Origin of the sequence: Pseudomonas sp. NFACC14, from assembly GCF_900106885.1 — a bacterium.
Classification (GTDB): Bacteria; Pseudomonadota; Gammaproteobacteria; order Pseudomonadales; family Pseudomonadaceae; genus Aquipseudomonas; species Aquipseudomonas fluorescens_AA.
Genome location: NZ_FNOA01000028.1, coordinates 1 through 56394, shown reverse-complemented (window position 1 = coordinate 56394; position 56394 = coordinate 1). Strand labels below are relative to the sequence as shown.

The following is a 56394-nucleotide window of genomic DNA, read 5'->3' as shown; positions in this document are numbered from 1 at the left end:
CATAAAAAAACCCCGGGGCATACCGGGGTTCTTTTCAAGTTTGTTTCAGCCTTTGTAGGCGGCAACCGACTTGGTGATCGCTTCGCGGGCGGCGTCTGCGCCGGCCCAGCCTTCGATCTTGACCCACTTGCCTTTTTCGAGGTCTTTGTAGTTCTCGAAGAAGTGTTCGATCTGCTGGATCAGCAGTGGTGGCAGGTCGGTGTATTCCTTCACGTCGACGTACAGTTGCGACAGTTTGTCGTGTGGCACTGCGATGACTTTGGCATCGCCGCCGCCGTCGTCGGTCATGTTCAGGATGCCGACTGGACGGGCGCGGATGACCGAGCCTGGGGCCACTGGGTATGGGGTCACGACTAGCACGTCGAGGGGGTCGCCGTCGTCGGCCAGGGTGTTGGGGATGTAACCGTAGTTGGCCGGGTAGAACATGGGGGTGGCCATGAAACGGTCAACGAACAGGCAGTCGCTGTCTTTGTCGATTTCGTATTTGATCGGGGCGTGGTTGGCCGGGATTTCGATCGCGACGTAGATGTCGTTCGGCAGGTCTTTGCCAGCCGGAATCTTGCTGTAGCTCATTGGGCGGTGCCCCCGTTAGTTGACCAAATGACTTGGTCGGATTGACCAAAAAGTGGCGGCGATTATAGGCATATTCGGCCGCTGTTGCCACGTTACCAGGGTCTTAGAGACCTTAGTATGACGCCTGATAGACCGGATCTTCGGCTTGAAGTTGCCGCAGCCGGGCCAAAGGATCCTGGCGGTAGAACGCCTTGAGCTGTTCATAGACCCGTGGATAGGCCTGGTGCAGCAGGTCCGGGGCGCTGAAGAAGTATTCGCTGGTGACGGCGAAGAACTCCGCCGGGTTTTCCGCGGCGTAGGGGTCGATGAGGGTTTCTGCGTCGGGGTTCTGGTCCAGTTGGCGGTCGAGGTCGTCGAAGGCCTGTTGCATGGCTTCGGCCCAGTCGCTGACGCGCATGTCGGCGTGCAGTGGTGGCAGGCCGTTGGCGTCGCCGTTGAGCATGTCGAGTTTGTGCGCCAGTTCGTGGATCACCAGGTTGTAGCCGTCCCAGCCGCCGCTGGCCATCACGCCGTCCCAGGCCAGGATGATCGGGCCCTGGGGCCAGGCTTCGCCGCTGTGTTCGCCGTCCCATTCGTGCTCGATGCCGCTGGCGTCGCGGTAACGCTGGGGGCTGAGGAAGTCGTCGGGGTAGAGGACGATTTCGTGGAAGCCCTGGTACCAGTTCAGCTCGCCGAGGTGCATCAACGGCAGTTGGGCCTGGGCGGCGAGGAGCAGGCGTTGTTCCTGGTGCAGTTCGACGCCGGGCAGGGCGGTGAGGTGTTTGTCATGCAGGAACAGCACGCTGGCTTCTCGCAGCCATTGGTCCTCGGCGGCGCTGATGCCGTCGAGGAAGCTCAATTGTTGGCGCACCCGCTGCCAGGTTTCGTCGGGGACGGGGTGTTTGGCGAGGGTGCGTCGGCGGCGCCAGTTGCTCAGGGACCACATGGCGATCAGCGTGGTTGGGTTTTCGAAGCGCGCTGGTTCATTTTGCTGCGCACCAGGCTGATGATCATCGGCAGCAGCGACACCAGGATGATGCCCACCACCAGCAGCGACAGGTTTTGCTTGATGAAGGGCACGTTGCCGAAGAAGTAACCGAGGGTCACCAGGCCGCCGACCCAGAGGACGGTGCCGAGGACGCTGAAGCCGAAGAAGCGCAGGTAATTCATTTTGCCGACGCCGGCGACGAAGGGGGCGAAGGTGCGGATGATCGGCAGGAAGCGCGCCAAGGTCACGGTTTTGCCGCCGTGTTTGTCGTAGAAGTCGTGGGTTTGCTGCAGGTAGTCGCGGCGGAAGATTTTCGAGTTGGGGTTGCTGAACAGTTTTTCGCCAGCGGTGCGGCCGATGAGGTAGTTGGTGCTGTCGCCGAGGATGGCCGCGAGCATTAGCAGGCCGGCCAGCAGCACGGGGTCCATGGCGCCACCGGCCGCTACGGCGCCGGCGATGAACAGCAGGGAATCACCCGGCAGGAACGGCATGACCACCAGGCCGGTTTCACAGAAGATCACCAGGAACAGGATGGCGTAGACCCAGGTGCCGTAGTTGGTCACCAGCAGGTCGAGGTACACATCGAGGTGCAGGATGAGGTCGAGGGGATTGAAGTCCATGCATGACACCTGTGGTGGTGGCCTGGCTCGGCAGGCTTTGGGTCGGGCTTGGAGTATGGCTACAGAGTGTGTAGCTTTTTCTTACAAGCCGGGAAGAGCGGCATTATACGGGCTGGAGGGCGGGGAGCGGGGTGAGTTTGTAGCCAGGGATTTCGGTGGTGTTGTGGTTGGGGGCAGGCTGGGTGAAGGCTCTTGTGGTGAGGGGATTTATCCCCGTTGGGGCGCGGAGCGGCCCTAAGTCAGCCGACTCGGTCAATCTGATGCACCGCGCGCTCAGGTTTTGGGGCTGCTGCGCAGCCCAGCGGGGATAAATCCCCTCGCCACAGAGGGTTTGGTGTTGTGGCAGGGGGAGCACTCAGCCACAGGGGTCAGAGCCCTTCACTGATCGGCAACACGTAGTTTTTGAACTCGGTGTCTTCCTTGAAGCCGATCGATTCGTAGGTTTTCTGCGCCACTTCGTTGTTGCTGCTGGTGGAGACGCGCATGCGCACGGCGTTGGTTTCCTTGGCCATTTTTTTCGCGGTGCGGATCAGGTTGTCGGCCACCAGTTGGCGGCGGGCGTCTTCGGCGACGTAGATGTCGTTGAGGATCCACACACGCTTGAGGGACAGCGACGAGAAGCTCGGGTAGAGCTGGCAGAAGCCCAGCAGCTTGTGGTCGTCGTCATCGGGCAAGGCCAGGTAGATCACCGATTCCTTGCGGCGCAGGCGCTTTTCGAGGAAGGCTCGGGACGAATCCGGGTAGGGCAGTGAGCCGTAGAATTCCCGGTACTTGACGAACAATGGGGTCAGCAGGTCCAGGTGTTCCAGCGTCGCTTGGATAATCCGCATGGTAGGTCTCGTCTGCAAAGGTCGACAGATACTCTGACAACAACGTCGCGCTGCCGTGTTTTTGATGCTGCCTGAAAGCGGATCAAAAACGCAATCGGATAAACGGATCAGTTTCGGGGCGGCGCCAGTAGGAAATTACCTTTCATATCGGCTCCGTTTTCCGCTTCTAGAGTGTTCACCTGGGCTTCGTCCTTCAGATTGACGCCCGAAAGCTGACGGCGGCAGGCCTCGCGCATCAGGTAGATCAAGCGATGGGCCGCCATGCCGTAGCTCAGGCCTTCGAGGCGGACATTGGAGATGCAGTTGCGATAGGCGTCGGTCAGGCCGACCTTGGGCGCGTAGGTGAAATACAGCCCCAGGCTGTCGGGGGAGCTGAGGCCGGGGCGTTCGCCGATGAGGATCACCGACATTTTCGCACCAAGCCGCTGCGCCACTTCATCGGCCACGGCGACGCGGCCCTGTTCCACCAGGATCACCGGCGACGTCGACCAGCCTTCAGCGGCGATCTGTTCTTCCAGCCGCGCCAGGAACGGCAAGGTATGGCGATGCACCGCCAGGGCCGACAGGCCGTCAGCCACGACGATGGCCAGGTCCACGCCGCCGGGATGGGCCGCTGCGTAGTCCTGCAGGATGTGCGCGGAGGCGTCGTCGAGCCGGCGGCCCAGGTCCGGGCGCTGTAGATAACTGTGTCGGTCGGCCGCGGCGCTGTGGAGCAACAGGCTTTCACGGCCGCGCTCGGTCAGCTGTGCGCGAATGCCCTGGTGATCGAAGGCCAGGTGCACGGCATCGCGGGCCTGGGCGTGGGCGTATTGGAAATCCAGTTGCGCCTGGGTCGGCAGGCTGGTGCCGGTGCGGCCCAGGGCGATGCGTGCCGGGGTGAGGTTGCGCAGATTCAGCCAAGGGTTTTGCGGGTCGACAGGTTTTTTATCCATGGGCAGTTCTCTCATCCCAAATGCGCGAGGGCGTGACGGAACGCCGGTGGCAGGTTGTCGCCGAACCGCACCCGGCCATCGGCCTGGGTGAAGATGCCCATGTTCGCCAGCCAGGTTTCGAATTCCGGCGCCGGCTTCAGGCCCAGGGTCTGGCGGGCGTAGAGGGCGTCGTGGAACGAGGTGGTCTGGTAGTTGAGCATGATGTCGTCGGAGCCGGGGATGCCCATGATGAAGTTGATCCCGGCCACGCCCAGCAGGGTCAGCAGGGTGTCCATGTCGTCCTGGTCGGCTTCGGCGTGGTTGGTGTAGCAGATGTCGCAACCCATCGGCACGCCCAGCAGCTTGCCGCAGAAGTGGTCTTCGAGGCCGGCGCGGATGATCTGTTTGCCGTTGTACAGGTATTCCGGGCCGATGAAGCCTACAACCGTGTTCACCAGGAACGGGTTGAAATGCCGTGCGACGGCGTAGGCCCGGGTCTCGCAGGTCTGTTGATCGACGCCGTGGTGGGCGTTGGCCGACAGCGCGCTGCCCTGGCCGGTTTCGAAATACATCAGGTTGTTGCCCAGGGTGCCGCGATTCAAGCTGAGCCCGGCGTCGTAGCCTTCCTTCAAGATGCTCAGGCTGATGCCGAAACTGGCGTTGGCCGCTTCGGTGCCGGCGATGGACTGGAACACCAGGTCCAGGGGCACGCCACGGTTCGCCGCTTCGATGGAGGTGGTGACGTGGGTCAGCACGCAGCCCTGGGTGGGGATGTCGTAGCGCTGGATGATGGCGTCGAGCATTTCCAGCATGGCGCAGATCGAGGCCGTGCTGTCGGTCGCCGGGTTGATGCCGATCATGGCGTCGCCGTTGCCGAAGAGCAGGCCGTCGAGGATGCTCGCGGCGATCCCGGCGGGTTCGTCGGTGGGGTGGTTGGGTTGCAGGCGGGTGGACAAGCGCCCGCGCAGGCCGAGGGTGCCGCGGAATTTGGTGACTACGCGGATTTTCTGCGCCACCAGCACCAAATCCTGCACGCGCATGATTTTCGACACGGCCGCGACCATTTCCGGGGTCAGGCCGGGGGCCAGTGCCCGTAGGCTCTGTTCATCGGCGGCGTCGCTGAGCAGCCAGTCGCGAAAACCGCCGACCGTGAGGTGGCTGACGGTGGCGAAGGCTTGTTTGTCGTGGGTGTCGACGATCAACCGGGTGACTTCGTCGGCCTCGTAAGGAATCAGCATTTCCTGCAGGAAATGGCTGAGGGGCAGGTCGGCCAGCGCCATTTGCGCAGCCACTCGCTCGCCATCGTTGAGCGCCGCGATCTCGGCCAGGAAATCCCCCGAGCGTGCCGGGCTGGCCTTGGCCATTAGCTCTTTGAGGCTGTCGAAACGATAGGTCTGGGCGCCGACGGAATGGGCGAATGCGGCCATGGGCGGTGTCCTCCTGATTCTCTAGAAAACTTTAATACACCCCATAACCCTGTGGGAGCGAGCTTGCTCGCGATAGCGGTGTGTCATTCAACACATGTGCCGGATGTAAGACCGCTATCGCGAGCAAGCTCGCTCCCACAGGGGGACGGCATGCACTTTTAAATGGCAGGCGCCAGGCCCTCGGCCCGGCGCCGGTGCAACGTTCAGATACCTGTGAGCATAGCGTCCGCCGGCGCATCGGAGCGTTGCTTGGCGGTTAGTTGGAAATACAGGTAGCCGACAATCATGAAACCGAGGAACACCAGGCCAATCACCATGTTGAACCACGCCATCGCCACCAGGCACACCACCGCCAGGAACAGCGCAATGCCCGGCACGATTGGGTAGCCCGGGGCGCGGAAGGTGCGTTCCAGGTTCGGTTCGGTCTTACGCAATCTGAACAGGCTGAGCATGCTGATGATGTACATCACGATGGCGCCAAACACCGACATGGTGATCATCGCCGCCGTCAAGGTCATGCCTTGCAGGTTCACCAGGCCATCGCTGTAGATCGCCGCGATGCCGATCACGCCGCCGGCCAGGATCGCCCGGTGCGGGGTCTGGAAGCGCGACAGTTTCGCCAGGCCACGGGGCAGATAACCGGCCCGGGCCAGGGCGAAGAACTGCCGGGAGTAGCCGAGGATGATCCCGTGGAAACTCGCCACCAGGCCGAACAGGCCGATCCACACCAGCATGTGCATCCAGGTTGAATTGTTGCCGACCACCGCCTTCATGGCCTGGGGCAGCGGGTCGTTGATGTTCGACAGGGTGCGCCAGTCGCCCACGCCGCCGGCCATGATCATCACGCCGATGGCGAGGAACACCAGGGTCAGGATGCCGCTGACATAGGCGCGGGGAATCGTGCGCTTCGGGTCCTTGGCTTCTTCGGCGGCCATGGCCGCGCCTTCGATGGCGAGGAAGAACCAGATGGCGAAGGGGATCGCCGCGAAAATGCCCGGGATCGAAGCGAGGGTGAACTCGTTGGAGCCGGCCCAGCCATTGAGCACGAAGTTACTGAAGCTGAAGCCCGGCGCGACCACGCCCATGAACACCAGCAATTCGGCGACCGCCAGCACGGTGACCACCAGCTCGAACGCGGCGGCGATGCTGACGCCGAGGATGTTCAGGGTCATGAACACGATGTACGCGCCAACCGCCGCGAGCTTGGGGTCCAGTTCGGGAAATTGCACGTTGAGGTAGGCGCCAATCGCCATGGCGATGGCCGGGGGCGCAAAGACGAATTCGATCAGGGTGGCGATCCCGGCGATCAACCCGCCTTTCTCGCCAAAGGCCCGTCGGCTATAGGCAAACGGCCCGCCGGCGTGAGGAATCGCGGTGGTCAGTTCGGTGAAACTGAAGATGAAGCAGGTGTACATCAGCGCCACCATAAGGGCGGTGACGAGAAAGCCCAGGGTCCCGGCGGTGCCCCAGCCGTAGCTCCAGCCGAAGTACTCGCCGGAAATCACCAGGCCGACGGCGATGCCCCATAAATGCAGGGTGCCGAGTGTGGGTTTGAGTTGGGTGGTAGAAGTCATAAGTCCTCTCTGTCTTTTTTATTGTTTGATCTGTTGGACTTTCGGGATTGCTGTGGAGCGGGCACGCAAGGCTCGTGCCAGAGCGGTGGGGCGGTAGTTTGATGTTGTCATTGAGGGCGCCATCGCGAGCAAGCTCGCTCCCACATGGGATCTATGCCAACCCACAGAAAGAGGGTCACCCACAGTCCCTGTGGGAGCGAGCTTGCTCGCGATAGCTGTCCAAGGGGCAAAGCAGGAGAACCTGCCTTGCCCCAAGGGCTTAGAAGAACCCCAACGGATTGATGTCGTAGCTCACCAGCAGGTTCTTGGTCTGCTGATAGTGGTCGAGCATCATCTTGTGGGTTTCACGCCCCACGCCGGACTTCTTGTAGCCACCGAACGCGGCGTGGGCCGGGTACAGGTGGTAGCAGTTGGTCCACACGCGACCGGCCTTGATCGCCCGGCCCATGCGGTAGGCGCGGTTGATGTCGCGGGTCCACAGGCCGGCGCCGAGGCCGAACTCGGTGTCGTTGGCGATCGCCAGGGCTTCGGCTTCGTCCTTGAAGGTGGTGATGCTCACCACTGGGCCGAAGATTTCTTCCTGGAACACGCGCATCTTGTTGGTGCCCTTGAGCAGGGTCGGCTGGATGTAATACCCGGTCGCCAGGTTGCCCTCGAGTTTTTCAACTTTGCCGCCGGTCAGCAGCTCGGCGCCTTCGCCCTTGGCGATTTCCAGGTACGAAAGAATCTTGTCGAATTGCTGCTCGGACGCCTGGGCGCCGACCATGGTGTCGGTGTCCAGCGGGTCGCCGCGTTTGATCTGCAGGACTTTTTTCATCACCACTTGCATGAATTCGTCGTAGATCGATTCCTGCACCAGGGCGCGGGATGGGCAGGTGCAGACTTCGCCCTGGTTGAAGAACGCCAGCACCAGGCCTTCAGCGGCTTTCTCGATGAAGCTCGGCTCGGCTTGCATGATGTCTTCGAAGAAGATGTTCGGCGACTTGCCGCCCAGTTCCACGGTGGACGGGATGATGTTTTCGGCCGCGCATTTCATGATGTGCGAGCCCACCGGCGTGGAACCGGTGAAGGCGATCTTGGCGATGCGCTTGCTGGTGGCGAGGGCTTCACCGGCTTCCTTGCCGAAGCCTTGCACCACGTTCAGCACGCCGGGCGGCAGCAGGTCGCCGATCAGCTCCATGAGCACGCAGATACCCAGCGGGGTTTGCTCGGCCGGCTTGAGCACCACGCAGTTACCGGCGGCCAGGGCCGGGGCGAGTTTCCAGGCGGCCATCAGCAGCGGGAAGTTCCACGGGATGATCTGCCCGACCACGCCCAGGGGTTCATGGATGTGATAGGCCACGGTGTTGCCGTCGATCTCGGCGGCCGCGCCTTCCTGGGCCCGCAGGCAACCGGCGAAGTAGCGGAAGTGGTCGGCGGCCAGGGGGATGTCGGCGTTGAGGGTTTCGCGCACGGCCTTGCCGTTGTCCCAGGATTCGGTGATCGCCAGGGTTTCGAGGTTGGCCTCGATGCGGTCGGCGATTTTCAGCAGGATCAGCGAACGGGCCTGGGCCGAAGTGGCGCCCCAGGCATCGGCGGCGGCGTGGGCGGCGTCCAGGGCTTTTTCGATGTCTTCGGCCGTGGAGCGCGGGAATTCGGCAATGGGCTGGCCATTGACCGGGGACGTATTGGTGAAGTACTGACCTTTGACCGGCGCGACGAACTCGCCGCCGATGTAGTTACCGTATTTGCTCTTGAACGAAACGATAGCGCCTTCAGTACCGGGGTGAGCGTAACGCATGATGAGTTCTCCTTGGCTTTTGTGCTTATACGGGAGGCCGCGCAAAATCGAGCGCTGGTAATAAAGCCTAGAGCAAAGGTTGGGCCATTGCCTTGCAGGGCCCGGAAATCAAGACTTTAGGAGGAGTTGCTCGGACAAACGGAGGGGGTGTGTGACGCTTGCGATACAGCGGGTGTGACAGTTTGTGCCAGATGCGAGACAGTCTGTGACTGGCAGGTCGCGCCAGCATTGCAAAGGCGGTTGGGCTGGAGGATGCTGAGCCTTGATGGGAGGCAGGCCAGGTAGGAGCTGTCGAGTGAAACGAGGCTGCGATTTTTCCCCTGCCCATTGAATCTCAAGTGAAAGATCAAAAGATCGCAGCCTTCGGCAGCTCCTACAGTAAGGCCGCAACCTTCGGGGAGAATAATAAGAAATGCACAGCAACCATTTGAGTCGCCATGCCCAGCAAGTCTTGACGGTCACCCAGGGCAAGGCCCATTTGCAGGGCCCTGGCAGCGATCCGTCGATTGCCCGTTCCTGGCTGCGCTGCCTCGAGGACTATCACCTCGACCCGGCCCAGAACCTGGCGCCGACGGTGCTCGAGCATGGCCGGGTGCTGGAAAGCCGCGAGCGCTTGCAACAGGTGCTGCACATCGCCGGCAATGAAATGACCAGCCTGCACCAGCAACTCTCCGGCGCCGGCCACGCGGTGTTGCTGACCGACGCCCGGGGCGTGATCCTCAACTGCGTCACCGCCCCCAGCGAACGGAAGATTTTCGAACGGGCCGGTCTCTGGCTCGGTGCCGACTGGAGCGAAGCCTGCGAAGGCACCAACGGCATCGGCACCTGCCTGGTGGAACGCCAGGCCCTGACCATCCACCAGGAAGAACACTTTCGCGGCCGCCACACCGGCCTGACCTGTTCGGCCAGCCCGGTGTTCGACCCCCAGGGCGAGTTGCTGGCGGTGCTCGACGTCTCCTCGGCCCGGCCGGATGTGTCGCGCCAGAGCCAGTTCCACACCATGGCCCTGGTCAATCTCTCGGCGAAGATGATCGAGAGCTGCTATTTCCTCCGTTGCTTCGACAATCAATGGCTGCTGCGCTTTCATTTGCAGGCCGAATCCGTGGGGCTGTTCAGCGAGGGCTTGCTGGCGTTCGACGGCGAAGGGCGGATCTGCGCGGTCAACCAGAGCGCGCTCAACCTGTTGGGGCATATTCGCGGCAGCTTGCTGGGCCAGCGGGTGGAAGACTTTTTCGACTGTTCACTGGACGAGCTGCTCGGCCGCGCCAGCCCCCAGGCCAGCGCCAGTTGGCCGTTGCGCACCCGTGATGGCCGGCATTTGTTCGCCGTGTTGCGTGGGCAGCCGCGCAGTGTGCCGGTGCCGGTCGCGCCGGCGCTGCTCAAGGCCGTCGAACCCGCACGGCTGCCGGGTATTTGCCTGGGGGATGCGGCGTTGCAGGAGCATTTTCGCAAGGCACTGCGGGTGTTCGAACGCGATGTGCCGTTGCTGATCCATGGCGAAACCGGCTCCGGCAAGGAGGCGTTCGCCAAGGCCGTGCACCACGCCAGCCAGCGCGCCGGCAAGCACTTCGTCGCCCTCAACTGCGCGGCCATCCCCGAAAGCCTGATCGAGAGCGAGCTGTTCGGTTATCGCGGTGGCAGCTTCACCGGCGCGCGCAAGGAAGGCATGCGCGGCAAGCTGCAACAGGCCGACGGCGGCACGCTGTTCCTCGATGAAATCGGCGACATGCCCCTGGCCTTGCAGACTCGTTTGCTGCGGGTGCTGGAAGATCGGCAGGTGGTGCCCATCGGCGGCGAGCCCGAGGCGGTGAACGTGCGCATCATCAGCGCCACCCACCGGCAGTTGCTCGACCGGGTGCGGGATGGCAGCTTCCGCGAGGATTTGTATTACCGCCTCAATGGCCTGGAAATCCCCCTCCCGCCTTTGCGCGAGCGCAGTGACAAGTCGCAGTTGCTGGACTTCCTGTTGGCTGAGGAGAGCGGGACCGAGACGGTGCTCATCGAAGAGCCGGCGCGCCGGGCGTTGCTGGGGTTCGACTGGCCGGGCAACGTGCGGCAACTGCGCAATGTGCTGCGCACCCTGGCCGCGCTGTGTGACGGTGGGCGGATTGGGCTGGAGGACTTGCCCGCGATGATCCGCCAGCGCCCGGTTGCCGTGGTTGAAACGGTGGCAGAACGGCCACTGGAAGATGCCGAGCGCCTGGCGTTGCTCGATGCACTGGAGCGCCAGCGCTGGCACATGACCCACACGGCGGAACAACTGGGGATCAGCCGCAATACCCTTTACCGAAAGTTGCGTAAACACGCTATCGCCCGCTGAGCCGCAGCACATCCACCCTGAAGGAATGCGGTCAACTGTGGGAGCGAGCTTGCTCGCGATGGCGGTGTGTCATTCACACATGTGTTGGCTGTAGGACCGCTATCGCGAGCAAGCTCGCTCCCACAGGTCATTTGCGGTGTCCTGATGACTGCCGTTCGAAACACAAGGTGCGATTTCCCCCTCCCTACGCTAACCTGCGGCCATGTTTTACGAGGTCGACTATGCACATCCATATTCTCGGTATTTGCGGCACTTTCATGGGTTCGATGGCGGTCCTGGCCAAGGAGCTGGGCCATCACGTGACCGGTTCCGACGCCAACGTCTATCCGCCGATGAGCACCCAGCTGGAAGCCCAGGGCATCGAACTGACCCAAGGCTACGACCCGGCGCAACTGGACCCGGCGCCGGACCTGGTGGTCATCGGCAACGCCATGTCCCGGGGCAACCCGGCGGTGGAGTACGTGCTCAACAAAGGCCTGCCCTACGTGTCCGGGCCGCAGTGGCTGGCCGATCACGTGTTGCAGGGCCGTTGGGTCCTGGCCGTGGCCGGCACCCACGGCAAGACCACCACCAGCAGCATGCTCGCCTGGGTCCTGGAGCACGCGGGCATGAGCCCGGGTTTCCTGATCGGTGGCGTGCCGCAGAATTTCTCGGTGTCGGCGCGCCTGGGGGGCACGCCGTTCTTCGTGATCGAGGCGGACGAATACGACAGCGCGTTTTTCGATAAACGCTCGAAATTCGTCCACTACCGTCCACGCACGGCAATCCTCAACAACCTTGAGTTCGATCACGCCGACATCTTCCCCGACCTGGCGGCCATCGAGCGGCAATTCCACCATTTGGTGCGCATCATTCCGAGCGAAGGCCTGGTGATCCATCCGACCACCGAACCGGCCTTGCAGCGCGTCATTGAAATGGGCTGCTGGACCCCGGTGCAAACCACCGGTGCGGGCGGCCAATGGCAGGTGAAGTTGCTCAAGGATGACGGTTCGCAATTTGAAGTCATGTTCGAAGGCCAGTCCCAAGGCGTGGTCGAGTGGGACATGACCGGCCAGCACAACGTCGCCAACGCCCTGGCGACGTTGGCGGCGGCCCGGCATGTCGGCGTGGTGCCGTCCATGGGCATCGCCGCGTTGAGCGCGTTCAAGAGCGTGAAGCGGCGCATGGAGAAAGTCGCCGAGGTCAACGGCATCACCATTTACGACGACTTCGCCCACCACCCGACCGCCATCGCCACCACCCTCGACGGTTTGCGCAAGCGCATCGGCGAGGCGCCGCTGATCGCGATCATCGAGCCGCGCTCCAACTCCATGAAGCTCGGCGCCCACCGCGATGGCCTGCCGGAAAGCGTGGTCGATGCCGACCAGGTGATCTGGTACGCACCGGCCAACCTGGGCTGGGACCTCGGCGCCACCGCCGCGCTGTGCACGGTGCCGTCGATTGTCAGCGATTCCCTGGAAGGCATCATCGAACGCGTGAAGAGCCAGGCCCAGCCCGGTACCCACGTGGTGATCATGAGCAACGGCGGCTTCGGCGGCCTGCACGGCAAACTGGCCGAGGCGCTGCGATGAACAACAGTCCGGAACGCATCACCCTGGCGATGACCGGCGCTTCCGGCGCCCAGTACGGCTTGCGCCTGCTCGATTGCCTGGTGCGCGAAGACCGCGAGGTGCACTTCCTGATCTCCAAGGCCGCGCAACTGGTGATGGCCACCGAGACCGACGTGACCCTGCCGGCCAAGACCCAGATGATGCAGGCCTTCCTCACCGAATACACCGGTGCGGCGGCGGGGCAGATTCGCGTGTATGGCAAGGAAGACTGGATGTCGCCGGTGGCCTCGGGCTCCGGCGCGCCGGCGGCCATGGTGGTGGTGCCATGCTCCACCGGGACGCTGTCGGCGATTGCCACCGGGGCCTGCAACAACCTGATCGAACGGGCGGCTGACGTCACGCTCAAGGAGCGCCGCTCGTTGATCCTGGTGCCGCGGGAAGCGCCGTATTCGAGCATTCACCTGGAGCACATGCTCAAGCTGTCGAACATGGGCGTGACCATCCTGCCGGCCTCGCCGGGTTTCTATCACCAGCCACAGACCATCGACGACCTGATCGATTTCGTCGTCGCGCGGATTCTCAACCTGTTGAACATCCCCCAGGACATGTTGCCGCGCTGGGGCGAGCATCATTTGAGCAGCGATGAATAAGCTGCTGATCGTGCTGCTGGCGCTGCAACTGACCGGCTGCGCCACCGCCCGCACCCTCGACGCGGCCAAGCCCGGTGCGCCGGTGGTGTACGCGGGCACGCGCCTGGATCTTTACGCGCTCAACGGCGGCTGCTGCGCCAAGGACCGCTTCGGGGCCGAGGCGCCGAGCTATCCTGGCGTCGATCTGCCGGGCAGTGCGCTGCTGGATACCTTGCTGTTGCCGTTGTCGTTGTTCACCGCAATCGGCGTGGGGTTCCGGGCGACTGGGGGGATGTAGCAAACACCAGGATGGGGGGCTTGGCTTTGTGGCGGTGGTGCGCCCATCGCGAGCAAGCTCGCTCCCACATTCGACCTCATTCTTCCTGACGAAACTCGGTCAACTGTGGGAGCGAGCTTGCTCGCGATGAGGCCCGGTCAGGCGCTGCAGAATCATTTGCCCAGCTTACGCAACTCATCCGACTCCACCACCCGCACCCCATCCTGCTCTTCCAGCGCCAGGCGCCACATGGCCCGGGCCAGTTGGCAGGCTTCGATGCCGTGGTACTTGCCTGGGATCAGCTTCGACAACGGCCCGGCCAGTTGCTCGGCCAGGCGCGGTTCGACGCGGTCGCCCAGCAGCAGGGAAGGGCGGCAGATGGTCAATTGCGGCCAGTCCTGGGCCTTGAGGGCCGCCTCCATCTCACCCTTGACCCGGTTGTAGAAGATCGATGACTTGGCGTCGGCCCCCAGGGCACTGATGACCACCAGGTGCCGCGCGCCCAGTTCCCGGGCGCGCTTGGCGAACGCCACCACCAGGTCCAGGTCCACCGCGCGAAAGGCTGCTTCGGAACCGGCTTTCTTGATGGTGGTGCCGAGGCAGCAAAAGGCGATGTCGACCTGGCCGCTGAGCTGAGGCAGCACCTGGGCCGGCTCCCCCACCGGGTTTTCCAGGCGCGTGTGTTCGGCCAGTGGCCGGCGGGTGGGGGCCAGGACCCGGGTGATGGTCGGCTCGTTGAGCAACCGGTCCAGTAGATGTTCCCCGGTCAGCCCCGTGGCTCCGGCGAGCAAAACATGCTGAGGCGTCAAGTACATAGTGTTTCCCCCTTGATACGGTTCAGCTTAGTTGCTCTTTGTGGCGCCGTCGTTCAATGCAGTACTTTGCAATGCTTTGCGGGCCTGCTGTTTGCGCAGCAGTTGCCAGTGGGAAAGGACCGTCCTGGGCGCCCACATCTGCGGTTCGGAGGCTTCGAAATTGTCCGCCTGTTCCCGCTCGGCCACGGTGGCCTTGGCCCGCTTGAAAGCCTGTTCCAGGTCGTCGGTCTGGTTCAAGGCCTGGGCGAACAGCGCGTCGCCGAAGTAGGTGAAGTTGGCTTCCTCGGAGCAGCCGAAGGACACCCTGTCGGCCCGGGAAGCGGTCATGATCAAGGTGCGTTCATCCTTGAGCGCCGGGATGAAGCCGCCGGAGTAGCAGGCCGAGATCACCACGATCTTGTCGCGGTTCTTCAGCGGCGCCAGGACCACGGCCAGTTCATCGGCGGGCAGGTCGGCCAGTTCCATGCGCGGCTGGTCGAGTACCAGTTCATGCTCGCTGGTGCCGTGACTGGTCAGGTAGATGAAAATCAGGTCTTCCGGGCCACTGCGCTCGGCCAGGGTCGCGGCGGCGCGGCGCAGGCTTTCGCGGCTGGCCATGGGCCGGTCGCCGAGGTGATCGCGGTGGTTCACCAGGCGGATCTGCCCGAACGCGCCGAAACGGCTGGCGAGCATGTTGGCGACATAGTCGGATTCGCGCAGGAACACGCTTTGCTTGCCGTCGCCGCCCAGGGTCAGGCTGTACAGCTCCACTGCCGGGGTCGAGGCCGGGATGTTGGCCAGGGCCTCCTCCAGCAGGCGGCCCTGGGCCAGCACGCCAAGTTCGAGCACATCCGGCAACAGCCTGCCGTCCGCGTCGCGCACTCGTTGGCCGTTGGCCCAGGTGCCGCTTTGCACGGTGCCATCGGTCAGCACCAGGGTGCCGCGTCCGTGGTAGCTGTCGTTTTCGAACTGGCCGATGTAGAAACTGCCGTCGGGCAGGTTCAGGCGGCCCTGGCCGGTAAAGCGCCAATCATTGAATTGACCGAGGTAATGGCTGCCGTCGGCGCCGATCAGTTCGCCCTTGCCGGTCAGCGCGCCATCCTTGAACCGGCCGATCCAGACATCGCCGTCGGCATTTTCGTAGCGACCGCGACCGTTGAGCTGGTTGTTCCTGAAACCGCCGATGTAGACATCGCCATCGGCGCTGTTGAAGGTGCCCTTGCCCTGCAGTTGCCCGTCGACAAAGTGCCCGGTGAACTGGTTGCCGCTGGCGTCGAAGCGCTGGCCTTCACCGTTGGGCTTGCCGTTGACGAAGGGGCCCTGGTACTGGCTGCCGTCGTCGAGTTCCAGGCGCCCGAGACCGGAATAGCGGTCGGCCTTGAACTCGCCGCGGTAGGTCATGCCGTTTTCCTTGAGCGTCCCTTCACCGTCCCGTCGGCCCAGCTTGAAGCCGCCGGTGTAGCTGCTGGTGGGGGTGGTCAGGCTGCCCTGGCCGTGGAACAGGCCCTGATAGAACTGGCCGCGATAGACCTCGCCATTGCTGCCATGCCATTCCCCGGTGCCGTGCCACTGGCCCTTGTCGAACTGCCCGGCATACCAGCTGCCGTTGGGGTAGTCGATGCGCCCCTGGCCTTGCAGCAGCCCGTCCACCAGGTCGCCGCGATAGCGGCCGCCATCGGGCAGGCGCGCGTCGGGAGGCAGCGGCGATTCGCCGCCGCCACAGGCGGTGAGCAACAGGGTCAAGGTCAGTGGGACGAATAAGCGCATAACGGGATCCAGGTCATCAGGCCACGAGTATGCCGCAGCTATGCGCATTGAATATAGGGAAGCGATGCGAAACTGCACGAGCGGTTTCGCGACCGCGCGGGTTTACACGAAGCAGAGCGACAGCGGCTCGGCGATGTAGGCCGGTTTTTCCGATCCTTCGATTTCCAGCGTGGCGGTGGCCTTGAGCAGCCATTGGCCGGGTTTTTTCTCGGTGGCGTCCACCAGGTCGACCTTGAGCCGGACCTTGGAATCGACCTTCACCGGTTGGATGAAACGCACGCTGTCCAGGCCGTAGTTGACGACCATCTTCACGCCTTCGGGCAGGATCAGGATGTCTTCCATCAGCTTGGGCATCAGTGACAACGACAGGAAACCGTGGGCGATGGTGCTGCCAAACGGAGTCTGCGCGGCCTTGACCGGATCGACGTGGATGAACTGAAAGTCGCCAGTGGCTTCGGCGAACAGGTTGATGCGGTCCTGATCGATCGTGAGCCATTCGGAACGTCCAAGTTCCTTGCCGACATAATCTTTGAGCGCTGCAACGGGGACGTAGGGCATTGAGACTCTCCTTGGGTTCATCGGTTTTACTTTTTCTGAAGCGGGGATTGGCGTCCCCGAAAAACCACTGTAGATCAACATGGCGTGCAAGTAAGGTCACTGAACATGCTTTTTACGAATGCCGACCCATAGCGCGGGCATGTTTAAATGTGTCATCAGGTGACTCCCCGTAGGAGCTGCCGAAGGCTGCGATCTTTTGATCTTTCGCTCCGGATTCAATTGGAAGGGGAAAGATCGCAGCCTCGTTGCACTCGGCAGCTCCTACGGGGAGCTCCTACAGGAACAGGTTCATGGTGTTTGTGAGGGGAGAGAGCGGATGTTGCTACGGGGCCTGACCTGGCTGGTGTTTTTTCAATTGCTGGGCACTGCGATCAATCATTTGTTCTTGCCGGTGCTGCCTGGGCCGATCATTGGCCTGCTGTTGCTGCTGGGCTATCTGGTGATGCGCGGTGAAGTCAGCGAACCGTTGAACCTGGCCGCCAGTAGCCTGCTGCGTTACCTGCCCTTGCTGCTGGTGCCGCCGGCGGTGGGGGTGATGGTCTATGCCGGGGCGATTGCCGCCGATTTCTGGGCCATCGTTGGCGCGTTGACCTTGTCCCTGGTGCTGTCCGTGGCGCTGACGGGCGTGCTGATGCAGCGCCTGGCCCGCCGTCACGTCGCCGCCCCGGAGGACAGCCAATGATGCTCGACTGGCAGGGCGCCTGGACCTCGGTGATCCATCATCCGCTGTTCGGCATCGGCATTACCCTGGGGGCCTATCAGTTGGTGTTGGCGGCGTTCGAAAAGACCCGCTGGGTGTTCCTGCAACCGGTGTTGATGTCGATGGTGCTGTTGATCGGCGTGTTGGTCGGCTGCGGCATCGGCTATGCCGAGTACCGCAAGAGCACCGAGATCCTCAGCATTCTGCTGGGCCCGGCCACGGTCGCCCTGGCGGTGCCGCTGTATTTGAACCTGCGACGGATCCGGCAGTTGTTCTGGCCGATTTTTACTACGCTGGTGATAGCCGGGGTGTTTGCCACGGGCTCTGCGGTGGTGTTGGGCTGGGCCTTTGGCGCCGAGCACATGATCCTGATGACCATGGCGCCCAAGTCCGTGACTTCGCCGATCGCCATGCTGGTGGCCGAGCAGATCGGCGGCGTGGCGGCCATGGCGGCGGTGTTCGTGTTGATCACCGGTGTACTCGGGGCGATCCTCGGTCCGAGTATTCTGACCCGGCTGGGGGTCCATAGCCCCGAGGCCCGGGGCATGGCCCTGGGGCTGGCGGCCCATGCGGTGGGCACGTCGGTGGCGTTGCAGGAAAGCGAGGAGTCGGGTGCCTTCGCGGCGCTGGCGATGAGTCTGATGGGCGTGGCCACGGCGGTGCTATTGCCGTTGGTGGTGTCGATGACCGTTTAAGGATCTGGTTATGAGCTTGCCGCTTTTCCCGTTGAACACTGTGCTGTTCCCCGGTTGCATCCTCGACTTGCAGATTTTCGAGGCGCGTTACCTCGACATGATTGGGCGCTGCATGAAAAAGGGCGAAGGCTTCGGCGTGGTGTGCATTCTCGATGGCGAGGAGGTCGGGCACGCGCCTGAAGGCTTCGCGCGGGTCGGTTGTGAAGCGCGCATCACCGATTTTTCCCAGCAGGACAATGGTCTGCTGGGCATTCGCGTGGAGGGTGGGCGGCGCTTTATCGTCCATGGCACCAGCGTCCAGGCGGATCAACTGATGGTCGCTGAAGTCGAGTGGCTGGAGGAGGAGCCGGAGCAACCGCTGCAAGAGGAAGACGCCGACCTGGTGGCGCTGCTCAGGGCCCTGGCCGAGCACCCGATGGTCGAGGCCCTGAACATGGGCACCGAAGCGACCGGCCAGCAATCGCTGGCCAATCAACTGGCCTACCTGCTGCCGTTCAATGAGCTGGACAAGATCGACCTGCTGCAACTCGACGATCCGCAACAGCGCCTGGATGCGATCCAGGCGTTGCTCGATGAGCTGCAGGGCGAACTCTTCGCCTGACACCACCAAACACCCTGTGGGAGCGAGCTCGCTCGCGATAGCGGTGGGTCAGCTTGCATCAAGGGTGAATGTGCAGCCGTCATCGCGAGCAAGCTCGCTCCCACAGTGGTTCCGGGCTACGCCATGAATCTCCCGTGGAAGCGAGCTTGCTTGCGATTGCCTAATAGGCATACCGCAACATCGCATGGGGCAAATGCCGCAGTGCGAAGAAGCTGAACACCGCCGCCAGCGCCGGCAGAATCAACCACCAGATTTTCGGCGGCATGGCCGGCAGCGGTGTCTGGCGCTGGCTCGACCACAGGACGGCGGCGCAGACGCAGGCGGCCAGCATGGCGCCGGCGACGATGTCGCTCGGCCAATGGGCGCCCAGGTAGACCCGCGACAGGGCGATGGCCAGTGCTGGCAAGCAGCCCAGCAGCAACCAGGTCAGGCGCAGGCGGGGCGGTTGGCCTCGGCCGGCGAGGATGGCGAGGCTGAGGAACAGCGCGAATGCCCCGGAGGCGTGGCCGCTGGGCATGCTGTAGCTGGTCAGCGGGTCGGTGAGGATTTCCGGGCGCACCCGGGCAAAGAAGTGTTTGCTGCCGGTGTTGGCCAAGGAGGTGAGCAGCATCGTGCCACCGGCGAAGATTGCCTGGCGCCATTGGCGCGTCAGCAACAGCAACCCGGTCACCAGGGCGCTGAAAATCAGCATGTTGCGGAATTCGCCGATCAGCGTGAAGGTCACGGCGATTTCGTCCAGCGTCGGGCTGCGATGCTCCTGGACCAGGGCCATCAAGCCTTGGTCGAACGCCGTCAGGTAACGAAAGCCGATAAACAGGCCGATCAGGATCACCAGGCCGATGCCGGCGATCAGCGCCGAGGCATGGCGATGGCGACGCAGGCTGCTGTTGACGCTCAGCCCGATCATCACCGCGATGCTGCCGATGACCACGCCGGCCTGCGGCCAGAACCCTTCGGGCAGCGGCAGGCGAAACGCCGCCCCGGTGGCCCAGCCCGGCAACAGGTACGCCACGGTCCAGCCCGCCGCGGCCAACACGCTGACCGCGGCGAAGCGCGGGAACGGCATGTCGCACATCCCGGCCACCATCGGCAACATGGGCCGTAGCGGGCCGATAAAACGACCCACCAGCAGGCTGGCGATGCCGTAGCGCTGGAAATAGTTTTCCGCGGCGCTCATCCACTCGGGGTGATGGCGCAGCCCGGGCAGGCGCCGGATGTTCTGGTGGAAATGCCGGCCGAGGAAATACGACATCAGGTCCCCCAGCAAGCCGCCGAGCAGGCCCAGCAGCAAGGTCTCGCCCAGGGACAACGCGCCGCTGCCGGCCAGCACGGCGATGGCGAACAACAGCACTGTACCCGGCACGATCAGGCCGGCAATGGCCAGGCATTCCACGCAGGCGACGATGAACACCGCCACCGCCAGCCATTGCGGGTTGACGGTCAGCCAGCCGGTGATGCTATCGAGCCATGGGCCCATGAGGACAACTCCATTGAATAGTGATTTGGCATGCACCGGATTCTGTTGTAAGCAAAAAACCTGTGGCCACTGAAGATCAACTGTGGGAGCGAGCTTGCTCGCGATTGCGGTGTTTCAGTCAACCTTCATTCTGCTGACCCGACGCCATCGCGAGCAAGCTCGCTCCCACAGGGGTGTGCGGTGTGTTCATGAAAGCAAAAAATAATCACGCCCTTCGACCTGCCCCCGTCGCAACGGGTTGCGGGTGCACCACGGGGCATAGGCGGCATCGACAAAGCGGTAGGGCAGGTGCTCGTCCCGTCCCAGGGGAATGCCCAGGCGGGTGGTCTGGATCACATTGACCGTCGGCACGCCCACGTCTTCCACCAGCAAGCGCTCGGGGTCGAAGCGTTTGGCGTCCCAGTCCGGCACTTTCAGCCCCAGCGCTTTGCACAGCAGGGTCTGGCCGGCACAGAGTTTCTGCGGTGTGCGCGGCCGGCCTTGGGCGTCGGGGTTGTTCAATAGCATCTGCGCCAGGCTCGTCGGTCCGGAAAGGGTATCGACCCACGGGTAGGCCGATTTGATCAGCACCGCGTTGCCGGGACCCTGGGCGCTGAAGTTCAGCGAATCGCCGCCCCGGGCGTAGTACATATAGATGTGTCCGCCATCCAGAAACAAAGCCTTACGTTTTTCCGTGTAGCCCAGCGAGGCGTGGCTGCCTTTTTCGGCAAAGTAATACGCCTCGGTCTCGATGATCCGCGCGCTGAGCCACAGGTCGCCGACCTTGTGGCGAATGACTTTGCCCAGCAGGTCTTTGGCAAGGACCTGGGCGTCGCGGTCGAAAAAGGCGTGGGGCAGGGCGTTGGGCGATGGCAAATCGGTCATGGTGATAGACGAAGTGAGGCCAAAGGAAGCGCGATGATAGCAATGGAAAGCTTAATCACCGCTGAACACTCGCTTCAACCGGCTGTTTACGCCTGTTTTACTTCTCCGCCGGTCACCACTGCGAGTCCATGCTGTTAGTCGAGGGTTACGACAGCTATAATCTGCCGCTTTCCCCATCGCCAAGACCACACAGACCATGACTGAGTCCGTTCTTGACTACATGACCCGCCTGGGTCGCGCCGCTCGCGAAGCGTCGCGCATCATCGGCCGGGCCAGCACCGCGCAGAAAAACCGCGCCTTGCAGGCCGCCGCCAATGCGCTGGACGCTGCGCGCGCCGAGCTGTCCGCCGCCAACGAGCAGGACCTGGCCGCCGGCCGGGCCAATGGTCTCGAACCGGCCATGCTCGAGCGCCTGGCGCTGACCCCGGCCCGCATCGACGGCATGATCGTCGGTCTGCGCCAAGTCGCGGCCCTGCCGGACCCGGTCGGGGCGATCCGCGACATGAGCTACCGCCCGTCGGGCATCCAGGTCGGCAAGATGCGCGTGCCCTTGGGCGTGGTCGGGATCATCTACGAGTCGCGGCCGAACGTGACCATCGACGCCGCGAGCCTGTGCCTGAAGTCGGGTAACGCGACCATCCTGCGGGGCGGGTCCGAGGCCATCCATTCCAACCGTGCCATTGCCGCCTGCATCCAGCGCGGCCTGGCCGAGGCCGATCTGCCGGCGGCCGTGGTGCAAGTGGTGGAGACCACCGACCGCGCCGCGGTCGGCGCCCTGATCACCATGCCCGAGTTCGTCGATGTCATCGTGCCACGTGGCGGCAAGGGCCTGATCGAGCGGGTCAGCCGTGACGCCCGCGTGCCAGTGATCAAGCACCTGGACGGCATCTGCCACGTCTATGTCAGTGCCCACGCCGAATTGCCCAAGGCCCAACGCATCGCCTTCAACGCCAAGACCTACCGCTACGGTATCTGCGGGGCGATGGAAACCCTGCTGGTGGACCAGGCCGTTGCCCGGGACTTCCTGCCATCGATGGCCGCCCAGTTCCGCGAAAAAGGCGTCGAACTGCGCGGTTGTGAGCGTACCCGGGCGATCATCGAGGCCGTCGCGGCCACGCAAGAAGATTGGGACACCGAGTACCTGGCGCCGATCTTGTCGATCCGCGTGGTCGACGGGCTGGACCAGGCCATCGAACACATCAACCGCCACGGCTCGCACCACACCGATTCCATCGTCAGTGAGCACCAGGGCGAAACCCGGCGTTTCGTGGCCGAAGTGGATTCGGCATCGGTGATGATCAACACCCCGACCTGCTTCGCCGACGGCTTTGAATACGGATTGGGTGCCGAGATCGGCATTTCTACTGATAAGCTGCACGCCCGCGGCCCGGTGGGCCTCGAAGGCCTGACCTGCGAGAAGTACATTGTGGTCGGTGACGGCCAGTTGCGCGGACAGGAGCCGGTCTGACTTGGGCGACCTCGACCCGCCGACCGCTGTGACGACGACCACTGCGCCCCGGCGCATCGGTATCCTGGGCGGCACGTTCGACCCGGTGCACATCGGCCATTTGCGCGGTGCGCTGGAAGTCGCCGACGCCCTGGCCCTCGATGAGCTACGCCTGACGCCCAGCGCCAGGCCGCCTCACCGGGACACGCCGCAGGTGTCGGCGCAGGACCGTCTGGCGATGGTCGAGTGCGCGGTGGCCGGTGTGGCACCGCTGGTGGTGGACGCCCGCGAATTGCAGCGGGACAAACCGTCCTACACCATTGATACCCTGGAGCTGATACGCGCCGAACTGGCCGTTGATGCCCAGGTTTTTCTGCTTCTGGGCTGGGACGCTTTTTGCGGCCTGCCCACTTGGCATCGCTGGGAAGAGTTGCTCCAGCATTGCCACATCCTGGTGTTGCAGCGCCCGGATGCCGACAGCGAGCCGCCGGATGCCTTGCGCAACCTGCTGGCGGCCCGCTCGGTGAGCGACCCGCTGGCCCTGAAAGGGCCGAGCGGACAGATTGCATTCGTCTGGCAGACGCCGCTCGCGGTATCCGCCACCCAGATCCGTCAACTGCTGGCCAGCGGTAAGTCGGTACGTTTCCTGGTGCCCGACGCGGTCCTGGCCTACATCGATGCGCACGGGCTTTACCGTGCGTCGAACTGAAAAAGGCGCGCTTCAAGGCACGTGAATGCGTGTAGCGAAGCGCCCGAACATACGAGCAAAACGAGTTTTATATGACTGACAAAGACGTAAACAAAGTAAAGCGCAAGGGCACGTTCAAGAGCGCCCCGCTGCCTGTAGAGGCACATACCGGCGTGGCGCTGGTCGGCGAAGAGCTGGTCAAGGTGGCCGTGGCGGCCCTGGAAGACGTCAAGGCCCAGGACATCCAGGTGATCGACGTTCGTGAAAAGCAAAGCATCACGGACTACATGATCATCGCCACCGGTACCTCCAACCGCCAGATTGGCGCGATGCTGGACAAGGTCCGCGAAGCGGTCAAGGCCCAGGGCGTCAAGCCGCTGGGTGAAGAGGGCAAGGGCGACAGCGACTGGGTGCTGTTGGACATGGACGATGTCATCGTGCACATGATGACCGCCTCGGCGCGTCAGTTCTATGACCTGGAGCGCCTGTGGGCCGGTGCCGAGCAGAGTCGTTCGGCCAGCGCCGCGCACCACAGCCCGGAAAACCCCCATGAGCACTTCACCAAGCTCAACAAAGACCAGCAATAAGGGACCGCTGTGCGACTGCGCCTGATCGCTGTCGGTTCTCGCATGCCCAAGTGGGTGGAAGAAGGCTGGCATGAATATGCCAAGCGTCTTCCCTCCGAGCTGGCCCTGGAACTGGTGGAAATTCCGCTCAACACCCGTGGCAAGAACGCTGACGTGGCGCGTTTCATCCGCCAGGAAGGCGAAGCCATGCTGGCCAAGGTCGGGCCGAACGAGCGCATCGTCACCCTCGAAGTCCATGGCAAGCCCTGGAGCACCGAGCAGTTGGCGGTGGAGCTCGATCGCTGGCGGCTGGACGCGCGCACGGTCAACTTCATGGTCGGTGGTCCGGAAGGGCTGGCGCCGGAAGTCTGTGCCCGGGCCGATCAGCGCTGGTCGTTATCGCCGTTGACGTTGCCGCACCCGCTGGTGCGGATCCTGATCGGCGAACAGTTGTATCGTGCCTGGACAGTCCTGTCCGGGCACCCTTACCACAAGTAATCCTGCCCCATGCCCCAGCCGATCCGCATCAAGGACCACGAAAAAGACGCCCGTCTGGTACGGGGCCGCGTCGTGTTCGGTGCTATCACGGTGGTGACGCTGATCGGCGTGCTGATTGCGCGCCTGTATTTCCTCCAGGTGATCCAGTACGAGTACCACTCCACCCTGTCGGAAAACAACCGGGTGCACGTGCAACCGATTCCGCCGACCCGGGGGCTGATCTTCGACCGCAACGGCGTGGTGGTGGCGGATAACCGGCCCAGCTTCAGCCTGAGCATGACCCGCGAACGCTCTGGCGATTGGCAGCATGTGCTCGACGTGATCGTCGAAGTGCTGCAGCTGACGCCCGAGGACCGGGCGATTTTCGAGAAGCGCATGCGCCAGGGCCGGCGGCCGTTCGAGCCGGTGCCGATCCTGTTCGAGCTGACCGAAGAGCAGATCGCCCTGATCGCCGTGAACCAGTTCCGCCTGCCCGGCGTCGAGGTGGTGGCGCAGTTGGTGCGCCATTATCCCCAGGGGGCGCACTTTGCCCACTCGGTCGGCTACATGGGGCGGATCAACGAGAAAGAGCTCAAGAGCCTCGATCCGGTCAATTACAGCGGCACCCACCACATCGGCAAGACCGGCATCGAGCGCTTCTACGAGCCCGAGCTGCATGGCCAGGTGGGTTACGAAGAGGTCGAGACCAACGCTCGCGGCCGCGTCTTGCGGGTGCTCAAGCGCACCGACCCGATCCCCGGCAAGGACATCGTCCTGAGCCTGGACATCAAGTTGCAGGAAGCCGCCGAAGCGGCGCTGGGCGGACGGCGTGGCGCCGTGGTGGCGCTGGACCCGAACACCGGCGAGGTCCTGGCGATGGTCAGCCAGCCGAGTTTCGACCCGAACCTGTTCGTCACCGGGATCAGTTTCAAGGCCTATTCCGAACTGCGCGATTCCATCGACCGGCCATTGTTCAACCGCGTGCTGCGCGGCCTGTATCCGCCGGGCTCGACCATCAAGCCCGCCGTGGCGATTGCCGGGCTGGACTCTGGCGTGGTGAACGCCTCGAGCCGGGTCTACGACCCCGGTTACTACATGCTGCCCAACTATGACCACAAGTACCGTAACTGGAACCGCACCGGTGACGGCTATGTGGACCTGGAAACGGCGATCATGCGCTCCAACGACACCTACTTCTATGACCTGGCCCATAAACTGGGGATCGATCGACTGTCGTCCTACCTGGGCAAGTTCGGCATCGGTCAGAAAGTCTCCCTGGACATGTTCGAAGAATCCCCGGGCCTGATGCCGTCCCGGGAGTGGAAGCGCGCGACCCGGCGCCAGGCCTGGTTCCCTGGCGAAACCCTGATCCTGGGGATCGGCCAGGGCTACATGCAGGCCACGCCCCTGCAATTGGCCCAGGCCACGGCCCTGGTGGCGAGCAAGGGCAAGTGGTATCGCCCGCACCTGGCCAAGACCATCGAAGGCCAGAAGCCGGTGGACCCGAACCCGATGCCGGACATCATCCTGCACAATCCGTCGGACTGGCAAAAGGTCAACAACGGTATGCAGCAGGTGATGCACGGTGCCCGCGGCACCGCCCGCAAAGCGGCCATCGGCGCGCAGTACCGCATTGCCGGCAAGAGCGGCACGGCCCAGGTCGTCGCCATCAAGCAGGGCGAGAAGTACGACCGCTCCAAGGTCCAGGAACGCCACCGCGACCACGCCTTGTTCGTCGGTTTCGCGCCGGCCGACAACCCGAAAATCGTTGTGTCGGTGATGGTCGAAAACGGCGAGTCCGGTTCCGGCGTCGCCGCGCCGGTGGTGCGCCAGATCATGGACGCCTGGCTGCTGGATGAGCACGGCCAGCTCAAACCGGAATACGCGAGCCCCATCACTGCGGAGGCTACGGCCCGTGAAGAATAATTTCGACCGGATCCTCTCCAGCGAAGACGTGATGCGCCGTCGCGCCACGTTGTTGCAGCGCATGCACATCGATGGCCCGTTGCTGATCCTGCTGCTGACCCTGGCCGCCGGCAGCCTGTTCGTGCTGTATTCGGCCAGCGGCAAGAGCTGGGATTTGCTGGCCAAGCAAGCCACTTCGTTCGGCATCGGCCTGGTGTCGATGGTCGTCATTGCCCAGCTCGAGCCGCGATTCATGGCGCGCTGGGTGCCGCTGGCCTATGTGGTGGGCGTGAGCCTGCTAGTGGTGGTGGACGTGATGGGGCACAACGCCATGGGCGCCACCCGTTGGATCAACATCCCCGGGGTGATCCGCTTCCAGCCTTCGGAATTCCTCAAGATCATCATGCCGGCGACCATTGCCTGGTACCTGTCCAAGCGCACCTTGCCGCCGCAACTCAAGCACGTCTGCATCAGCCTGTTGCTGATCGGTGTTCCATTCATTCTGATCGTACGCCAGCCAGATCTCGGCACCTCGCTGCTGATCCTGGCCGGCGGTGCCTTCGTGCTGTTCATGGGCGGGTTGCGCTGGCGCTGGATTCTCAGCGTGATCGCCACTGCCGTGCCGGTGTCGGTGGCGATGTGGTACTTCGTGATGCACGACTACCAGAAGCAGCGAATCCTGACGTTCCTCGATCCGGAGAGCGATCCGCTGGGCACTGGCTGGAACATCATCCAGTCCAAGGCCGCCATCGGCTCCGGCGGGGTGTTCGGCAAGGGCTGGCTGATGGGCACCCAGTCGCACCTGGACTTTTTGCCGGAAAGCCACACCGACTTCATCATCGCCGTCATGGGCGAGGAGTTCGGCCTGGTGGGCATCTGCGTGTTGCTGCTGATCTACCTGCTGCTGATCGGGCGGGGGCTGGTGATCACCGCCCAGGCCCAGACGCTGTTTGGAAAATTGCTCGCGGGCAGCCTGACCATGACGTTTTTTGTTTATGTTTTCGTCAACATCGGTATGGTCAGTGGCCTGTTGCCGGTCGTGGGGGTGCCGTTGCCTTTCATTAGCTACGGAGGAACTTCGCTGGTGACCCTACTGTCAGCGTTTGGGGTTTTGATGTCGATTCATACGCATCGCAAGTGGATCGCGCAGGTTTGAATAAGGTGAAGAGTTCAATGCAAGCAATGCGTGGCTGGTCGACGCGATATGCGCCGTGGATCGGCCTGGTCGGCTTCCTGGGCAGTGCGTCGCAGGCCTTGGCCGGTGACTACGAAGGTTCGCCACAGGTGGCCGAATTCGTCGGTGAGATGACCCGCGACTACGGTTTTGCCGGTGAGCAGCTGATGGGAGTGTTTCGCGAGGCCGAACGCAAGCAGTCGATCCTCGATGCGATCTCCCGGCCCGCCGAGCGGGTCAAGCAGTGGAGCGAGTACCGGCCGATGTTCATCACCGAGGCGCGTATCGCCCGGGGCGTGGACTTCTGGCGCCAGCACGAGGCGGCCCTGGCCCGTGCCGAGCAGGAGTACGGCGTGCCGGCCCAGTTCATTGTGTCGATCATTGGCGTCGAGACCTTCTTTGGCCGCAACACCGGGAATTTCCGGGTGATCGACGCGTTGTCGACCCTGGGCTTCGATTACCCGCCGCGTGCCGAGTTCTTCCGCAAGGAGCTGCGCGAGTTCCTGCTGCTGGCCCGTGAAGAGCAGGTCGATCCGTTGACCCTCAAGGGCTCCTACGCCGGGGCCATGGGCCTGCCGCAATTCATGCCCAGCAGTTTCCGCGCCTACGCGGTGGACTTCGACGGCGACGGCCACATCAATATCTGGACCAACCCGACCGATGCCATCGGCAGTGTCGCCAGCTATTTCAAGCGCCACGGCTGGGAAGCCGGCCAACCGGTGGTCAGCCGTGCCGACGTGCGCGGCGAGCACGTGGACGAGGGCCTGACCGAGGGTATCGAGCCGACGAAAACCGTCGGGGAGTTGCGGGCGTTGGGCTGGTCGAGTCATGATGCGCTGCGTGACGACATGCCGGTCACCGCGATGCGGCTGGAAGGCGAACAAGGCCCCGAATATTGGATGGGCCTGAAGAATTTCTACGCGATTACGCGTTATAACCGCAGCGTGATGTACGCCATGGCCGTATATCAACTGTCTGAAGAGCTGGTCAAAGCACGGGGCGTCAAATAATGCGGGCATTGCCTACCTATCAACCCCTGAAGCTCGTGGCGTTGGCCGCGCTGTCGCTGTTGGTCGTCAGTTGTTCGACCAGCCGCGCGCCGGCCCAGAAAAACACCACCGCCGTACGCGCGATGCCGGGCCTGGACATCAACCGGGCCCACAAGGACGGCGCGCCGTGGTGGGACGTGGATGTCTCGCGCATCCCCGACGCCACGCCGACCCTGCACACCGGTCCCTACAAGGCCAACCCCTACACGGTGCTGGGCAAGACCTATTTCCCGCTGTCCGACTCCAAGCGCTACGTGGCCTCGGGCACGGCGTCCTGGTACGGCACCAAGTTCCATGGCCAGAACACCGCCAATGGCGAGGTCTATGACCTGTATGGCATGAGCGCGGCCCACAAGACCCTGCCGCTGCCCAGCTATGTGCGGGTGACCAACCTGGACAACAACAAGAGCGTGATCCTGCGGGTCAATGACCGTGGGCCGTTCTATTCCGACCGCATCATCGACCTGTCGTATGCGGCGGCGAAAAAACTCGGTTACGCTGAAATCGGCACCGCCCGGGTCAAGGTCGAAGGCATCGACCCGCAGGAATGGTGGGCCCAACGTGGCCGTCCGGCGCCTTTGATGCTCAACGAGCCAAAAGTGGCGCAAAATGCCGCGCCGACCGTGACGGCGTCCACCGGCACGGTCGAGCAGTGGACACCGCCGCCGCAGCAACACGCCGCGGCCGTGCTGCCCGTGCAGATCGATGCAAAAAAAAACGCTTCTGCAACAGCGTCTGGCCAGTTTCTGCAAGTGGGCGCGTTCGCCAACCCGGACGCTGCCGAGCTGCTGAGGTCGAAGCTCAGCTCGATGGTGAGCGCCCCGGTGTTCATCAGCTCGATCGTGCGCAACCAGCAGACACTGCATCGGGTGCGCCTGGGGCCGATCGGTTCTCCGGGTGAAGTCCAGCAGGTGCAGAACAGCGTGCGCCTGGCCAATCTCGGTTCGCCGAGCCTGGTCACCGCTGAGTGATTGAATGAGGCCCGCTGGCGGTTGGAGCGGGTCAGGTTGTTGGCTCCATGAATAATAAAAGCCCGGCAAGGGCAGTGAGTGAGCAACTTAAATACGCGGCGGCTCGTTAGAAAGCCGCCTGTTTCAGTTTTGCCTTCGGGCAGTCCCATTAGCGATTTCGAGAGACGGATGAACATCACCACCTTTGCCAAACGCCTTTGCCTGCTAGTCCCGCTGCTTCTCTCACCGGCCGCGTTCGCGGTCGAGATGATGCCGGCTCCTCCTCAATTGGCCGCCAAATCCTTTGTGCTCATGGATGCCAGCAGCGGCGAGGTGCTGGTAGAGAACAACGGTGACCAGCGCCTGCCACCGGCCAGCCTGACCAAGCTGATGACCGCCTACATCGCCACGCTGGAAATCCGTCGCGGCCAGATCGGTGAGAACGATCCGGTGACCGTCAGCGAAAACGCCTGGCGCACCGGCGGTTCGCGGATGTTCATCAAGGTCGGTTCGCAAGTGACCGTCAGCGACCTGCTGCACGGCATCATCATCCAGTCCGGCAATGACGCCAGCGTCGCCCTGGCCGAGCACATCGCCGGCAGCGAAGATGCGTTCGCCGACATGATGAACAAAACCGTGGCCGACCTGGGCATGACCAACAGCCACTTCATGAACCCCACCGGCTTGCCGAACCCTGAGCACTATTCGTCGGCTCACGACATGGCGCTGCTGGCCCGGGCAATCATCCATGAAGACCCGGCCCACTACGCCATCTACTCCCAGAAGGAATTCTTCTGGAACGGCATCAAGCAGCCTAACCGCAACCTGCTGCTGTGGCGCGACAAGACCGTCGATGGCCTGAAGACCGGTCACACCGACGAAGCCGGCTACTGCATGGTGTCTTCGGCTGTGCGTGACGGCATGCGCCTGATCGCCGTCGTCTTCGGCACCAGCAGCGAAGTGGCCCGTGCCGCCGAGACCCAGAAACTGCTGACCTACGGCTTCCGCTTCTTCGAAACCCAGACCTTCTACCAGAAGGGCACCGAACTGGCCCAGGCCCAGGTCTGGAAAGGTTCGAGCAGCCAGGTCAAGGCCGGCCTGGCCCAGGACCTGACCATGACCTTGCCCAAAGGCCAGCTCAAGAAGCTCGCCGCCAGCATGACCATGAACCCGCAACTGACCGCTCCCATCGCCAAGGGCGACGTGATCGGTAAAGTCGAAGTCAAACTGGACGACAAAGTGGTGCACAGCGCTGACCTGATCGCTCTGGACGCGGTCGAGGAAGGTGGTATCTTCCGCCGCATCTGGGATAGCATCCGTCTATTCTTCTACGGCTTGTTCAACTGATCGAAGTGTTGACCTGCATGGCCTCGTTCCCATTCGGAGCGGGGCCATGTGCGTTACCACGGCTTACGAGGCCGTTACGCCATGACAGACTCTGAAGTAAAGGCGCCAAAAATCGAATTTCCCTGCGCGGATTATCCCATCAAGGTAATCGGCGACACCGGCGTGGGGTTCAAGGACAAGATCATCGCGATCCTTGAAAAACATGCCACCGTCGACCACAAGACCCTGGCCGAGCGCCAGAGTACCAACGGCAAGTACACGACGATCCAGTTGCACATCATTGCCACCGGTCAGGAACAGCTCTACGACATCAACAGCGAGCTGCGAGCGACCGGTTTCGTGCACATGGTGTTGTGATGCCGGGCACGCTGGGCTTTCGCGAGCTGGGCACGATGGCCTACGAGCCGGTCTGGCATGCCATGCAACGCTTCACGAACGAACGCGGCACCACCGCCGACGATGAAGTCTGGCTGGTGGAACACCCACCGGTGTTCACCCAGGGCCAGGCCGGCAAGGCCGAGCACCTGTTGCTGCCGGGGGATATCCCGGTGGTGAAGGTCGACCGGGGCGGGCAGGTGACCTACCATGGCCCTGGCCAACTGGTCGCCTACCTGTTGCTGGATGTGCGCAAGCTGGGGTTTGGCGTGCGCGAGCTGGTCACCCGCATGGAAACGTGCCTGATCGAGCTACTGGCCAGCTACGGTGTGACGGCGGCGGCCAAGCCGGATGCGCCGGGCGTCTACGTCGATGGGGCGAAAATCGCCTCCCTCGGCTTGCGGATCCGCCATGGCTGTTCGTTTCATGGCCTGGCGCTGAACGTGGACATGGACCTGGGGCCATTCCGACGGATTAATCCCTGTGGCTACGCGGGACTGGCGATGACCCAGTTGAGCGAGCACGCAGGATCGATTGAATTTGCCGAGGTAAGTGCCCGGCTGCGCGCGCAGCTCGTCAAACACCTCGACTATGCTGAGCAGACGACCCTCACGGGCGGAATCGACTGATATGACTACTGATGCAGTGCAAACCATGATCCCGACGCTGGACGTCACCGAGCGTCCGGCCCCGCGTGCCAAGGTAGAGGCCGGCGTCAAGCTGCGCGGCGCCGAGAAGGTTGCACGCATCCCGGTCAAGATCATCCCCACCACCGAACTGCCGAAGAAACCCGACTGGATCCGCGTGCGCATCCCGGTTTCCCCGGAAGTCGACCGCATCAAGGCCTTGCTGCGCAAGCACAAGCTGCACAGCGTTTGCGAGGAAGCGTCCTGCCCGAACCTGGGCGAGTGCTTCTCCGGCGGCACCGCCACGTTCATGATCATGGGCGACATCTGCACCCGTCGTTGTCCGTTCTGCGACGTCGGCCACGGCCGTCCGAAGCCCTTGGACACCAACGAGCCGGAAAGCCTGGCCATCGCCATTGCCGACCTGAAGCTCAAGTACGTGGTCATCACCTCGGTGGACCGTGACGACCTGCGTGACGGCGGTGCCCAGCACTTTGCCGACTGCATCCGCGAGATCCGCAAGCTGTCGCCGAACGTACAGTTGGAAACCCTGGTGCCGGATTACCGTGGCCGCATGGACATCGCCCTGGAAATCACCGCCGCCGAGCCGCCGGATGTGTTCAACCACAACCTGGAAACCGTGCCGCGCCTGTACAAGGCCGCGCGTCCGGGGTCGGATTACCAGTGGTCGCTGACCTTGCTGCAGCGCTTCAAGCAGATGATGCCGCACATTCCGACCAAGTCCGGCTTGATGCTGGGCCTGGGTGAGACGGATGAGGAAGTTATCGAGGTCATGAAGCGCATGCGTGAGCATGACATCGATATGCTGACCTTGGGGCAGTACTTGCAGCCATCCCGTAGTCACTTGCCGGTGCAGCGTTTTGTGCACCCCGATACCTTTGCCTGGTTTGCCGAGGAAGGGTACAAGATGGGGTTCAAGAACGTGGCTTCGGGGCCGTTGGTGCGGTCTTCGTATCATGCGGATGAGCAGGCTAAGTTGGTCAAGGCTGAGCTTTTGGGGGCCTGATTTAGCGGTTTTTTGGTGGTGGGTCGGTGTGAATATCCGTTGCTGCGGTAACGGCCACTGGCGGTTCCGCTCTTACAGCGGGTCACTTTTGGAAAAGCGCCAAAAGTAACCAAAAACGCTTTGCCCCACCACTCGGCACCTCGCTTAGGCTCGGTGTGCCCTCACTCCGGCATTGCTCCGTGGGCCCGCCGCGAAGGGCCATCCATGGCCCAGCGCGGCTACCTCGGCATCCATGCCGAGGTGCCCACTGCGCAATACCTGCGTTCGGCCATCGTGGTTAACGGGGCGCCCCAGATCAAAAGCCAAAGCGAGGCGGCCTTATAGCCGGCCTGGTTCGGGATGAGCGCGTTCCTCCTGTGGGAGCGAGCCTGCTCGCGATAGAGGAGGATCAGTTTGCGGTGATGTTGGCTGTGCTGACGTCATCGCGAGCAAGCTCGCTCCCACAGTTTTTTGTGCCGTGTGCAGATGCTGTGATCACCCGCTCCCACAGGTTTTTGCACCTGCCCCGATATTGTGAACACCGCCAGGCCCTGTGGGAGCGAGCTTGCTCGCGATAGCGGTGCTTCAGTTACACAGATGCTGGATGTGTCGCGCTTTGCTTTGGATCTTGATCTTGATCTAGGCGCCCCGTTAAACCACGCTGGCCGAACGCAGGCATTGCGTAGTGGGCATCCCGAGCCTAGGCGAGGCACCGAGTGGTGGGGCAAGAGCGTTTTTGGTTACTTTTGGCGCTTTTCCAAAAGTGACCCGCTGTAAGAGCGGAACCATAAGTAGCCGTTACACAAGAAACGGATATACACACATAACAAGCCGAAAAAGCGGGAAACGCATGGACCTAACCCCACATCACCCCGTCCCAGCTCTCCCATCCGAAGGCCTGATCGCCGTGATCGCCCCCGCCGGTCCCGCCCCCCTGGACACGGAAAAAGCCATCCAATGGATGCGCGCCCGAGGTCATGAACTGCGAATCCTCCCAGGCGTCTACGAAAAAAACGGCTACCTCGCCGGCAGCGACGAAATACGCCTCGACGACCTGCACGCCGCCTTCACCGACCCAGAAGTCAAAGCCATCATCTGCCTGCGGGGCGGCTACGGCACACCACGCCTGCTGGACCGCATCGACTTTGAACTCCTAAGACGCAACCCCAAGCCATTCGTAGGCTATAGCGACATCACCGCCCTGCACCTGGCCATCAGCCGTTACGCAGGCTTCGTGACCTTCCACGGCCCGCTGCTCAACGCCGATCTGCTGGGCGACAAGGAACCCCCAACCGTCACCTCGTTTTTCAGCCTGCTGCGTGGACAGTTGAAGGCCGGCAGCGAGCTGAACCACCCCGCAGCCTACCCGTTGACCACCGTCGAGCCAGGCATCGCCCACGGACGTCTGTTGGGCGGCAACCTGTCGATGATCGCCGCGACCATGGGCACGCCTTATCAGATCGACGCCGAAGGGGCGATCCTGTTCATCGAAGACGTCAACGAGCCGCTGTATCGCATCGACCGACTGCTGACCCAGCTGCGCCTGGCCGGCACGTTGGCGCAGCTGCGCGGTGTCTTGATGGGGGACGTGGCCGGGGTCGACGTCGAGGCGTTGAATCGATTGCTCAAGCAGACCTTCGCACCGTTGCGAATCCCGGTGCTGTCCGGCTGGCGCAGCGGGCATTGCGATCCGAACCTGACCTTGCCCATGGGGGCGTTGGTGACGCTGGATGCGGGGGAGAAGAGGTTGGTATTGGAGCAGGATGTGGTGGTCAGTCGCTAGTCATGTAGCGCCTGCGAATCAGCCATCGCGAGCAAGCTCGCTCCCACAGGTGTTTCCGGTCAACCTGTGGGAGCGAGCTTGCTCGCGATAGCGGTAGCCGCCATACGGCAATTCAGCGGTTACGCAACGCCTCCAGCAACTGCTGGGTCGGATACCCATCCGCCGGCCAGCCGAACGACTGCTGGGCGCTGCGGATGGCCTTGCGGGTGTTGGCGCCGATGATGCCGTCGGGGTTGCCCGCGTCGTAGTTGTGCTTGCCCAGCAGGGTTTGCAGTTCGATGCGCTCGCTGCGGCTCAGGGGCAGGTCTTCCTTGGGCCACTGGCCGTAGATCAGCCCGCCGTCGGTAAAGCGCTTTGACAACAGCCCGACCGCCAAGGCATAGGACGACGAGTTGTTGTACTTGAGGATGGCACGGAAGTTATCGAAGATCAGGAACGCCGGGCCGCGATGGCCGGCCGGCAGGAGCAGGGACGCCGATAGCTGCCTGTCATCCGGGGCGATCGGCAAGCCGCCATATTCTGAAACCCCCAGCCGGATCCATTCGGAGACGGGCTTGCGGATCGTGCCATCGGCCAGCGTATAGTCGAAGCCCTCGGCGAGATTGACCTCGAACCCCCACGGCTGGCCACGTTGCCAGCCGGAGCTTTGCAGGTAATGCGCAGTCGAGGCCAAGGCATCGGTGGAGCTGCCCCAGATGTCGCGGCGGCCGTCGCCATCGAAATCCACCGCGTGGGTGTTGTACGTGGTGGGGATGAACTGGGTCTGGCCCATGGCGCCGGCCCAGGAACCGAGCATTTTTTCCGGTGTGATATCGCCCTGTTGCAGGATTTGCAGCGCGGCGATCAATTGCGCATGGGCGAAGCCCGGGCGTCGTCCTTCGTAGGCCAGGGTCGCGAGGGAGTTGATCACCGACTTGCTGCCCTGGAACTGGCCAAAGTTGCTCTCCATGCCCCACACCGCCACCAGCGCTTCGCGATCGACGCCGTAACGCTGCTCGATGCTTTGCAGGACCTGGGCGTTCTGCTGGATCAGACTCTTGCCTTTGTTGACCCGCAGTGGCGACAGCGCGCCATCGAGGTATTCCCACACGGGGCGGGTGAATTCCGGCTGGCTGCGGTCGGCCTTGATCACGCTCATGTCCGGACTGACGCCGACAAACGCACGATCGAACAAGTCGGCACGGATCCCGGCGGCCAGGGCTTCCTTGCGAAACCCGGCCTGCCATTCAGCGAAGGTCTGGGTGGGCGCAATGGCCAGGTCATCGCCGGTGGGCACCACGGGCGGCACGATGGCTGGAGCGGTCGAGGCGGGAATGGTCTGGAGCGGTTGGGCGTCGGCGGCGGTAGGTTTTTCGGCGCAGGCGACAAGCAGGACAACGCTTGCGGCAACAATCATTTGGCGCAGTGGCCAACGATGGGAAAGACAGAAGGGCATGCACGGGTCCAGAAATACAAATCAGGTGCTGACCTTAACATGCGAAAGGGGCGTAGGGCTTGTCCGAGTGTTTCAAGCGGCCAGAAAGCAAGAAGCCTCCCAGTGGTCAGACTGGAAGGCTTCGCGGCGGTAGCTGCCTTTGCCCTTGGCGGGTCGTTCCTGGCGGCTGCGGAACAGGGGCTGGGCGACGATGGACTTGGCCTTGTTGGGGCCATGCCTGGATGGCTTTTTGCTCATGATGGGATCTCTCGTGGGGATGGTTTTGCGGGGCAAATCATGGGACAGAGTTGGGGTGTTGTCCATAGGATAAATGGAGGTGATATTTGTAGGATCAAGAGCGGAAAAGATCGCAGCCTTCGGCAGCTCCTACAATGAAATGCACACCTCTGTAGGAGCTGCCGAAGGCTGCGATCTTTTATTCTGCTGGCAGAGTCAGCCGCTGCCCGGCCATCAACAACGACAACCGACTCAGGCTCATCCACGGCGAGCCGGCGGCCTGGCCCTTGATCTGCGCATCGATGCGCTGGGCTTCGAGCAGCAATTGTGCCCAGCGCGGTGCCGAATAGCGTTGCAGGGCCTTGCTCATCAGGGGTTTGCGCTTGTCCCAGACGGGCGGGCGGGCCTGGCTGAAGGCTTTGTCCAGCGGTACGCCCTGGCTGTATTGCAGGGACAGGTTGGCCAGCAGGCGCAACTCCCGGGCCAGGGCCCAGAGGATCACCGGCGGCTCGACGCCTTCGCCCCGCAGGCCTTCGAGCATGCGCAGGGCATGGGCGGCTTCACCGTTGAGGATCGCATCGGTCAGGCCGAAGACATCGAAGCGCGCACTGTCGGCCACGGCAGCCTGCACCGTTTCCACGGTGATCTGCCCGCCTTCGGCCATCAGCTTGAGTTTTTCGATTTCCTGGGCGGCGGCCAGCAGGTTGCCTTCGACCCGGGCGGCAATCAGCTCCACCGCGTCCTGGCTGGCCGAGAGTCCGGCCTGGGACAGGCGTTGGCGGATCCAGCTGGGCAACTGGCTGACATCCACCGGCCAGATCTGCACGAACTGGGTCTGCGGGCCTTCGACCAGGGCCTTGCCCCATTTGGTCTTCTGCGCGCTGCCGTCGAGTTTCGGCAAGCTGATGAGCAGCACCGTGTCCTCGGCCGGGCGTGAGCAATATTCGATCAGCGCGGCGGCGCCCTTGTCCCCGGGTTTGCCGGAGGGCAGGCGTAGTTCCAGCAGGCGTTTTTCGGCGAACAACGACATGCTCGCCCCGGCCTGTAGCAGCGTGCCCCAGTCGAAACTGGCGTCGGCGGCGAAGACCTGGCGCTCGTCGAAACCTTGCTGGCGTGCAGCCGTGCGGATGGCGTCGGCGGCTTCCTGGCACAGCAGCGGGTCATCGCCACTGATGACGTAGACCGGCGCGAGGGCGCCTTGCAGGTGTTTGCCGAGTTGGGCGGGAGCGAGCTTCATAAGAGAAAGCGAGCGGGGCGCCGGAGCGCCCCGCAAGGCTTATTCAGCCGGGATCTGCATCGGCGACTGTTGCGGGGTTTCCGCTTCAGCCTTGCGCGCCGCTTCCAGGGCTTCGGCCTCGGCCTTGGCCTTGGCGTTGGCGGTCTGTTGCAACTGGTCCAGTTGGGCCGGGCTCAGCTGTTGCAGACGCAGCATCATCCTTTGTACGAGCTCACGACGCATTTCGCCGCGCACTTCGATGGACTCCTGTTCGGAACCGGTGATGTTGTTGCCGTCGTGCAGGTAGACCTTTTGCACCTGGAGCTTGTCGTCCAGCAGTGTCAGGTCGTTCTGGCCGCGGATCTCATAGTTCAGCACGTTGGTCAGTTCGTACTCGGCCGAACGACCGGCGCCGGCGTAGCTCAGGCTGCGCTGGCTTTGCTGTTCACTGGCCAGCACCAGCTTGTACGGGGCGCCGTTGTAGACTTTCACGCCGCTGTTCTCCAGGGTCTGGCGCAGCATTTTCACGGTTTCGCCATAGGCGTCCCGTGCGCTGAGGTCCAGTTCCTTGATCGCCAGCTCGGTGGTGCCGGTGCCGCGCAGTTGGAAGCCGCAGGCGCTCAACAGGACCGCCAGGCCCACTACCAGCAGATTACGTTTGATCATCTTGTTGCTCCCCTTGAACCCTATGGGGGTCGACCATGCGACCCCGCAGGTTGTATTCGGCGCCAGGCTTGAGCCTCGCGCCCGATCCAATTAGCTTGCGACGATGTTGACCAGCTTGCCGGGCACGACGATCACTTTGCGAATCGTCAGGCCATCGACAAAGCGCAGCACGTTTTCATTGGCCCGCGCAGCGGCTTCGACTTCTTCACGTGTGGCGGCGGCGGGCATTTCGATCTGGCCGCGCAGCTTGCCATTGACCTGGATGACCAGGGTCAAGCTGTCCTGCACCAGCGCGGTTTCGTCCACCACCGGCCAGCGAGCGTCGATCACCGGGTCGGCGTGACCCAGTCGATTCCACAGCTCGTGGCTGATGTGCGGGGTGATCGGCGCCAACAGCAGCGTCACGGCTTCCAGGCCTTCGTGAATCAGCGCGCGATCCTGCTCGGTGTCTTGCGCGGCTTTTTCCAGCACGTTCATCAGCGTCATCACCTGGGCGATGGCGGTGTTGAATTTGTGGTTCTGGCCGACGTCATGGCTGGCCTGCTTGATGGCCAGGTGAATCGAGCGACGAACGGCTTTCTGCTCATCGTTCAGGCCGGCGATGTCCAGTTTGCCCGGCAGGCCCTGGGTGACGTGGGCTTGGGCCAGGCGCCAGACGCGCTTGAGGAAGCGGTGCGAGCCCTCGACGCCCGAGTCGGACCATTCGGCGCTCATGTCAGGTGGCGAGGCGAACATCATGAACAGGCGGCAGGTGTCCGCGCCGAACTGGTCGATCATCGACTGTGGGTCGACGCCGTTGTTCTTCGACTTGGCCATTTTCTCGGTGCCGCCGATTTCCACCGGCAGGCCGTCGGCGATCAGCCTGGCGCTGATGACCTTGGCCTTGCTGTCGCGTTCGAGCTCGACGTCGCTCGGGTTGAACCAGGTGTAGGCACCGTTGGCTTCGCGACGATAGTAAGTCTCGGCGATCACCATGCCTTGGGTCAGCAGGTTCTTGAACGGCTCGTTGGAGCTCACCAGGCCTTCGTCACGCATCAGCTTGTGGAAGAAGCGTGCGTAGAGCAGATGGAGAATGGCGTGTTCGATGCCGCCGATGTACTGGTCCACCGGCAACCAGTGGTCGGCCGCGGATTTTTCCACCAGGCCGCCTTCATAGTGCGGCGAGGCGTAGCGCGCGTAATACCAGGAGGACTCGACGAAGGTGTCCATGGTGTCGGTTTCACGCTTGGCCGGTGCGCCGCATTTCGGGCAACTGCACTCGTAGAACTCGGGCATGCGTGCCAGGGGCGAGCCGGCGCCGTCGGGCACGACGTCTTCTGGCAGGACCACGGGCAGTTGGTCTTCCGGCACCGGTACGTCACCGCAGGTGTCGCAATGCACGATCGGGATCGGGCAGCCCCAGTAGCGCTGGCGACTGATGCCCCAGTCCCGCAGGCGGAACTGGGTACGCGAGGCACCGAGGTTCTTCTTGATCAGGGCGACTTCGATGGCATCGAATGCACCTGCGAAGTCCAGGCCGTTGAACTCGCCGGAGTTGATCAGTTCGCCGTGTTCGCCATAGGCGTCCTGCCAAGGTGCCGGAGTCTGGTCGCCGGCGCTGGTGCGCACGACCGGTTTGACCGGCAGGTTGTACTTGTGGGCGAATTCGAAATCCCGTTCGTCGTGGGCCGGCACGGCCATCACCGCGCCGTCGCCGTAGTGCATCAGCACGTAGTTGGCGACCCATACCGGCAGCTTCTCGCCGGTGAGCGGGTGCTCGACGAACAACGACGTCGCCAGGCCTTTCTTCTCTTGAGTGGCGACATCGGCTTCGGCGACGCTGCCGCCCTTGCATTCGGCGATGAACGCCTGCAGCTCGGGGTTGTTCTGTGCCGCCAGGGTGGCCAGCGGATGCTCGGCGGCCACGGCCACATAGGTGGCGCCCATCAACGTGTCCGGACGGGTGGTGAAGACTTTCAGGGTGCCGGCTTCGCCAATGGAGGCGACGTCATACGGGAACTGCACTTCCATGCCCCGGGACTTGCCGATCCAGTTGCGCTGCATGGTCTTGACCTGCTCGGGCCAACCGGTCAGCTCGTCGAGACTCTCCAGGAGTTCATCCGCGTAGGCGGTGATCTTGAAGTAGTACATGGGGATCTCGCGCTTTTCGATCAGCGCGCCGGAGCGCCAGCCGCGGCCGTCGATCACTTGTTCGTTGGCCAGTACGGTCTGGTCCACCGGGTCCCAGTTCACGGTGCCGTTCTTGCGGTAGATCACGCCTTTTTCGAACAGGCGGGTGAACAGCCATTGTTCCCAGCGGTAGTAGTCCGGCTTGCAGGTGGTCACTTCGCGGGACCAGTCCACCGCCAGGCCCAGGCTGCGCAGCTGGGTCTTCATGTAGGCGATATTTTCGTAGGTCCACTTGGCGGGGGCCACGTTGTTCTTCATCGCGGCGTTTTCCGCCGGCATGCCGAAGGCGTCCCAACCCATGGGTTGCAGGACGTTCTTGCCTTGCATGCGCTGGTAGCGGGAGATCACGTCGCCGATGGTGTAGTTGCGCACGTGCCCCATGTGCAGCTTGCCGCTGGGGTAAGGGAACATCGACAGGCAGTAGTAAGTCTCCTTGCCTGGCTGTTCACTGACTTCAAAGGACTTTTGCTCGTCCCAGAACGACTGGGCGGCGGCTTCGATTTCACGGGGCTGGTAGTGTTCGTGCATGGCTACTTTTGTACTGAATGGGGTGGCCCAATCCTCTTCGTGGCCATACTGGACGCAGACGACGCCGAATGCGGCGTTTTCGATGCCCAGCCAAGCTGGAAGTGGAGTTACAGGAAGCGCCGTAGCATACATGACCGTGCTCTACCGAGGGAAACCCTGATTGCGTGCTGGCCGTCGACGATCGCTGGCCGGAACCCGTGTCCAGGGCCGTTGGTCGCGGCGCCCTGCCGGTTTGCCCAGCGAAGCTAAGCTTCTCAATGGGGAGTGAGTCTTATCTTCAATGAGGTGAGGGATGGTTGAATCACAACGAAAAGTCGCTACACCTGAGTTGTATGAAAAACTGATCGATCGTCTCGGGGTGGCCCTGGACGCTGCAAGAACCGCCGGCCGCTTGCGTGATGAGCGTCCGGTAGAGCTGGAGCTGCGTGGCTTGAGCCCCGCAGAGTTCGAACTGGTCGAGGCTTACCTCGAACAGGCCGGACATCAACCCCCCGCCAGTGGGGCCCAGGTAATCAAGCGTCTCGATGCGCCCCGTTCGGCCAAGGTTGTATGGCTCAAGGACCGGACGCCTGACAAGGATGCTGTAAAGGTCCGGTCACTGCAGTTCAAGTAACGCCGGATTCACGCGTGTCGCTTTTTTCGATTCAAGGTTTTTTCGAATCTGTTGTCGCTTTGCGTCAACCCACCTAGGCTTCGGGCATCTATGGAGATGCCCGATGCCGTTTCGCTATTTCATCAAACAACTTTTATTGCCGCCCGGCATTCTTTTGCTGTTGTTGGCCCTTGCCTGGTGGTGGCGTCATTCGCGGCCGCGCCTGGCTCGCCTGTGTTTCGCCGCGGGCCTGGGCGGCTTCTGGCTGATGAGCCTGCCGGTGGTGGTGCAGTGGAGCGCCAAGGCACTGGAGCGTGAACCGCCGTTGCCGCGCAGCGAATGGGCGACCCTGGCCCAGCGTGCCGACGCCATCGTGGTGCTGGGGTCCGGTCGCGAGCGCGGTGACCTGGCCTGGGGTTCCGACCAGCCCACTGGTGTCGGCCTCGAACGCCAGCGTTATGCGGCGCGACTGGCCAAGGCTTCGGGCTTGCCCGTGCTGACGACCGGCGGCTTGCACTACGGCACCCCACCCAGTGAAGCGAAGTTGATGGCCGATTCGATGCAGGACGACTTCGGCGTCACCGTACGCTGGCAGGAAACGCGCAGCCGCACGACCTGGGAAAACGCCCGGATGAGTGCCGAGATCCTGCTGCCGGAAGGCATCAAGCGGGTCGTGGTGGTGACCCAGGCGTGGCACATGCCACGGGCGGTCTGGAGTTTCGAGCGGTCAGGATTTGAAGTGGTGCCGGCGCCTGTCGGCTTCCTGGGCCCGGACAACGCCCGGCCACTGGGTGGCTGGATGCCGGAGTTCAAGTCGATCTGGCAGTCCGGGCAGTTGATGAATGAGGCGATGGGGTTGGTGGGGTATTGGTTGTTCTATCGCTGAGCACTGTTGCGGCGAGGGATTATCCCGCTGGAATGTGTCCGTAGGAGCTGCCGAGTGCAACGAGGCTGCGATCTTGCCCCAGACAATTGAGTCGCGAGCGAAGATCAAAAGCTCAAGATCAAAAGATCGCAGCCTTCGGCAGCTCCTACAGAGTGTTAAACCGTCTTGGCCATCCGGCTCGCCACCAACGCCCAGCCCAGCAGCAACACGCACAAGATGATCAGTGGCCACGAGCGCCATTGCAGGTACGGGGTCAGGTCGTGCATCGGCACCACTTCGCCATACAGGATGCCGCGTTCGAATTGCGGGATCTGTGCGGTGATCTGGCCGAAGGGGTTGATCAGGCCAGTCACGCCGTTGTTGGTGGCGCGAATCATCCAGCGGCCGGCTTCCAGGGCGCGCATCTGGGCCATTTGCAGGTGTTGCAGCGGGCCGATCGAGGTGCCGAACCAGGTGTCGTTGCTGATGGTCAGCAAAAGGTCGCTGCGCGCCGAGAGGCTGGCGGCGAATTCCGGGTAGACCACTTCATAGCAGATGAACGGGGCGATCTGGTAACCCTTGGCTTGCAGCAACGGCTGGTCGACCGGGCCCCGGGCGAAGTCCGACATGGGCAGGTCGAAGAAGGCGATCAGGCCGCGCAGGATGTCCTGTAGCGGCACGTATTCGCCAAACGGCACGAGTTTTTGCTTCAGGTAGGTACCGTCACCTTCGCCGGTCACGGTGATGCCGTTGAAGTAACGCTTCTCGTGGTGCACCAGTTGCCGAATCGGCACACCGGTGATCAACGCTGAATGCCGCTCGGCGGCGAAACTGCCCATCATGTCCAGGTAGCCCTGGGCGGATTCCTTGAGCACCGGCACCGCGGTTTCCGGCCAGATCAGCAGGTCGACGCGCTTGGAGGCGAAGCTCATGTCGCGGTACAGCGCCAACTGCGCGTTGAGCTGTTCGGGGTCCCACTTCATGCTTTGTTCGATGTTGCCCTGGATCGCCGCGACGCTCAGCGGGTCGCCCGAGGGGCTGGTCCAGGCATGCCCCTTGAGGGCCATGCCGGCCACCCACGGGCCGATCAACAGCAGCACGCCCGCGGCAATAAAACCTTTGCGGGCGCCGCGGATCAGCCGGGGCGCGTTGTACAGCAGCGCGGCGGTCAGGGCCAGGGTGAAGGAGATCAGCCACATCCCGCCCAGCGGCGCGAGGCCGGCCAGGGGGCCGTCGAGCTGGCTGTAACCGGAATACAGCCACGGGAACCCGGTGAGGAACCAGCCGCGGAAGGCTTCCTGGCCCAACCACAACGCGGCGAACGCCAGGGCATCGGCCAAGGGCGCCTCGTTGCGGCGCAGCCAGCGCGCCCACAGCCAGGCGGGCAGGGCGAAGAACCAGGCGATGGCGGCGATGAACAGCAGCATCAACAGCCCGGCGAGCAGCACCGAGGCGCCGCCGAAGTTATGGATGCTGACGTAGATCCAACTGGTGCCGGCGCCGAACAGGCCAAAACCGAAACACCAGCCACGGCCCAGGGCCTGACGCGGCGAAAGCTCGCGCAGCCCGGCATAGAACAAGCCGACTGCCAGCAAGGCCAGCGGCCAGAGGTCGAACGGCGCCAGGGCCAGGGTGGTGATCGCACCGGCCGCCACGGCCAGCAGGTTACCGGGCCAGCCGGGGCGGGTTATCCAGCGCATGTATATCCTTAGCGGGTCTCGCAGGGGTTATCGGCCAATGGGTGACAGGCGCAGCAAGTGAATCCGGCGGCTGTCGGCATTGAGGATGCGGAAGCGCCAGGAGCCGATTTCCGTGGTTTCGTTGCGCTTGGGCAGGTGCCCGAAAGCACTCATCACCAGGCCGCCGACAGTGTCGAACTCATCGTCGGAGAATTGACTGTCGAAGAATTCGTTGAAGTTCTCGATCGGCGTCAGGGCCTTGATCAGGAAGTCACCGCTGGGCAGCGGCTTGATGTAGCTGTCTTCCTCGACATCGTGCTCGTCCTCGATGTCGCCGACGATCTGTTCGAGTACGTCTTCGATGGTGACCAGGCCGGCCACGCCGCCGTATTCGTCGATGACGATGGCCATGTGGTTGTGGTTGGCGCGGAATTCACGCAGCAGCACGTTCAGGCGCTTGGACTCGGGCACGAAAGTGGCCGGGCGCAGCAGGTCCTTGATGTTGAAGCTGTCGCCGTTCTCCTTGAGGATCAGCGGCAGCAGGTCCTTGGCCAGCAGTACGCCCATGACGTCGTCATGGCTCTCGCCAACGACCGGGTAGCGCGAGTGAGCGGAGTCGACCACGGCGGGCAGGAATTCACGGGGGGTCTGGGTCGCCTTGATGCTGACCATTTGCGAGCGCGGGACCATGATGTCCCGCACTTGCAGGTCAGCGACCTGGATGGCGCCTTCGACGATGGCCAGCGCTTCGCTGTCCAGCAGTTTGTTCTGGTGCGCATCGCGCAGCAGCTCCAGCAGCTCCTGGCGGTTTTTCGGCTCATGGGCAAAAGCCTGGGTGAGCTTGCCCAGCCATGACTTCTGCCCGTTGCTCGATCGATCTTCGCTCATAGCGATTACTCTGAATCCTTTGTCGTTACAGTTGATGTATCAGTGTTCGTCGCCGGCGTAAGGGTCGGGATGACCCAGCTCTGCAAGCAACGTCCGTTCCAGTGTTTCCATTTCTTCGGCTTCGTCATCTTCTATATGGTCGTAACCCAGTAGATGCAAGCAGCCGTGAATCACCAGATGGGCCCAGTGGGCCTCAGGGGTCTTGTCTTGTTCCGCCGCTTCACGCTCCACCACCGGGACGCAGATCACCAGGTCGCCCAGCAGCGGGATGTCGAGCAGTTCGTCGGGCACGTCGGCGGGGAACGACAGCACGTTGGTGGCGTAGTCCTTCTGCCGCCAGGTGTGGTTCAGCTCGCGGCCTTCGGGCTCGTCCACCAGGCGGATCGTCAGCTCCGAGTCGGCACTGCGCTGGCGCAGGGCCAGTTCGCACCATTGGCGGAACTGGGCCTCGCTGGGGGCGGCGCGTTCGCTGGCCACCTGCAGGTCGAGTTCAAGCATTGCGGCCATTGCCTTTGCTGTCGAGCGACTCTTCCTCGGCGCGATGCTCGAAGCGCTCGTAGGCTTCGACAATGCGCTGCACCAACGGATGGCGCACGACGTCCTTGGGCATGAAATGCGTGAAACTGATGCCCGGCACGTCCTTGAGCACCTGGATCACATGGTTCAGCCCGGACTTGGTGCCTTTAGGCAAGTCGACCTGGGTGATGTCCCCAGTGATGACGGCGGTGGAGCCGAAGCCGATCCGGGTCAGGAACATTTTCATCTGCTCGACCGTGGTGTTCTGGCTTTCGTCGAGGATGATGAAGCTGTTGTTCAGGGTACGACCGCGCATGTAGGCCAGCGGCGCGACCTCGATGACCTGCCGCTCGATCAGCTTGGCGACGTATTCGAAGCCGAGCATTTCATACAGCGCGTCATAGAGCGGGCGCAGGTACGGGTCGATCTTCTGGGCCAGGTCGCCGGGCAGGAAGCCGAGTTTTTCACCCGCTTCGACTGCCGGTCGCACCAGCAGGATGCGCCGCACCTGTTCGCGCTCCAGCGCATCGACGGCGCAGGCCACGGCCAGGTAGGTCTTGCCGGTACCGGCCGGGCCGATGCCGAAGTTGATGTCGTTGCCCAGGATTTCCTTCACGTAGCGCTGCTGATTCAAGCCGCGCGGGCGAATCATGCCTTTTTTCGTGCGCAGGGCCACGGCAGGTTCCGACGGGGCGTGGTTGTCGAGTTCTTCGACAGCCGATTCCTGCAGGAACAGGTGGACCGTATCCGGCGACAGCTCGCTCCCCTTGGTTTCCCGGTAGAGACGGCGCAGCAGGTTTTCCGCGGAGGTGGTGTGCTTGGGTTCGCCAATCAGCTCGAACTGGTTTCCGCGGTTGCGGATCTCGATGGCCAGGCGCTGTTCGATCAAGCGCAGGTGCTCGTCGAATTGCCCGCACAGATTGGCGAAGCGGCGAGCCTCAAAGGGCTCGAGAATAAAGCGATGTGGTTCGATGGGTGCGTTCAAGGTCGTTTTTAGCCGCCCAGGGGCAATTGAGATGAAACCAAGGATAGCGCCAGTAGGCTGGGTGCGAAAGCTCTTAAACAGGCGAATCCGATCACAAGGCTTGGCACGATTCACTGTGGGAGCGAGCTTGCTCGCGATGGGGGCCTTACATTCAACATGAGTATTGACTGTCATGCCGCTATCGCGAGCAAGCTCGCTCCCACGGGAAGTACGGGGTTACTGAATCAGCGAACCCCGCAGGGAGTGCGGTTGCGCGGCGTCAATGTGCACATCGGCGAACTGGCCGATCAGGGCCGGCGTGTCGCAACGGAAATTGACGATACGGTTGTTTTCGGTACGTCCTTGCAGCTCGCCGGGGTCTTTTTTCGAATAATCGGTCACCAGAATCCGCTGGACGGAACCGACCATTTGTCGGCTGATCTCGAAACCTTGCTGGTTGAGGCGGTGCTGCAAGGCGTTGAGCCGCTCTTTTTTCAGTTCTTCCGGGGTGTCGTCCGCCAGGTCGGCCGCCGGGGTTCCAGGGCGCTGGCTATAGACGAAGGAATAGGAGAAGTCGAAGCCCACGTCTTCGATCAGCTTCATGGTCTGCTGGAAGTCTTTCTCGGTTTCGCCGGGGAAACCGACGATAAAGTCCGAGCTGATGCAGATGCCCGGCACTGCCGCGCGCAACTTGCGCAACTTGGATTTGTACTCCAGCGCCGTGTGGTTGCGCTTCATGGCCGCGAGGATCCGGTCGGAACCCGATTGCACCGGCAAATGCAGGTGCTTGACCAGCTCGGGAACCTCGGCGTGGGCCTGGATCAGGCTGTCGGAGAACTCCAGCGGATGGGACGTGGTGTAGCGGATGCGGTCGATGCCGTCCACCGCCGCCACCACGCGGATCAGCTCGGCGAGGTCCGCCAGGCGCCCGTCATGGGTCAGGCCGCGATAGCCGTTGACGTTCTGCCCCAGCAGGGTCACTTCGCGCACGCCGTTTTCCGCCAGGTGGATGATTTCGGCGATCACGTCGTCGAACGGTCGGCTGACTTCCTCGCCGCGGGTATAGGGCACCACGCAGAACGTGCAGTACTTGCTGCAGCCTTCCATCACCGACACGTAGGCGCTTGGGCCGTCGATGCGCGGTTCGGGCAGGTGGTCGAATTTTTCGATTTCCGGAAACGAGACATCCACTTGCGGCAGCTTGGTGGCGCGCGCGGCGTCGATCATCTCCGGCAGGCGGTGCAAGGTCTGCGGACCGAACACCACGTCCACGTACGGGGCACGATCACGAATGGCCGCGCCTTCCTGGCTGGCCACGCAACCGCCCACGGCGATGACCATTTCCGGGTTGGCCAGCTTCAGTTCGCGCCAGCGGCCCAGCTGGGAATACACCCGGTCCTGGGCGCGCTCGCGGATCGAGCAAGTATTGAGCAGGATCACGTCCGCGTCTTCGGCGCGGGCGGTGACTTCCAGGGCCTGGTGTTCACCCAGCAGATCGACCATGCGCGAGCTGTCGTACTCGTTCATCTGGCAACCGTGGGTTTCGATGTAAAGCTTCTTGGCCATGGACGGAGTCATCACGTGATTCAAAGAACCGCGCATTATAGGGAACAAGTCCACCGGTTCCTACCGCTGTGCGAGCAGTGGCTATGCTATAGTTCGCGCCCTCATTTTTACCCGCCGATGTGTTTCGCCAGCCATGACCAAACGTGAAGCTCCAATCTACAAGGTGATTTTCCTTAACCAGGGCCAGGTGTTCGAAATGTACGCCAAGCAGATCTATCAAAGTGATCTGTGGGGCTTCCTGGAAGTGGAAGAGTTCGTCTTTGGCGAGCGCACGCAAGTGGTCGTCGATCCGAGCGAAGAAAAGCTCAAGGCGCAGTTCGAAGGCGTGGTGCGCAGTTTCGTGCCGATGCATTCGATCGTGCGCATCGACGAAGTCGAACGCCTGGGCACGCCGAAAATCAGCGAAGCCCGCGGCGCGGTCGGCAACGTGATGCCGTTTCCGATGCCGATGCCTGAGAAGTAGGAAATAATTTTATTGCTGCGCCGGGCTCTGTAGGAGCTGGCGAAGCCTGCGATCTTTTGATCTTGATCTTGGATTTTGATCTTTCGCTCTCGATTCAATTGCCTGGGGAAAGATCGCAGCCTCGTTGCACTCGACAGCTCCTACATCCTACATCCTACATCGGCCAAGAGACTGTGGGATTCAGGGCAGCGGCGAAAAAGGCGTACGCCCATCGGCGTTCTGCAATTCCATCAGGTATTTGCGAAAGATCTGGCCCAGCACCTGGGTCGCCACTTCCAACTCGTCGCGGGGCATCTGTTCGGCGACTTCGTCGGCGGTGTCCAGGGCATCTTCGGCGCCGTTGACCGCGGCCATCTTCAAGACGATGTAGGCCTGGACGTTGTTGGCCGGCACGCCTTCGCCATGGAAGAACATGCCGCCGAGCTTGAATTGCGCCTGGGCATGGCCTTGCAGCGAAGCTTTTTCGAAGTAGTTGAGGGCTTGCTTGAGGTCGCGGGGTGCAGCCTTGCCTTCGTAGTAGAACTCGCCCAACTCGTATTGCGCTTGTGCATCGCCTGCGTCCGCCGCTTTCTGACAGGCGTCGAGTGCCGGTGCGAGATCTTGTGGCTGGGTATTGAGCGTGCAACGGCCCAGCGCCGGGATCAACAACGAGTTGCCGCCTGCCTGTGCATTCGCCAGCAGCGGCTGAAGGAGCAACAGGCAGCCCAAGGCAAGGGTGCGGCCGGTGCGGTTCATGGGAATCGACTTACCTCTGAGGGGCGCGCGGACCCTCCGGGGGATCCAATAAGCGCGCATTATGAAATAAGCGGGGCCATCCTTACAAAGTCTTTACTCGTTTTTCTGCTGCACGGGAATGCTAATAGCAGCTTCGGGCATAAATACGTAGGAAAAGGGCGGGGGGGTGTCAGCAATCACTGACGCCAGCTTCAGCCAGCGTCAGTTATCCACAGGCTTACTTCAGTGCCGCGAAGGCCCGTTCGGCTGCATCGAGGGTGATCTTCAGCTCGGTCTCGCCATGGGCGATGGAGGTGAAGCCGGCTTCGAACGCACTCGGGGCCAGGTACACACCGCCGTCGAGCATCAGGTGGAAGAAGCGCTTGAACCGGTCGGCATCGCTGGCCATGACGTCTTCGAAGGTGACGATGTCATCGGCGCCACTGAAATACAGGCCGAACATGCCGCCGGCCTGAGTGGTCACGAAGGGAATACCCGCCGCATCGGCGCGGATCTGCAGGCCGTCGAGCAGGCGAGTGGTGTAGTCGGTCAGTTCGGCGTGGAAGCCCGGGCGGCTGATCAGGCGCAGGGTGGTCAGGCCGGCGGCCATGGCCAACGGGTTGCCCGACAGCGTGCCGGCCTGATAGACCGGGCCCAGCGGTGCGATGCATTCCATGATGGCGCGCTTGCCGCCGAAACAGCCCACCGGCATGCCGCCGCCGATGATCTTGCCGAAGGTGCTCAGGTCCGGCGTGACGCCGTAATGGGCCTGGGCGCCGCCGAGGGCCACGCGGAAGCCGGTCATCACTTCATCGAAAATCAACACCACGCCATGCTGGTCGCACAGGCTGCGCAGGCCTTCGAGGAAACCCGGCGCCGGCGGCACGCAGTTCATGTTGCCGGCCACCGGCTCGACAATGATGCACGCCACTTCCTGGCCGACTTCGCCGAGCATCTTCTCGACTTCTTCAAGGTCATTGAACGGCAGGGTCAGGGTGTGTTTGGCGAACGCCGCCGGCACACCGGCCGAACTCGGCACGCCCTGGGTCAGTGCGCCGGAGCCGGCCTTGACCAGCAGGCTGTCGGAGTGACCGTGGTAGCAGCCTTCGAACTTGATGATGCTGTCGCGACCGGTGTAGCCCCGCGCCAGGCGGATCGCACTCATGGTCGCCTCGGTGCCGGAGCTGACCATGCGCACCATTTCCATCGACGGCACGATCGAGCAGACCAGGTCGGCCATCTCGGTTTCCATCGCGGTCGGGGCGCCGTAGGACAGGCCGTGGACCAATTGGTTGCGCACCGCATCCAGCACGTCGGGATGGCTGTGGCCGAGGATCATCGGGCCCCAGGAGCCGACATAGTCCACGTAACGCTTGTCGTCTTCGTCGGTGACGTACGCGCCTTCGGCGTGCTTGAAGAACAGCGGGGTGCCGCCGACGCTCTTGAACGCACGAACAGGCGAGTTCACGCCGCCGGGGATGTGTTTCTGGGCATTGGCAAACAGGGTTTCGGAACGGGACATGGTTGGGCTCTCGAAAACGAAAAATGGACTATTTGATCTGCAGCAGCTCGTTGAAGGCGCGGGCGCGGCGCGTCACTTCAGCGCTGCTGTCGGCGCCGAACAGGCCGTGGACCACCGCCAGCAGGTCGACCCCGTGGGCCACCAGTGGAGCGGCGTTCTCCAGGGTGATGCCGCCGATGGCGCATACCGGAATATGCAGTTTGATGCGCGCCTGTCCGAGCAGTTCAAGGTTTGCGCTGGGGGCGCCGGGCTTGGTGTTGGAGTTGAAGAAGCGCCCGAACGCGACATAACTGGCGCCTTCGCTGGCGGCCTGTTCGGCCAGGGCCAGGCTGGCGTGGCAGGTGGCGCCGACGATCGCCTTGTGCCCTAGCAGCGCCCGCACCGGCGCCAACGGGCCATCGGTCTGGCCCAGGTGCACACCGACGCCCAGGCGCGCGGCCAGTTCGGCGTCGTCGTTGATGATCAACTGGCTCTTGTAGCGCTCGCACAGGTTGCGCAGGGCTTCGGCCTCCCGCAGGCGGCGGGCTTCGTCGCTGCTTTTGTCGCGGTATTGCAGCAGGGTCACGCCACCTTCCAGCGCCGCTTCGACATAAGCGAGGAACTTGCCGGCCAGCAGTTGGCTATCGGTGACGGCGTACAGGCCACGTAATTTCATTCCACAGGCCTCCGGTGCTACGAGCAGAAATCCAGCGGCAACCGACGCGGCACGAACTGGCCTTTGCCCAGCTGTTCGGCATCGCGCAAGGTGCGCCAGGTGTAATCCAGCGCTGTCTTGACGGCGCTGGCGAGTTGTTCGCCCTGGGCCAGCCGACCGGCCAGGGCGCTGGCCAGGGTGCAGCCGGAGCCGTGGTAGCTGCCGGGCAAGCGCTGGCAGGTAAAGGTTTCACGGCGGCCATCGCGGCTGTACAGGCGATTATGGACTTCATGTTCGTCGCCGTGACCGCCGGTGATCAACAGGTGTTTGACGAAGGGCAGCAGTTTTTCCGCGCACGCGTCGGCGCTGCCCTCGGGCAGTTCGGCGAGGATGCGTGCTTCGGGCAGGTTGGGGGTGGCGATGATAGCCAGGGGCAGCAGGCGTTCGCGCATGGCGTAGCCGACTTCATCCTTGCCCAGTCGCCCGCCACCGCCGGCGCGCAGCACCGGGTCGCAGACCATCGGCAGATGCGGGTGGGCCTGGAGCAGTTCGACCACCGTGTCGACCATTTCCAGTGAGCCGAGCATTCCCAGCTTGACCGCCGCTACCGGCGAATCGTTGAGCACGGCATTGGCTTGCGCCAGCACCCACTCGCGATCGAGTACGCGGAAATCGCTGACGTTGACGGTGTCTTGCACGGTCAATGCGGTTACGGCCGGGGCGGCATGACAGCCCTGGGCGAGCAGGGCTTCGATATCTGCCTGCAAACCGGCGCCACCACTGGGATCGTGGCCGGAGAGACAGAGGACTACGGGGCGAGAGCTGTAGATATTCATGGTGCGCGAGCTTACCACCAAACCCATTATCGGGCGCACGATCCTTGTAGGAGCTGTGTAGGAGCTGTCGAGCGAAGCGAGGCTGCGATCTTTCCATTGCCAATTGAATCGAGGAGCGAAAGATCAAGATCAAAAGATCGCAGGCTGCGCCAGCTCCTACACCCAGCGGGAGCGAACTCCCTCGCCACATTTGTCCAGTCCGGTGCCAACCTGACCAAAGCAACAGCTCTATCTCAATGCTTTTCTCTGAAACGCCCGTTCTAGAGCCTTCTGTAGGAAAAATTTCAATAGTGCAAATTGGCCATCAGCGGCTATGCTAGAGATGGATCCAACACATAACAGGTAATGCCGGTTTTACGTCTACTCAGGGAATGGGGGGCTTCCTGACTCAACCGGACAGGCCACGCTGGGGCTTAAATGCGCTATTTGCTGATGTTACTGCTGTGCTTGTCCCCTCTGGCAAGTGCCCTGGAATTCGATGAATTCACCCAAAGCCTACCCTTGGGCCATGCCTTGCAAGTGTTCGAGGACGCCGGCGGCACGGCCACCCTGGATGAGGTCCTGGCCCAGTCCGCGGCGGGTGCTTTCAAGCCCCACGACAAAGCCACGCTGAACGCCGGTTACTCGCGATCAGCCTTCTGGTTGAAAATCGACCTGCACTATCGCCCGGACAATCCGGATGCCCAGCGCACTTGGCTGCTGGAGCTGGCATACCCGCCGCTGGACCACCTCGACTTGTACCTGCCCGACGCGGCGGGGACTTATCGCCTGGTTCGCCAGACCGGTGATGCGTTGCCGTTCGCTAGCCGCGAGATCCGCCAGAACAATTACCTGTTCAGCCTGGCGTTCAAGCCCGAACAGCAACAGACCGTCTATTTGCGCCTGCAAAGCCAGGGTTCGATCCAGGCGCCGTTGACGCTGTGGTCGAGCACCGCGTACCTCGAGCAACAGCCGGTGCGCCTGTATGTGCTGGGCATCATCTATGGCGTGCTGCTGGGGATGCTGGTGTACAACCTGTTCATCTACCTGAGCGTGCGCGATACCAGCTACCTCTATTACATTTTCTACATCTCCTCGTTCGGCCTGTACCAATTGTCGGTCAATGGTGCCGCCGTGGAGTACTTCTGGCCGGACAACCCCTGGTGGGCCAACGCCGCGACGCCGTTCTTCATCGGCTGCGCGGGCCTGTTTGGCAGCCAGTTCGCCCGCAGCTTCCTGCAAACCGCCCGGCATGGCCGCTGGATGGACCGCATGCTGCTGGCACTGATCGGCTACAGCGCCGTGGTCATCAGCCTGTCGCTGATGACCAGCTATGCCCTGGCCCTGCGCCTGGCGACGGCGTTGGCGCTGGTGTTCACGGTGGCGATCTTTGCCGCGGGGCTGTTCGCCTGGTGGCGTGGCCTGCGGGTGGCGCGCTATTTCATCATTGCCTGGTCGGCGTTTCTGCTGGGGGGCATCGTCAATACCTTGATGGTGCTGGGCTACCTGCCGAACGTCTTCCTGACCATGTACGCCAGCCAGATCGGCTCGGCCATCGAAGTGGCGCTGTTGTCCCTGGCCTTGGCCGACCGCATCAATGCCATGCGCGAGCAGCAGGCCCAGACCTTGTTGGACGCCGGGCAGAAACTCGAAGTGCTCAACCAGCAACTGGCCCACGGCAACAAGCTCAAGGATGAATTCCTCGCCACCTTGACCCACGAACTGCGCACGCCGATGAATGGTGTGATCGGTTCCCTGGAGTTGATGGAAACCGTCGAGATGGACGAGGAACTGACCCAGTATCAACAGACCGCCGCCGGGTCGGCGCGGGACATGATGCGCATGGTCAATGGCATCCTCACCCTCACCGAGTTGCAGGCCGGCAAGCTCAAGGTCTATCCGGCGCCGTTCAGCCTGCGTGGGGTGATCGATGCGCTGCAGGTGCAGTTCGGCGCCAATGCCGCGGCCAAGGGCCTGGATTTCAAGGTCGACGTGTCCCCGGGCCTGGCGGACCGGTTGATCGGCGACAGCGGCAAACTGGCCCAATGCCTGGAATGCTTGCTGGACAACGCGATCAAGTTCACCCGGTTGGGCGGCCTGGCGCTGCGCGTCAGCGGTCGGCCGACGGAGCTCGATCGGCTGGTGTTGTCCTTTGCCGTCATCGACACCGGGATCGGCTTTACCGACCTGGGGGAAGCGACCTTGTACCAGCGCTTCTTCCAGCTCGACGGCTCGATGACCCGCGAATATGGCGGTCTCGGCGTGGGCCTGGCCATCTGTCGGCAACTGGTGGAACTGCTGGGCGGGCGCCTGACCCACACGTCCGAGCCCGGTCGCGGCAGCCGGTTCCAGTTGGACGTGGAGTTCGACGTGGCCTTGCCGGCGGCGGTCCCGACGCCGTTTTCCTTCGGTGGCCGCCAGGGCTCGCGCCAGCCCCAGGATTGCACGGTGCTGCTGGCGGATGACAACAACATCGATCAGTTGGTCATGCGTGGCATGTTGCTCAAGTTGGGTTATCGGGTGCGCACCGCCGACAGTGGCCGCGCCGCGCTGGATCTGCTGCACGGCGAGCGTTTTGACGCGGTGCTGCTCGATTGCCAGTCGCCGCCGCTGGACGGTGTGTCGGTCTGCTGCCAGATCCGCGCGTTGTCTGGTTGCGAAGAGCTGCCGGTACTGGTGGTCAGCCCGAACCTGGGACAGGAGCACTGTCCCTCGGGCGCGTTGATCGACTACCTGAGCAAACCGGTGAAATTCGACGCATTGCAGGCCACGCTCCAGCGCCGGGTGCTTTGCCCGAGGCAGGGCGAAAGCGCCGATATTTAGGCGTATATGACACTTTGTTCGGCCTGGAGGCGGTGCTTAACTGAATCCCTGGCCGATCGAGGAGCCCTGTCATGAACCTGCACCAGTTCGCTGAAACCCACGACGTCACCAATCAACCGCCGTCTCTGGATGGCGCTAACCTGTACCGCATCGACCTGCCGTTGCAGCAGTGGTCGCAACGCTTTGGGGCTGGCTGGGCGCAGGCGCGGATCGATGCGTATGGGGCGCTGGCCGGCGGGCCGTTGATGGAAGCGGGCTTCCTGGCCAATCAGAACAAACCGGTTTTTTCCAGCCATGACCGCTACGGCCATCGCATCGACCTGGTGGAATTCCATCCCGCTTATCATCAGTTGATGCGCACCGCCGTCGAGCATGGCCTGCCGAGCTTGCCTTGGGCCCATCCACAGCCCGGCGCCCATGTCGCCCGGGCGTCGATGACCTATCTGCACAGCCAGGCCGAAGCCGGTACGGGGTGCCCGTTGACCATGACCTTCGCCAGCGTGCCGGCGCTGCGCCTGCAACCGGATCTGGCCGAACGCTGGCTGCCGAAGGTGCTCGCCACCGAGTACGACCCGCGCAACGTCGGCATGGCCCACAAGGCCGGGGTGACCCTGGGCATGGCGATGACCGAAAAACAGGGCGGCACCGATGTCCGGGCCAATACCACCAAGGCCTATCCGGTGGGTGCCAGCGGCCCGGGCCAGGCCTATGAACTGGTGGGACACAAATGGTTCTGTTCGGCGCCGATGTGCGACGCTTTCCTCACCCTGGCCCAGACCGACAAGGGCCTGACCTGTTTCCTGCTGCCGCGCCATCGCCCCGACGACACGCGCAATCAGTTCTACATCCAGCGCTTGAAGAACAAGCTGGGTAACTGTTCCAACGCCTCCAGCGAAGTCGAGTTCCGTGGCGCACTGGCCTGGATGGTCGGTGAAGAAGGCCGAGGCGTGCCGACGATCATCGAGATGGTGGCCATGACCCGCTTCGATTGCATGGTCGGCTCCAGCGCCCTGATGCGCCAGGCGTTGACCCAGGCCAGCCATCACTGTGCGCACCGCAAGGTCGGTGGCAAGTTGTTGAGCGAACAGCCGCTGATGCAGAACGTCCTGGCTGACCTGGCGTTGGAAAGCGAGGCCGCCCTGGCCTTGAGCCTGCGCATGGGGCGGGCGCTGGACCATCTGAATGACGAGCATGAGGCCAAGTTCGCCCGGCTGGTGACGGCGGTGGGCAAGTACTGGATCTGCAAGCGCGCCCCCGCAATGATCAACGAAGCCGCCGAATGCATGGGCGGCGCTGGCTACGTCGAAGACAGCATCCTGCCGCGCCTGTACCGTGAAGCACCGGTCAACTCGACGTGGGAAGGCTCCGGCAACGTGCAGTGCCTGGATGTGTTGCGTGCCCTGTCCAAGGAGCCGGGTGTGCTGGAGGTCTTGTTCAGCGAATTGGGCGACGGCCACGGCGACAAGCGCCTGGCCGGCCACATCCACCAATTGCAGGCAGCTTTCAAGGATACCGACGACATCCAGTACCGCGCCCGGCAATTGACCGAAGACATCGCCGTCGGCCTGCAAGCCAAGCTGTTGCTGGAGGCGGGGAACAGTGAGGTCAGCGATGCTTTTATCGCCAGTCGCCTGGGTGCGACCGGCCGGGCGTACGGTGCCCTGCCTCGGGGTTTGAATGTCGAAGCCATCGTTACCCGTTCGACCCCGCACGCCCTTTAGAAACACCACATACCCCTGTGGGAGCGAGCTTGCTCGCGATGGCGTCGACCCTCCAGCCTCTATGGTAACTGACACACCTCTATCGCGAGCAGGCT

General features: G+C 62.8%; 52 protein-coding genes. 25 read left to right on the top strand and 27 right to left on the bottom strand.

Annotated features, from left to right (window positions below; all coding sequences use genetic code 11):
- Nucleotides 1-45: 45 nt before the first annotated feature.
- The 8 genes from ppa to BLU85_RS27150 form a co-directional block, all read right to left on the bottom strand.
- On the bottom strand, nucleotides 46-573 hold the full coding sequence (gene ppa, locus BLU85_RS27185; RefSeq protein ID WP_053151827.1) for an inorganic diphosphatase: 528 nt from the start codon (nucleotides 571-573) through the stop codon (nucleotides 46-48).
- Nucleotides 574-685: 112 nt separating this feature from the next.
- A complete protein-coding gene (locus BLU85_RS27180) occupies nucleotides 686-1498 on the bottom strand; it encodes a M90 family metallopeptidase (protein ID WP_092205244.1) in 813 nt (270 codons plus the stop codon).
- Nucleotides 1499-1503: 5 nt separating this feature from the next.
- The gene (locus BLU85_RS27175) at nucleotides 1504-2160 is read right to left on the bottom strand and encodes a DedA family protein (protein WP_092205243.1); all 657 of its coding nucleotides are present in this window, start codon (nucleotides 2158-2160) and stop codon (nucleotides 1504-1506) included.
- 368 nt (nucleotides 2161-2528) lie between these two features.
- Nucleotides 2529-2990, bottom strand: coding sequence for a GNAT family N-acetyltransferase (locus tag BLU85_RS27170; RefSeq protein ID WP_092205242.1), 462 nt, complete (start codon nucleotides 2988-2990; stop codon nucleotides 2529-2531).
- 107 nt (nucleotides 2991-3097) lie between these two features.
- The gene (gene eutC, locus BLU85_RS27165) at nucleotides 3098-3922 is read right to left on the bottom strand and encodes an ethanolamine ammonia-lyase subunit EutC (RefSeq protein WP_092205241.1); all 825 of its coding nucleotides are present in this window, start codon (nucleotides 3920-3922) and stop codon (nucleotides 3098-3100) included.
- 11 nt (nucleotides 3923-3933) lie between these two features.
- On the bottom strand, nucleotides 3934-5328 hold the full coding sequence (locus BLU85_RS27160; RefSeq protein WP_092205240.1) for an ethanolamine ammonia-lyase subunit EutB: 1395 nt from the start codon (nucleotides 5326-5328) through the stop codon (nucleotides 3934-3936).
- Between the two features lie 203 nt (nucleotides 5329-5531).
- Nucleotides 5532-6902 (bottom strand): ethanolamine permease, encoded by a 1371-nt coding sequence (eat, locus tag BLU85_RS27155; RefSeq protein ID WP_092205239.1) that lies wholly within the window; start codon nucleotides 6900-6902, stop codon nucleotides 5532-5534.
- Between the two features lie 259 nt (nucleotides 6903-7161).
- Nucleotides 7162-8682: an acetaldehyde dehydrogenase ExaC gene (locus BLU85_RS27150; RefSeq protein WP_063324215.1), complete on the bottom strand. Its 1521-nt coding sequence runs from the start codon at nucleotides 8680-8682 to the stop codon at nucleotides 7162-7164.
- Nucleotides 8683-9094: 412 nt separating this feature from the next.
- Between BLU85_RS27150 and BLU85_RS27145 the strand changes: the two genes are divergently transcribed.
- From BLU85_RS27145 to BLU85_RS27130, 4 genes are all read left to right on the top strand, one after another.
- A complete protein-coding gene (locus BLU85_RS27145; protein WP_092205238.1) occupies nucleotides 9095-11002 on the top strand; it encodes a sigma-54-dependent Fis family transcriptional regulator in 1908 nt (635 codons plus the stop codon).
- A 221-nt stretch (nucleotides 11003-11223) separates the two neighbouring features.
- The gene (mpl, locus tag BLU85_RS27140; protein WP_072411958.1) at nucleotides 11224-12573 is read left to right on the top strand and encodes a UDP-N-acetylmuramate:L-alanyl-gamma-D-glutamyl-meso-diaminopimelate ligase; all 1350 of its coding nucleotides are present in this window, start codon (nucleotides 11224-11226) and stop codon (nucleotides 12571-12573) included.
- Nucleotides 12570-13202 (top strand): flavin prenyltransferase UbiX, encoded by a 633-nt coding sequence (gene ubiX, locus BLU85_RS27135; protein ID WP_092205237.1) that lies wholly within the window; start codon nucleotides 12570-12572, stop codon nucleotides 13200-13202. The genes mpl and ubiX overlap by 4 nt, the downstream gene beginning before the upstream one ends.
- Entirely contained in the window at nucleotides 13195-13479 is a 285-nt protein-coding gene (locus BLU85_RS27130) for a YceK/YidQ family lipoprotein (protein WP_072411944.1), read from the top strand. Before ubiX ends, BLU85_RS27130 begins: the two co-directional genes overlap by 8 nt.
- A 152-nt stretch (nucleotides 13480-13631) precedes the next feature.
- Here the strand turns inward: BLU85_RS27130 and BLU85_RS27125 are convergent, their stop codons facing one another.
- From BLU85_RS27125 to BLU85_RS27115, 3 genes are all read right to left on the bottom strand, one after another.
- A complete protein-coding gene (locus BLU85_RS27125) occupies nucleotides 13632-14273 on the bottom strand; it encodes an oxidoreductase (protein ID WP_092205236.1) in 642 nt (213 codons plus the stop codon).
- 27 nt (nucleotides 14274-14300) lie between these two features.
- Nucleotides 14301-16019, bottom strand: coding sequence for a C13 family peptidase (locus BLU85_RS27120; RefSeq protein WP_092205235.1), 1719 nt, complete (start codon nucleotides 16017-16019; stop codon nucleotides 14301-14303).
- A gap of 102 nt (nucleotides 16020-16121) precedes the next feature.
- The gene (locus tag BLU85_RS27115; RefSeq protein WP_053125683.1) at nucleotides 16122-16577 is read right to left on the bottom strand and encodes a MaoC family dehydratase; all 456 of its coding nucleotides are present in this window, start codon (nucleotides 16575-16577) and stop codon (nucleotides 16122-16124) included.
- A 316-nt stretch (nucleotides 16578-16893) separates the two neighbouring features.
- Between BLU85_RS27115 and BLU85_RS27110 the strand changes: the two genes are divergently transcribed.
- Genes BLU85_RS27110 through BLU85_RS27100 form a run of 3 tightly spaced genes read left to right on the top strand, consistent with a single transcriptional unit; the run spans nucleotide 16894 to nucleotide 18573 of the window.
- The gene (locus BLU85_RS27110) at nucleotides 16894-17259 is read left to right on the top strand and encodes a CidA/LrgA family protein (protein ID WP_060740472.1); all 366 of its coding nucleotides are present in this window, start codon (nucleotides 16894-16896) and stop codon (nucleotides 17257-17259) included.
- Nucleotides 17256-17972: an LrgB family protein gene (locus BLU85_RS27105; protein ID WP_060740473.1), complete on the top strand. Its 717-nt coding sequence runs from the start codon at nucleotides 17256-17258 to the stop codon at nucleotides 17970-17972. Before BLU85_RS27110 ends, BLU85_RS27105 begins: the two co-directional genes overlap by 4 nt.
- Before the next feature lie 10 nt (nucleotides 17973-17982).
- Nucleotides 17983-18573: an LON peptidase substrate-binding domain-containing protein gene (locus BLU85_RS27100; RefSeq protein ID WP_092205234.1), complete on the top strand. Its 591-nt coding sequence runs from the start codon at nucleotides 17983-17985 to the stop codon at nucleotides 18571-18573.
- A 160-nt stretch (nucleotides 18574-18733) separates the two neighbouring features.
- On the opposite strand, the gene BLU85_RS27095 is transcribed toward BLU85_RS27100, so the two are convergent.
- Nucleotides 18734-20050, bottom strand: coding sequence for a bifunctional DedA family/phosphatase PAP2 family protein (locus BLU85_RS27095; RefSeq protein WP_092205233.1), 1317 nt, complete (start codon nucleotides 20048-20050; stop codon nucleotides 18734-18736).
- Between the two features lie 186 nt (nucleotides 20051-20236).
- Nucleotides 20237-20914, bottom strand: a complete 678-nt coding sequence (locus BLU85_RS27090) for a DNA-3-methyladenine glycosylase (protein ID WP_092205232.1) — start codon at nucleotides 20912-20914, stop codon at nucleotides 20237-20239.
- 196 nt (nucleotides 20915-21110) lie between these two features.
- Between BLU85_RS27090 and BLU85_RS27085 the strand changes: the two genes are divergently transcribed.
- The 13 genes from BLU85_RS27085 to BLU85_RS27020 all read left to right on the top strand — a co-directional run bounded on the left by BLU85_RS27085 (nucleotide 21111) and on the right by BLU85_RS27020 (nucleotide 34307).
- Nucleotides 21111-22382: a glutamate-5-semialdehyde dehydrogenase gene (locus BLU85_RS27085; protein WP_092205231.1), complete on the top strand. Its 1272-nt coding sequence runs from the start codon at nucleotides 21111-21113 to the stop codon at nucleotides 22380-22382.
- Nucleotide 22383: 1 nt separating this feature from the next.
- Nucleotides 22384-23070 carry a nicotinate-nucleotide adenylyltransferase gene (nadD, locus tag BLU85_RS27080; protein ID WP_092205230.1) on the top strand — a complete coding sequence of 229 codons (687 nt, stop codon included), beginning with the start codon at nucleotides 22384-22386 and terminating at the stop codon, nucleotides 23068-23070.
- 71 nt (nucleotides 23071-23141) lie between these two features.
- Nucleotides 23142-23636: a ribosome silencing factor gene (gene rsfS / locus BLU85_RS27075; protein ID WP_058543147.1), complete on the top strand. Its 495-nt coding sequence runs from the start codon at nucleotides 23142-23144 to the stop codon at nucleotides 23634-23636.
- A gap of 9 nt (nucleotides 23637-23645) precedes the next feature.
- A complete protein-coding gene (gene rlmH / locus BLU85_RS27070) occupies nucleotides 23646-24113 on the top strand; it encodes a 23S rRNA (pseudouridine(1915)-N(3))-methyltransferase RlmH (protein WP_047229490.1) in 468 nt (155 codons plus the stop codon).
- Between the two features lie 9 nt (nucleotides 24114-24122).
- A complete protein-coding gene (mrdA, locus tag BLU85_RS27065) occupies nucleotides 24123-26018 on the top strand; it encodes a penicillin-binding protein 2 (RefSeq protein WP_092205229.1) in 1896 nt (631 codons plus the stop codon).
- A gap of 31 nt (nucleotides 26019-26049) precedes the next feature.
- Nucleotides 26050-27153: a rod shape-determining protein RodA gene (gene rodA, locus BLU85_RS27060; RefSeq protein ID WP_170847670.1), complete on the top strand. Its 1104-nt coding sequence runs from the start codon at nucleotides 26050-26052 to the stop codon at nucleotides 27151-27153.
- A 17-nt stretch (nucleotides 27154-27170) separates the two neighbouring features.
- Nucleotides 27171-28181 carry a lytic murein transglycosylase B gene (gene mltB, locus BLU85_RS27055; protein ID WP_092205227.1) on the top strand — a complete coding sequence of 337 codons (1011 nt, stop codon included), beginning with the start codon at nucleotides 27171-27173 and terminating at the stop codon, nucleotides 28179-28181.
- The gene (locus BLU85_RS27050; protein ID WP_092205226.1) at nucleotides 28181-29191 is read left to right on the top strand and encodes a septal ring lytic transglycosylase RlpA family protein; all 1011 of its coding nucleotides are present in this window, start codon (nucleotides 28181-28183) and stop codon (nucleotides 29189-29191) included. Before mltB ends, BLU85_RS27050 begins: the two co-directional genes overlap by 1 nt.
- 168 nt (nucleotides 29192-29359) lie before the next feature.
- On the top strand, nucleotides 29360-30517 hold the full coding sequence (locus tag BLU85_RS27045; protein WP_092205225.1) for a D-alanyl-D-alanine carboxypeptidase family protein: 1158 nt from the start codon (nucleotides 29360-29362) through the stop codon (nucleotides 30515-30517).
- 81 nt (nucleotides 30518-30598) lie between these two features.
- Nucleotides 30599-30874, top strand: a complete 276-nt coding sequence (locus BLU85_RS27040; RefSeq protein ID WP_053125656.1) for a DUF493 domain-containing protein — start codon at nucleotides 30599-30601, stop codon at nucleotides 30872-30874.
- Nucleotides 30874-31521, top strand: coding sequence for a lipoyl(octanoyl) transferase LipB (lipB, locus tag BLU85_RS27035; RefSeq protein ID WP_092205224.1), 648 nt, complete (start codon nucleotides 30874-30876; stop codon nucleotides 31519-31521). Before BLU85_RS27040 ends, lipB begins: the two co-directional genes overlap by 1 nt.
- Before the next feature lies 1 nt (nucleotide 31522).
- The gene (gene lipA / locus BLU85_RS27030) at nucleotides 31523-32545 is read left to right on the top strand and encodes a lipoyl synthase (RefSeq protein WP_092205223.1); all 1023 of its coding nucleotides are present in this window, start codon (nucleotides 31523-31525) and stop codon (nucleotides 32543-32545) included.
- An 829-nt stretch (nucleotides 32546-33374) separates the two neighbouring features.
- Nucleotides 33375-34307: a S66 peptidase family protein gene (locus tag BLU85_RS27020; RefSeq protein WP_092205543.1), complete on the top strand. Its 933-nt coding sequence runs from the start codon at nucleotides 33375-33377 to the stop codon at nucleotides 34305-34307.
- A gap of 112 nt (nucleotides 34308-34419) precedes the next feature.
- On the opposite strand, the gene BLU85_RS27015 is transcribed toward BLU85_RS27020, so the two are convergent.
- The 5 genes from BLU85_RS27015 to leuS all read right to left on the bottom strand — a co-directional run bounded on the left by BLU85_RS27015 (nucleotide 34420) and on the right by leuS (nucleotide 40537).
- A complete protein-coding gene (locus BLU85_RS27015) occupies nucleotides 34420-35742 on the bottom strand; it encodes a lytic murein transglycosylase (protein ID WP_092205542.1) in 1323 nt (440 codons plus the stop codon).
- Nucleotides 35743-35814: 72 nt separating this feature from the next.
- Nucleotides 35815-35979, bottom strand: a complete 165-nt coding sequence (gene arfA / locus BLU85_RS27010) for an alternative ribosome rescue factor ArfA (RefSeq protein ID WP_092205541.1) — start codon at nucleotides 35977-35979, stop codon at nucleotides 35815-35817.
- Between the two features lie 178 nt (nucleotides 35980-36157).
- The gene (gene holA, locus BLU85_RS27005; RefSeq protein WP_092205540.1) at nucleotides 36158-37195 is read right to left on the bottom strand and encodes a DNA polymerase III subunit delta; all 1038 of its coding nucleotides are present in this window, start codon (nucleotides 37193-37195) and stop codon (nucleotides 36158-36160) included.
- Between the two features lie 39 nt (nucleotides 37196-37234).
- Nucleotides 37235-37840, bottom strand: a complete 606-nt coding sequence (gene lptE / locus BLU85_RS27000) for an LPS-assembly lipoprotein LptE (RefSeq protein WP_092205539.1) — start codon at nucleotides 37838-37840, stop codon at nucleotides 37235-37237.
- A 90-nt stretch (nucleotides 37841-37930) separates the two neighbouring features.
- A complete protein-coding gene (gene leuS / locus BLU85_RS26995) occupies nucleotides 37931-40537 on the bottom strand; it encodes a leucine--tRNA ligase (protein ID WP_092205538.1) in 2607 nt (868 codons plus the stop codon).
- 292 nt (nucleotides 40538-40829) lie between these two features.
- Between leuS and BLU85_RS26990 the strand changes: the two genes are divergently transcribed.
- Both BLU85_RS26990 and BLU85_RS26985 read left to right on the top strand, forming a co-directional pair.
- Nucleotides 40830-41150, top strand: a complete 321-nt coding sequence (locus tag BLU85_RS26990) for a hypothetical protein (RefSeq protein ID WP_092205537.1) — start codon at nucleotides 40830-40832, stop codon at nucleotides 41148-41150.
- Nucleotides 41151-41253: 103 nt separating this feature from the next.
- Nucleotides 41254-42015 (top strand): YdcF family protein, encoded by a 762-nt coding sequence (locus BLU85_RS26985; protein WP_092205536.1) that lies wholly within the window; start codon nucleotides 41254-41256, stop codon nucleotides 42013-42015.
- A 155-nt stretch (nucleotides 42016-42170) separates the two neighbouring features.
- On the opposite strand, the gene lnt is transcribed toward BLU85_RS26985, so the two are convergent.
- From lnt to miaB, 5 genes are all read right to left on the bottom strand, one after another.
- A complete protein-coding gene (lnt, locus tag BLU85_RS26980; protein ID WP_092205535.1) occupies nucleotides 42171-43694 on the bottom strand; it encodes an apolipoprotein N-acyltransferase in 1524 nt (507 codons plus the stop codon).
- Nucleotides 43695-43721: 27 nt separating this feature from the next.
- On the bottom strand, nucleotides 43722-44561 hold the full coding sequence (locus tag BLU85_RS26975; RefSeq protein WP_092173903.1) for an HlyC/CorC family transporter: 840 nt from the start codon (nucleotides 44559-44561) through the stop codon (nucleotides 43722-43724).
- 39 nt (nucleotides 44562-44600) lie between these two features.
- On the bottom strand, nucleotides 44601-45059 hold the full coding sequence (ybeY, locus tag BLU85_RS26970) for an rRNA maturation RNase YbeY (protein WP_092205534.1): 459 nt from the start codon (nucleotides 45057-45059) through the stop codon (nucleotides 44601-44603).
- Nucleotides 45052-46062 (bottom strand): PhoH family protein, encoded by a 1011-nt coding sequence (locus BLU85_RS26965; protein ID WP_092205533.1) that lies wholly within the window; start codon nucleotides 46060-46062, stop codon nucleotides 45052-45054. Before BLU85_RS26965 ends, ybeY begins: the two co-directional genes overlap by 8 nt.
- Before the next feature lie 216 nt (nucleotides 46063-46278).
- On the bottom strand, nucleotides 46279-47607 hold the full coding sequence (miaB, locus tag BLU85_RS26960; protein WP_060740492.1) for a tRNA (N6-isopentenyl adenosine(37)-C2)-methylthiotransferase MiaB: 1329 nt from the start codon (nucleotides 47605-47607) through the stop codon (nucleotides 46279-46281).
- Between the two features lie 133 nt (nucleotides 47608-47740).
- Here miaB and BLU85_RS26955 point away from each other — a divergent pair, with 133 nt between their 5' ends.
- Nucleotides 47741-48070, top strand: coding sequence for a DUF1820 family protein (locus BLU85_RS26955; protein WP_003185742.1), 330 nt, complete (start codon nucleotides 47741-47743; stop codon nucleotides 48068-48070).
- Nucleotides 48071-48250: 180 nt separating this feature from the next.
- Here BLU85_RS26955 and BLU85_RS26950 read toward each other — a convergent pair whose 3' ends face one another.
- The 4 genes from BLU85_RS26950 to BLU85_RS26935 form a co-directional block, all read right to left on the bottom strand.
- Nucleotides 48251-48805, bottom strand: a complete 555-nt coding sequence (locus tag BLU85_RS26950; RefSeq protein ID WP_072411482.1) for a tetratricopeptide repeat protein — start codon at nucleotides 48803-48805, stop codon at nucleotides 48251-48253.
- Nucleotides 48806-49022: 217 nt separating this feature from the next.
- Complete coding sequence (hemL, locus tag BLU85_RS26945; RefSeq protein ID WP_092205532.1) at nucleotides 49023-50306, bottom strand: glutamate-1-semialdehyde 2,1-aminomutase; 1284 nt, start codon at nucleotides 50304-50306, stop codon at nucleotides 49023-49025.
- 28 nt (nucleotides 50307-50334) lie between these two features.
- Entirely contained in the window at nucleotides 50335-50961 is a 627-nt protein-coding gene (thiE, locus tag BLU85_RS26940; RefSeq protein ID WP_092205531.1) for a thiamine phosphate synthase, read from the bottom strand.
- A 17-nt stretch (nucleotides 50962-50978) separates the two neighbouring features.
- Complete coding sequence (locus BLU85_RS26935) at nucleotides 50979-51776, bottom strand: hydroxymethylpyrimidine/phosphomethylpyrimidine kinase (RefSeq protein ID WP_092205544.1); 798 nt, start codon at nucleotides 51774-51776, stop codon at nucleotides 50979-50981.
- Nucleotides 51777-52193: 417 nt separating this feature from the next.
- Here BLU85_RS26935 and BLU85_RS26930 point away from each other — a divergent pair, with 417 nt between their 5' ends.
- Complete coding sequence (locus tag BLU85_RS26930) at nucleotides 52194-54578, top strand: 7TM diverse intracellular signaling domain-containing protein (RefSeq protein ID WP_092205530.1); 2385 nt, start codon at nucleotides 52194-52196, stop codon at nucleotides 54576-54578.
- A gap of 71 nt (nucleotides 54579-54649) precedes the next feature.
- Entirely contained in the window at nucleotides 54650-56299 is a 1650-nt protein-coding gene (locus BLU85_RS26925) for an acyl-CoA dehydrogenase family protein (RefSeq protein WP_092205529.1), read from the top strand.
- Nucleotides 56300-56394 lie beyond the last annotated feature (95 nt).

Coding starts and splice junctions, on each gene's coding strand:
- ppa (WP_053151827.1), bottom strand. CDS start 573: ATGAGCTACAGCAAGATTCCGGCTGGCAAAGACCTGCCGAACGACATC.
- BLU85_RS27180 (WP_092205244.1), bottom strand. CDS start 1,498: ATGTGGTCCCTGAGCAACTGGCGCCGCCGACGCACCCTCGCCAAACAC.
- BLU85_RS27175 (WP_092205243.1), bottom strand. CDS start 2,160: ATGGACTTCAATCCCCTCGACCTCATCCTGCACCTCGATGTGTACCTC.
- BLU85_RS27170 (WP_092205242.1), bottom strand. CDS start 2,990: ATGCGGATTATCCAAGCGACGCTGGAACACCTGGACCTGCTGACCCCA.
- eutC (WP_092205241.1), bottom strand. CDS start 3,922: ATGGATAAAAAACCTGTCGACCCGCAAAACCCTTGGCTGAATCTGCGC.
- BLU85_RS27160 (WP_092205240.1), bottom strand. CDS start 5,328: ATGGCCGCATTCGCCCATTCCGTCGGCGCCCAGACCTATCGTTTCGAC.
- eat (WP_092205239.1), bottom strand. CDS start 6,902: ATGACTTCTACCACCCAACTCAAACCCACACTCGGCACCCTGCATTTA.
- BLU85_RS27150 (WP_063324215.1), bottom strand. CDS start 8,682: ATGCGTTACGCTCACCCCGGTACTGAAGGCGCTATCGTTTCGTTCAAG.
- BLU85_RS27145 (WP_092205238.1), top strand. CDS start 9,095: ATGCACAGCAACCATTTGAGTCGCCATGCCCAGCAAGTCTTGACGGTC.
- mpl (WP_072411958.1), top strand. CDS start 11,224: ATGCACATCCATATTCTCGGTATTTGCGGCACTTTCATGGGTTCGATG.
- ubiX (WP_092205237.1), top strand. CDS start 12,570: ATGAACAACAGTCCGGAACGCATCACCCTGGCGATGACCGGCGCTTCC.
- BLU85_RS27130 (WP_072411944.1), top strand. CDS start 13,195: ATGAATAAGCTGCTGATCGTGCTGCTGGCGCTGCAACTGACCGGCTGC.
- BLU85_RS27125 (WP_092205236.1), bottom strand. CDS start 14,273: ATGTACTTGACGCCTCAGCATGTTTTGCTCGCCGGAGCCACGGGGCTG.
- BLU85_RS27120 (WP_092205235.1), bottom strand. CDS start 16,019: ATGCGCTTATTCGTCCCACTGACCTTGACCCTGTTGCTCACCGCCTGT.
- BLU85_RS27115 (WP_053125683.1), bottom strand. CDS start 16,577: ATGCCCTACGTCCCCGTTGCAGCGCTCAAAGATTATGTCGGCAAGGAA.
- BLU85_RS27110 (WP_060740472.1), top strand. CDS start 16,894: ATGTTGCTACGGGGCCTGACCTGGCTGGTGTTTTTTCAATTGCTGGGC.
- BLU85_RS27105 (WP_060740473.1), top strand. CDS start 17,256: ATGATGCTCGACTGGCAGGGCGCCTGGACCTCGGTGATCCATCATCCG.
- BLU85_RS27100 (WP_092205234.1), top strand. CDS start 17,983: ATGAGCTTGCCGCTTTTCCCGTTGAACACTGTGCTGTTCCCCGGTTGC.
- BLU85_RS27095 (WP_092205233.1), bottom strand. CDS start 20,050: ATGGGCCCATGGCTCGATAGCATCACCGGCTGGCTGACCGTCAACCCG.
- BLU85_RS27090 (WP_092205232.1), bottom strand. CDS start 20,914: ATGACCGATTTGCCATCGCCCAACGCCCTGCCCCACGCCTTTTTCGAC.
- BLU85_RS27085 (WP_092205231.1), top strand. CDS start 21,111: ATGACTGAGTCCGTTCTTGACTACATGACCCGCCTGGGTCGCGCCGCT.
- rsfS (WP_058543147.1), top strand. CDS start 23,142: ATGACTGACAAAGACGTAAACAAAGTAAAGCGCAAGGGCACGTTCAAG.
- mrdA (WP_092205229.1), top strand. CDS start 24,123: ATGCCCCAGCCGATCCGCATCAAGGACCACGAAAAAGACGCCCGTCTG.
- rodA (WP_170847670.1), top strand. CDS start 26,050: ATGCGCCGTCGCGCCACGTTGTTGCAGCGCATGCACATCGATGGCCCG.
- mltB (WP_092205227.1), top strand. CDS start 27,171: ATGCAAGCAATGCGTGGCTGGTCGACGCGATATGCGCCGTGGATCGGC.
- BLU85_RS27050 (WP_092205226.1), top strand. CDS start 28,181: ATGCGGGCATTGCCTACCTATCAACCCCTGAAGCTCGTGGCGTTGGCC.
- BLU85_RS27045 (WP_092205225.1), top strand. CDS start 29,360: ATGAACATCACCACCTTTGCCAAACGCCTTTGCCTGCTAGTCCCGCTG.
- BLU85_RS27040 (WP_053125656.1), top strand. CDS start 30,599: ATGACAGACTCTGAAGTAAAGGCGCCAAAAATCGAATTTCCCTGCGCG.
- lipB (WP_092205224.1), top strand. CDS start 30,874: ATGCCGGGCACGCTGGGCTTTCGCGAGCTGGGCACGATGGCCTACGAG.
- lipA (WP_092205223.1), top strand. CDS start 31,523: ATGACTACTGATGCAGTGCAAACCATGATCCCGACGCTGGACGTCACC.
- BLU85_RS27020 (WP_092205543.1), top strand. CDS start 33,375: ATGGACCTAACCCCACATCACCCCGTCCCAGCTCTCCCATCCGAAGGC.
- BLU85_RS27015 (WP_092205542.1), bottom strand. CDS start 35,742: ATGCCCTTCTGTCTTTCCCATCGTTGGCCACTGCGCCAAATGATTGTT.
- arfA (WP_092205541.1), bottom strand. CDS start 35,979: ATGAGCAAAAAGCCATCCAGGCATGGCCCCAACAAGGCCAAGTCCATC.
- holA (WP_092205540.1), bottom strand. CDS start 37,195: ATGAAGCTCGCTCCCGCCCAACTCGGCAAACACCTGCAAGGCGCCCTC.
- lptE (WP_092205539.1), bottom strand. CDS start 37,840: ATGATCAAACGTAATCTGCTGGTAGTGGGCCTGGCGGTCCTGTTGAGC.
- leuS (WP_092205538.1), bottom strand. CDS start 40,537: ATGCACGAACACTACCAGCCCCGTGAAATCGAAGCCGCCGCCCAGTCG.
- BLU85_RS26990 (WP_092205537.1), top strand. CDS start 40,830: ATGGTTGAATCACAACGAAAAGTCGCTACACCTGAGTTGTATGAAAAA.
- BLU85_RS26985 (WP_092205536.1), top strand. CDS start 41,254: ATGCCGTTTCGCTATTTCATCAAACAACTTTTATTGCCGCCCGGCATT.
- lnt (WP_092205535.1), bottom strand. CDS start 43,694: ATGCGCTGGATAACCCGCCCCGGCTGGCCCGGTAACCTGCTGGCCGTG.
- BLU85_RS26975 (WP_092173903.1), bottom strand. CDS start 44,561: ATGAGCGAAGATCGATCGAGCAACGGGCAGAAGTCATGGCTGGGCAAG.
- ybeY (WP_092205534.1), bottom strand. CDS start 45,059: ATGCTTGAACTCGACCTGCAGGTGGCCAGCGAACGCGCCGCCCCCAGC.
- miaB (WP_060740492.1), bottom strand. CDS start 47,607: ATGGCCAAGAAGCTTTACATCGAAACCCACGGTTGCCAGATGAACGAG.
- BLU85_RS26955 (WP_003185742.1), top strand. CDS start 47,741: ATGACCAAACGTGAAGCTCCAATCTACAAGGTGATTTTCCTTAACCAG.
- BLU85_RS26950 (WP_072411482.1), bottom strand. CDS start 48,805: ATGAACCGCACCGGCCGCACCCTTGCCTTGGGCTGCCTGTTGCTCCTT.
- hemL (WP_092205532.1), bottom strand. CDS start 50,306: ATGTCCCGTTCCGAAACCCTGTTTGCCAATGCCCAGAAACACATCCCC.
- thiE (WP_092205531.1), bottom strand. CDS start 50,961: ATGAAATTACGTGGCCTGTACGCCGTCACCGATAGCCAACTGCTGGCC.
- BLU85_RS26935 (WP_092205544.1), bottom strand. CDS start 51,776: ATGAATATCTACAGCTCTCGCCCCGTAGTCCTCTGTCTCTCCGGCCAC.
- BLU85_RS26930 (WP_092205530.1), top strand. CDS start 52,194: ATGCGCTATTTGCTGATGTTACTGCTGTGCTTGTCCCCTCTGGCAAGT.
- BLU85_RS26925 (WP_092205529.1), top strand. CDS start 54,650: ATGAACCTGCACCAGTTCGCTGAAACCCACGACGTCACCAATCAACCG.